The organism is Streptomyces canus, from assembly GCF_001514145.1.
GTDB classification, from domain to species: Bacteria; Actinomycetota; Actinomycetes; order Streptomycetales; family Streptomycetaceae; genus Streptomyces; species Streptomyces canus.
Genome location: NZ_KQ948656.1, coordinates 112,217 through 168,151 on the forward strand (window position 1 = coordinate 112,217; position 55,935 = coordinate 168,151).

The 55,935-nt window shown below is 70.0% G+C and carries 53 protein-coding genes and 5 pseudogenes (2 of these 58 only partly in view); 24 read left to right on the forward strand and 34 right to left on the reverse strand.

The window, feature by feature from the left end:
• The 4 genes in view from AQJ46_RS00485 to AQJ46_RS00500 are tightly spaced (at most 43 nt apart) and all read right to left on the reverse strand, a layout consistent with a single transcriptional unit that may run on beyond the window.
• On the reverse strand, positions 1-190 hold the 5' portion of the coding sequence (locus tag AQJ46_RS00485) for a carbohydrate ABC transporter permease (protein ID WP_059203651.1). Its footprint begins 632 nt before the window's first position; the window shows 190 of its 822 coding nt (coding positions 1-190); it begins with the start codon at positions 188-190; its stop codon lies beyond the left edge, outside the window.
• Positions 187-1,173 (reverse strand): carbohydrate ABC transporter permease, encoded by a 987-nt coding sequence (locus tag AQJ46_RS00490; RefSeq protein ID WP_059203652.1) that lies wholly within the window; start codon positions 1,171-1,173, stop codon positions 187-189. The genes AQJ46_RS00485 and AQJ46_RS00490 overlap by 4 nt, the downstream gene beginning before the upstream one ends.
• A 9-nt stretch (positions 1,174-1,182) precedes the next feature.
• Positions 1,183-2,430 carry a sugar ABC transporter substrate-binding protein gene (locus AQJ46_RS00495; protein ID WP_059203653.1) on the reverse strand — a complete coding sequence of 416 codons (1,248 nt, stop codon included), beginning with the start codon at positions 2,428-2,430 and terminating at the stop codon, positions 1,183-1,185.
• Positions 2,431-2,473: 43 nt separating this feature from the next.
• Entirely contained in the window at positions 2,474-4,447 is a 1,974-nt protein-coding gene (locus tag AQJ46_RS00500; RefSeq protein ID WP_059203654.1) for a glycoside hydrolase family 127 protein, read from the reverse strand.
• A gap of 280 nt (positions 4,448-4,727) precedes the next feature.
• Here AQJ46_RS00500 and AQJ46_RS00505 point away from each other — a divergent pair, with 280 nt between their 5' ends.
• Entirely contained in the window at positions 4,728-5,750 is a 1,023-nt protein-coding gene (locus AQJ46_RS00505) for a LacI family DNA-binding transcriptional regulator (protein ID WP_079072049.1), read from the forward strand.
• 36 nt (positions 5,751-5,786) lie between these two features.
• A complete protein-coding gene (locus tag AQJ46_RS51530; protein ID WP_079072050.1) occupies positions 5,787-6,188 on the forward strand; it encodes a substrate-binding domain-containing protein in 402 nt (133 codons plus the stop codon).
• Here the strand turns inward: AQJ46_RS51530 and AQJ46_RS00510 are convergent.
• Entirely contained in the window at positions 6,092-6,307 is a 216-nt protein-coding gene (locus tag AQJ46_RS00510) for a hypothetical protein (RefSeq protein ID WP_059203655.1), read from the reverse strand. The genes AQJ46_RS51530 and AQJ46_RS00510 overlap by 97 nt on opposite strands.
• 450 nt (positions 6,308-6,757) lie before the next feature.
• On the opposite strand from AQJ46_RS00510, the gene AQJ46_RS00515 reads away from it, so the two are divergent.
• From AQJ46_RS00515 to AQJ46_RS51535, 3 genes are all read left to right on the forward strand, one after another.
• Positions 6,758-7,108 (forward strand): VOC family protein, encoded by a 351-nt coding sequence (locus AQJ46_RS00515; RefSeq protein ID WP_059203656.1) that lies wholly within the window; start codon positions 6,758-6,760, stop codon positions 7,106-7,108.
• A 722-nt stretch (positions 7,109-7,830) separates the two neighbouring features.
• Positions 7,831-8,082, forward strand: a complete 252-nt coding sequence (locus tag AQJ46_RS00520; RefSeq protein WP_059203657.1) for a hypothetical protein — start codon at positions 7,831-7,833, stop codon at positions 8,080-8,082.
• Positions 8,083-9,217: 1,135 nt separating this feature from the next.
• Positions 9,218-9,820, forward strand: a complete 603-nt coding sequence (locus AQJ46_RS51535; RefSeq protein WP_079072051.1) for a HutD/Ves family protein — start codon at positions 9,218-9,220, stop codon at positions 9,818-9,820.
• 363 nt (positions 9,821-10,183) lie between these two features.
• Here the strand turns inward: AQJ46_RS51535 and AQJ46_RS00530 are convergent, their stop codons facing one another.
• The 3 genes from AQJ46_RS00530 to adhP form a co-directional block, all read right to left on the reverse strand.
• The gene (locus AQJ46_RS00530) at positions 10,184-11,389 is read right to left on the reverse strand and encodes a globin domain-containing protein (RefSeq protein WP_059203658.1); all 1,206 of its coding nucleotides are present in this window, start codon (positions 11,387-11,389) and stop codon (positions 10,184-10,186) included.
• Between the two features lie 327 nt (positions 11,390-11,716).
• Positions 11,717-12,712: an Acg family FMN-binding oxidoreductase gene (locus tag AQJ46_RS00535; protein WP_059203659.1), complete on the reverse strand. Its 996-nt coding sequence runs from the start codon at positions 12,710-12,712 to the stop codon at positions 11,717-11,719.
• Positions 12,713-13,350: 638 nt separating this feature from the next.
• Positions 13,351-14,361: an alcohol dehydrogenase AdhP gene (gene adhP / locus AQJ46_RS00540; RefSeq protein WP_059203660.1), complete on the reverse strand. Its 1,011-nt coding sequence runs from the start codon at positions 14,359-14,361 to the stop codon at positions 13,351-13,353.
• A gap of 489 nt (positions 14,362-14,850) precedes the next feature.
• Between adhP and AQJ46_RS00545 the strand changes: the two genes are divergently transcribed.
• From AQJ46_RS00545 to AQJ46_RS00550, 3 genes and pseudogenes are all read left to right on the forward strand, one after another.
• Complete coding sequence (locus AQJ46_RS00545; protein ID WP_059203661.1) at positions 14,851-15,543, forward strand: response regulator; 693 nt, start codon at positions 14,851-14,853, stop codon at positions 15,541-15,543.
• 125 nt (positions 15,544-15,668) lie between these two features.
• Positions 15,669-16,179, forward strand: a pseudogene (locus tag AQJ46_RS51540) (glyceraldehyde 3-phosphate dehydrogenase NAD-binding domain-containing protein); the annotation flags it as partial.
• A gap of 256 nt (positions 16,180-16,435) precedes the next feature.
• Entirely contained in the window at positions 16,436-17,101 is a 666-nt protein-coding gene (locus tag AQJ46_RS00550) for a DUF4389 domain-containing protein (RefSeq protein WP_059203662.1), read from the forward strand.
• A 214-nt stretch (positions 17,102-17,315) separates the two neighbouring features.
• On the opposite strand, the gene pflA is transcribed toward AQJ46_RS00550, so the two are convergent.
• The 5 genes and pseudogenes from pflA to AQJ46_RS00570 form a co-directional block, all read right to left on the reverse strand.
• Positions 17,316-18,062, reverse strand: a complete 747-nt coding sequence (pflA, locus tag AQJ46_RS00555) for a pyruvate formate-lyase-activating protein (protein ID WP_208616849.1) — start codon at positions 18,060-18,062, stop codon at positions 17,316-17,318.
• Entirely contained in the window at positions 18,059-20,320 is a 2,262-nt protein-coding gene (gene pflB, locus AQJ46_RS00560; RefSeq protein WP_059203663.1) for a formate C-acetyltransferase, read from the reverse strand. The genes pflA and pflB overlap by 4 nt, the downstream gene beginning before the upstream one ends.
• A 230-nt stretch (positions 20,321-20,550) precedes the next feature.
• A complete protein-coding gene (locus AQJ46_RS00565) occupies positions 20,551-21,171 on the reverse strand; it encodes a hypothetical protein (protein ID WP_059204351.1) in 621 nt (206 codons plus the stop codon).
• A gap of 152 nt (positions 21,172-21,323) precedes the next feature.
• Positions 21,324-21,500 (reverse strand): annotated as a pseudogene (locus tag AQJ46_RS59415) (phosphoketolase family protein); the annotation flags it as partial.
• A 743-nt stretch (positions 21,501-22,243) separates the two neighbouring features.
• A complete protein-coding gene (locus AQJ46_RS00570; protein ID WP_059203664.1) occupies positions 22,244-22,684 on the reverse strand; it encodes a pyridoxamine 5'-phosphate oxidase family protein in 441 nt (146 codons plus the stop codon).
• Between the two features lie 292 nt (positions 22,685-22,976).
• Between AQJ46_RS00570 and AQJ46_RS55265 the strand changes: the two genes are divergently transcribed.
• Positions 22,977-23,123 (forward strand): hypothetical protein, encoded by a 147-nt coding sequence (locus tag AQJ46_RS55265; protein WP_159063968.1) that lies wholly within the window; start codon positions 22,977-22,979, stop codon positions 23,121-23,123.
• 162 nt (positions 23,124-23,285) lie between these two features.
• On the opposite strand, the gene AQJ46_RS00580 is transcribed toward AQJ46_RS55265, so the two are convergent.
• Together AQJ46_RS00580 and AQJ46_RS00585 are read right to left on the reverse strand one after the other, a co-directional pair.
• Complete coding sequence (locus AQJ46_RS00580; RefSeq protein WP_059203666.1) at positions 23,286-24,209, reverse strand: carbamate kinase; 924 nt, start codon at positions 24,207-24,209, stop codon at positions 23,286-23,288.
• Between the two features lie 118 nt (positions 24,210-24,327).
• Positions 24,328-25,236, reverse strand: a complete 909-nt coding sequence (locus tag AQJ46_RS00585) for a universal stress protein (protein ID WP_059203667.1) — start codon at positions 25,234-25,236, stop codon at positions 24,328-24,330.
• A gap of 264 nt (positions 25,237-25,500) precedes the next feature.
• Between AQJ46_RS00585 and AQJ46_RS00590 the strand changes: the two genes are divergently transcribed.
• Together AQJ46_RS00590 and AQJ46_RS00595 are read left to right on the forward strand one after the other, a co-directional pair.
• Positions 25,501-25,965 carry a Crp/Fnr family transcriptional regulator gene (locus tag AQJ46_RS00590; protein WP_059203668.1) on the forward strand — a complete coding sequence of 155 codons (465 nt, stop codon included), beginning with the start codon at positions 25,501-25,503 and terminating at the stop codon, positions 25,963-25,965.
• 38 nt (positions 25,966-26,003) lie between these two features.
• Positions 26,004-26,708, forward strand: a complete 705-nt coding sequence (locus tag AQJ46_RS00595) for a CBS domain-containing protein (protein WP_059203669.1) — start codon at positions 26,004-26,006, stop codon at positions 26,706-26,708.
• 153 nt (positions 26,709-26,861) lie between these two features.
• Here the strand turns inward: AQJ46_RS00595 and AQJ46_RS51555 are convergent.
• Positions 26,862-27,743 (reverse strand): annotated as a pseudogene (locus AQJ46_RS51555) (universal stress protein).
• Positions 27,744-27,891: 148 nt separating this feature from the next.
• Here AQJ46_RS51555 and AQJ46_RS00600 point away from each other — a divergent pair.
• Together AQJ46_RS00600 and AQJ46_RS00605 are read left to right on the forward strand one after the other, a co-directional pair.
• Complete coding sequence (locus AQJ46_RS00600) at positions 27,892-29,604, forward strand: SulP family inorganic anion transporter (RefSeq protein ID WP_059203670.1); 1,713 nt, start codon at positions 27,892-27,894, stop codon at positions 29,602-29,604.
• A 115-nt stretch (positions 29,605-29,719) separates the two neighbouring features.
• A complete protein-coding gene (locus AQJ46_RS00605) occupies positions 29,720-29,920 on the forward strand; it encodes a ferredoxin reductase domain-containing protein (RefSeq protein WP_059203671.1) in 201 nt (66 codons plus the stop codon).
• A 141-nt stretch (positions 29,921-30,061) separates the two neighbouring features.
• On the opposite strand, the gene AQJ46_RS00610 is transcribed toward AQJ46_RS00605, so the two are convergent.
• The 12 genes from AQJ46_RS00610 to AQJ46_RS00665 form a co-directional block, all read right to left on the reverse strand.
• Positions 30,062-31,081, reverse strand: a complete 1,020-nt coding sequence (locus AQJ46_RS00610; protein WP_059203672.1) for a dihydrodipicolinate synthase family protein — start codon at positions 31,079-31,081, stop codon at positions 30,062-30,064.
• Between the two features lie 17 nt (positions 31,082-31,098).
• Entirely contained in the window at positions 31,099-32,604 is a 1,506-nt protein-coding gene (locus tag AQJ46_RS00615) for an NAD-dependent succinate-semialdehyde dehydrogenase (RefSeq protein ID WP_079072052.1), read from the reverse strand.
• Positions 32,601-33,581, reverse strand: a complete 981-nt coding sequence (locus tag AQJ46_RS00620; RefSeq protein WP_059203673.1) for an ornithine cyclodeaminase family protein — start codon at positions 33,579-33,581, stop codon at positions 32,601-32,603. The genes AQJ46_RS00615 and AQJ46_RS00620 overlap by 4 nt, the downstream gene beginning before the upstream one ends.
• 38 nt (positions 33,582-33,619) lie before the next feature.
• Complete coding sequence (locus tag AQJ46_RS00625) at positions 33,620-34,270, reverse strand: CoA transferase subunit B (RefSeq protein ID WP_059203674.1); 651 nt, start codon at positions 34,268-34,270, stop codon at positions 33,620-33,622.
• Complete coding sequence (locus tag AQJ46_RS00630; RefSeq protein ID WP_059203675.1) at positions 34,270-35,025, reverse strand: CoA transferase subunit A; 756 nt, start codon at positions 35,023-35,025, stop codon at positions 34,270-34,272. Before AQJ46_RS00630 ends, AQJ46_RS00625 begins: the two co-directional genes overlap by 1 nt.
• Before the next feature lie 43 nt (positions 35,026-35,068).
• A complete protein-coding gene (locus AQJ46_RS00635) occupies positions 35,069-35,821 on the reverse strand; it encodes an SDR family NAD(P)-dependent oxidoreductase (RefSeq protein WP_059203676.1) in 753 nt (250 codons plus the stop codon).
• On the reverse strand, positions 35,818-36,777 hold the full coding sequence (locus AQJ46_RS00640) for a fumarylacetoacetate hydrolase family protein (RefSeq protein ID WP_059203677.1): 960 nt from the start codon (positions 36,775-36,777) through the stop codon (positions 35,818-35,820). The genes AQJ46_RS00635 and AQJ46_RS00640 overlap by 4 nt, the downstream gene beginning before the upstream one ends.
• A gap of 110 nt (positions 36,778-36,887) precedes the next feature.
• Positions 36,888-37,826 carry a VOC family protein gene (locus tag AQJ46_RS00645; RefSeq protein WP_059203678.1) on the reverse strand — a complete coding sequence of 313 codons (939 nt, stop codon included), beginning with the start codon at positions 37,824-37,826 and terminating at the stop codon, positions 36,888-36,890.
• Entirely contained in the window at positions 37,823-38,914 is a 1,092-nt protein-coding gene (locus AQJ46_RS00650; protein WP_059203679.1) for an amidohydrolase family protein, read from the reverse strand. The genes AQJ46_RS00645 and AQJ46_RS00650 overlap by 4 nt, the downstream gene beginning before the upstream one ends.
• Positions 38,911-40,041, reverse strand: a complete 1,131-nt coding sequence (locus AQJ46_RS00655) for an FAD-dependent oxidoreductase (protein ID WP_059203680.1) — start codon at positions 40,039-40,041, stop codon at positions 38,911-38,913. The genes AQJ46_RS00650 and AQJ46_RS00655 overlap by 4 nt, the downstream gene beginning before the upstream one ends.
• Positions 40,042-40,107: 66 nt before the next feature.
• The gene (locus AQJ46_RS00660) at positions 40,108-41,082 is read right to left on the reverse strand and encodes a cyclase family protein (protein WP_059203681.1); all 975 of its coding nucleotides are present in this window, start codon (positions 41,080-41,082) and stop codon (positions 40,108-40,110) included.
• Positions 41,061-42,053, reverse strand: a complete 993-nt coding sequence (locus AQJ46_RS00665) for a fumarylacetoacetate hydrolase family protein (protein ID WP_059203682.1) — start codon at positions 42,051-42,053, stop codon at positions 41,061-41,063. Before AQJ46_RS00665 ends, AQJ46_RS00660 begins: the two co-directional genes overlap by 22 nt.
• A gap of 129 nt (positions 42,054-42,182) precedes the next feature.
• On the opposite strand from AQJ46_RS00665, the gene AQJ46_RS00670 reads away from it, so the two are divergent.
• The 3 genes from AQJ46_RS00670 (at position 42,183) to AQJ46_RS00680 (ending at position 45,442) form a co-directional block, all read left to right on the forward strand.
• Entirely contained in the window at positions 42,183-43,142 is a 960-nt protein-coding gene (locus tag AQJ46_RS00670; RefSeq protein WP_059203683.1) for a LysR family transcriptional regulator, read from the forward strand.
• Positions 43,143-43,289: 147 nt separating this feature from the next.
• The gene (locus AQJ46_RS00675; RefSeq protein WP_059203684.1) at positions 43,290-44,495 is read left to right on the forward strand and encodes an MFS transporter; all 1,206 of its coding nucleotides are present in this window, start codon (positions 43,290-43,292) and stop codon (positions 44,493-44,495) included.
• Positions 44,496-44,869: 374 nt separating this feature from the next.
• Positions 44,870-45,442 (forward strand): alcohol dehydrogenase catalytic domain-containing protein, encoded by a 573-nt coding sequence (locus AQJ46_RS00680; protein ID WP_208616850.1) that lies wholly within the window; start codon positions 44,870-44,872, stop codon positions 45,440-45,442.
• Positions 45,443-45,877: 435 nt separating this feature from the next.
• On the opposite strand, the gene AQJ46_RS00685 is transcribed toward AQJ46_RS00680, so the two are convergent.
• Positions 45,878-46,246: a VOC family protein gene (locus tag AQJ46_RS00685; RefSeq protein WP_059203685.1), complete on the reverse strand. Its 369-nt coding sequence runs from the start codon at positions 46,244-46,246 to the stop codon at positions 45,878-45,880.
• Between the two features lie 659 nt (positions 46,247-46,905).
• A complete protein-coding gene (locus tag AQJ46_RS00690) occupies positions 46,906-47,358 on the reverse strand; it encodes a MarR family winged helix-turn-helix transcriptional regulator (RefSeq protein WP_059203686.1) in 453 nt (150 codons plus the stop codon).
• A 63-nt stretch (positions 47,359-47,421) separates the two neighbouring features.
• Between AQJ46_RS00690 and AQJ46_RS00695 the strand changes: the two genes are divergently transcribed.
• The 3 genes from AQJ46_RS00695 (at position 47,422) to AQJ46_RS56905 (ending at position 49,289) form a co-directional block, all read left to right on the forward strand.
• Positions 47,422-47,790 (forward strand): VOC family protein, encoded by a 369-nt coding sequence (locus tag AQJ46_RS00695; RefSeq protein ID WP_059203687.1) that lies wholly within the window; start codon positions 47,422-47,424, stop codon positions 47,788-47,790.
• A 118-nt stretch (positions 47,791-47,908) separates the two neighbouring features.
• Complete coding sequence (locus AQJ46_RS00700; protein ID WP_225887193.1) at positions 47,909-48,664, forward strand: hypothetical protein; 756 nt, start codon at positions 47,909-47,911, stop codon at positions 48,662-48,664.
• The gene (locus AQJ46_RS56905; RefSeq protein WP_225887194.1) at positions 48,654-49,289 is read left to right on the forward strand and encodes a Fic family protein; all 636 of its coding nucleotides are present in this window, start codon (positions 48,654-48,656) and stop codon (positions 49,287-49,289) included. Before AQJ46_RS00700 ends, AQJ46_RS56905 begins: the two co-directional genes overlap by 11 nt.
• A 333-nt stretch (positions 49,290-49,622) precedes the next feature.
• On the opposite strand, the gene AQJ46_RS58360 is transcribed toward AQJ46_RS56905, so the two are convergent.
• Together AQJ46_RS58360 and AQJ46_RS58365 are read right to left on the reverse strand one after the other, a co-directional pair.
• Entirely contained in the window at positions 49,623-49,832 is a 210-nt protein-coding gene (locus AQJ46_RS58360; RefSeq protein ID WP_263972854.1) for a helix-turn-helix domain-containing protein, read from the reverse strand.
• Positions 49,827-50,207: pseudogene (locus tag AQJ46_RS58365) on the reverse strand (recombinase family protein); the annotation flags it as partial. The pseudogene AQJ46_RS58365 and the gene AQJ46_RS58360, both read right to left, overlap by 6 nt.
• Before the next feature lie 312 nt (positions 50,208-50,519).
• On the opposite strand from AQJ46_RS58365, the pseudogene AQJ46_RS56480 reads away from it, so the two are divergent.
• Positions 50,520-50,741: pseudogene (locus AQJ46_RS56480) on the forward strand (hypothetical protein); the annotation flags it as partial.
• A 189-nt stretch (positions 50,742-50,930) separates the two neighbouring features.
• Here the strand turns inward: AQJ46_RS56480 and AQJ46_RS58730 are convergent.
• A complete protein-coding gene (locus AQJ46_RS58730; protein WP_059203689.1) occupies positions 50,931-51,518 on the reverse strand; it encodes a TetR/AcrR family transcriptional regulator in 588 nt (195 codons plus the stop codon).
• Positions 51,519-51,695: 177 nt separating this feature from the next.
• Between AQJ46_RS58730 and AQJ46_RS56490 the strand changes: the two genes are divergently transcribed.
• The 4 genes from AQJ46_RS56490 to AQJ46_RS00735 all read left to right on the forward strand — a co-directional run bounded on the left by AQJ46_RS56490 (position 51,696) and on the right by AQJ46_RS00735 (position 55,594).
• Positions 51,696-53,174 carry an MFS transporter gene (locus AQJ46_RS56490; RefSeq protein WP_208616875.1) on the forward strand — a complete coding sequence of 493 codons (1,479 nt, stop codon included), beginning with the start codon at positions 51,696-51,698 and terminating at the stop codon, positions 53,172-53,174.
• Between the two features lie 210 nt (positions 53,175-53,384).
• Entirely contained in the window at positions 53,385-53,867 is a 483-nt protein-coding gene (locus AQJ46_RS00725) for a carboxymuconolactone decarboxylase family protein (RefSeq protein WP_059203690.1), read from the forward strand.
• Positions 53,868-53,952: 85 nt separating this feature from the next.
• Positions 53,953-54,438: a carboxymuconolactone decarboxylase family protein gene (locus AQJ46_RS00730; RefSeq protein ID WP_059203691.1), complete on the forward strand. Its 486-nt coding sequence runs from the start codon at positions 53,953-53,955 to the stop codon at positions 54,436-54,438.
• Between the two features lie 286 nt (positions 54,439-54,724).
• Positions 54,725-55,594, forward strand: coding sequence for a recombinase family protein (locus AQJ46_RS00735; protein WP_208616851.1), 870 nt, complete (start codon positions 54,725-54,727; stop codon positions 55,592-55,594).
• 304 nt (positions 55,595-55,898) lie between these two features.
• Here AQJ46_RS00735 and AQJ46_RS00740 read toward each other — a convergent pair whose 3' ends face one another.
• Positions 55,899-55,935 carry the 3' end of an FtsX-like permease family protein gene (locus AQJ46_RS00740; RefSeq protein WP_225887195.1) on the reverse strand. 467 nt of this gene lie beyond the right edge of the window, so 37 of the gene's 504 nt are visible here — the last part of the coding sequence; its start codon lies off the right edge, out of view — the gene reads right to left on this strand; it ends in the stop codon at positions 55,899-55,901.

Genomic DNA, 55,935 nt, shown 5'->3' on the forward strand with positions numbered 1-55,935 from the left:
TCTGATCGTCGACGACGGCCCGGTAGCCCTCGAAGGTGGGGTGCAGCGGGAACAGGTCGGGCGGGGTTTTGCGCATGTCCTGCTGCGGGGTGAGGGACACGTTGAGCATCCAGTACACCGGGAACAGCATCAGGGCCGTCAGCAGGAGCCCGATCAGGGTGTAACGGCGGGAACCGGTACGTGACTTCACGTCTCCTGCCTCCTCTGGCCGGACTGGACGCGGATGTACAGCAGGCCGAACACGAGGGCGATGAGGATGAGGATGTTGCCGACCGCCGCCCCCGGTCCGAACTTGGGCAGCAAGGAGCCGAAGCCCAGTTGGTACGACCAGGTCGCCAGGGTGGAGGAGGCGTCGCCGGGCCCGCCCTTGGTCATGATCCAGATCAGGTCGAACACCTTGAGGGTGTAGACGAGTCCGAGGAGCAGGGTGATCGCCGACACCGGCCGCAGCAGCGGGAAGGTGATGCGGCGGAACTGCTGCCAGGCACTCGCCCCGTCGAGGGACGCGGCCTCGTACAGCTCGCCGGGGATGTTCTGCAGCCCGCTGTAGAGGATGACCAGGTTGAACGGGATGCCGATCCAGATGTTGGCGATGATCACCGAAGTGAGCGCCCAGTCCGGCGAGGTGAGCCAACCCACCGGGTCCACGCCGAAGAAGTGGAGGAAGTAGTTCACCACGCCCGACTCGCTGTTGAGCATCCACGACCACGAAGATGCCGACACGATCAGCGGCAGCAGCCACGGGATGAGGAACAGGGCGCGGAGGGTCGGGGCCAGGCGGAAGTGCCGATTGAAGAAGACCGCGAGGGCGAGACCGATGGCGTACTGGAAGGCGATCGACACGAAGGTGAAGATCATGGTGTGGCGCATCGCCGGGCCGAACGTCGGGTCGTCCAGCACCTTCTGGAAGTTGTCCCAGCCGGAGAACGGCGCGTCCCCCGACACGAACGACCGGACGGTGTAGTCGCGCAGGCTCAGGTCGAGGTTGCGGTAGAGGGGATAGACGTAGAACGCGGCGAGGTAGGCGAGCAGCGGGGTGACGAAGGCGAGGGCGGTCAGCCGGCTCCGGCGCCGCTGTCGGCGCCGGAGCGGCAGGGAGCCGGTGCCACCCGTACCGCTCGCCTTCGAGACGGTCCCGGCCCGCCGCGGGCGGTCGACTCGGGCGATGGTCATGGCGGAGGCCTAGCCCTTCTCGGCGCTCGACTGGGCCGTGTCCAGGGCGTCCTTGGGGCTCTTGCCGCCGGACAGGGCCGACTGGACGGCGGTCCACATCGGCTGGGAGATGGTCGGGTACTTGGAGCCCAGACCACCGCTGGTGCGGCCGCGGGCCGCGGCGACCGCGCTCACCCACGGTTCGAGCTTCGGGTTCGCCGCCACCTGCTTGGTCTGCACGGCGGCCGTCGGGGCGATGTACGTCAGGGTCGTGTCCGTGGCCAGCAGGTTCGTGTCGTTGGTCAGACACTCGACGATCTTCTTGCTGACGTCGTAGCGCGCGCTGTCCTTCTGCACGGGCACGGTGACGAACTCGCCGCCGGTCGGCACCGGCGCCGAACCGCCGTTCTGCGCGGGGATGTTGATGACGCCGTAGTCGAAGCCGGCCTTGTCGGCGTTGCCGAGTTGCCAGGTACCGTTCTCGCCGAAGGCGTAGTCGCCGGTGGCGAACTCCTGCCAGCTGGTGGTCTGCGTGTTCTGCAGGACGTCCTTGGGGGCCAGTCCGTCGTCAACCCATCCCTTCCACAGCGACAGCGCGGCAACTCCCTTGTCGGAGTTGAGCTTTGTCAGATCGCCGCCCGCGCCCCAGAACCAGGGCAGGAACTGGAAGCTGCCCTCCTCGGTGTTGATCGCGGAGAAGGTGATGCCCTTCTTGCCGGCCGCCTTGACCTTGTTCAGGGCCGCGGTGAGTGACGTCCAGTCCTTGATCGAGGCCGGGTCGACGCCCGCCGCCGTCAGGACCTTCTTGTTGTAGTAGAGGGCGAGCGTGTTGGCTCCGATCGGGACGCCGTAGGAGGCGTCGTCGATGGTGCCCGCGCCGATGATGTTCTTCTGGATCGACTTGGTGTCGAGGCCCAGGTCGCTCGTCTTGTTGAGGATTCCCGCCTCGACGAGCGTGGAGACGACCGGGTTGTCCACCAGCATCACGTCGGGCGCGTTGCCCTGCTGGGCCGCCAGCAGCGCCTTGTTGCCCAGGTCGGTGGTGTCGTACCCGGTGCGCTTGACGGTCACCCCGGCCTTCGTCCCACACTCGCTGACGAGCTTGCCCCACGGGGAGGAGGCGTCGAACTGCGGGTACGGGTCCCAGAAGGCGTACGTCCCTCCGGACGCGTCGGTGGAGCCCGACCCGTCGTCGGAGCCGCCTGAGCAGGCGGTGAGGGAGGCGAGGGTTCCGACGGCGGCGAGCGCGGCCAGGAGCGTGCGGCGGTTGGGTATCACGGGGTGACCTCGTTGTCGTGGAAGAGGGGAAGGCAAGGGGGCTTCAGGAGGTGGGCAGCCAGACGCGCATGCTGCCGTCCTCGCGGTTGGCCCAGGCGTAGTAGGGGACGGCGGTCAACTCGACGGGCTCGCCGTCCTGTTGCGGCGAATCGGGCGACTCGTCGACTGGGGCGTACGGCCACCAGCCCGCTTCCGGGAGGTGCCGCCGGCTGCCCGCCGCCACGACCGTGGTGACGCCGCCGAGCAGGTCCGGGCGGTGCTTCACGGCGAGTGGGCGGGTGGTGTCGACGACGATGTCGTCCAGGCCGCCGCCGGGGTGGTCGACCCCTTCCAGGCAGTAGACGAGGGGACCCCGTTCGATGGCCACGCAGCCGCGCACGGCGTCCACGCGGGGGTCTGCGGCGGTGAGGCGCGGCTCCAGGGAGAGTTCGAGGACGACCTGGTCCCCGGGCGACCAGGTCCGCTCCAGCCGCAGCCAGCCGTCGACCACGGGACCCTCGTACGTCTCCTGCCCGCACCGCACCCGGAACTCCCGGCACCACTGCGGGACACGCAGGGAGAGCGTCCAGGGCTCCGCCGGAGTCTCCTCGACGGTGAGGGCGATCGTGCCCTGCCAGGGGTAGTCGGTCTCGGACCTGATGACGGCCAGGTCGCTTGCGTAGCGCCCGGAGACGTACTGGTGGATCTGCAGGCCGTTGTCGTCACTGCTGGCCAGGTAGTGCTCCAGGCTCGCCAGGAGGCGCATGACGTTGGGCGGGCAGCAGGCGCAGCGGAACCAGCGGGTGCGGCGGGCCGACTGGTCGCCGCCGGGGTCGGTGTGGCCGTCGCGGACCTGGAGCGGGTTGACGTACAGCCAGCGCTCGCCGTCCAGCGACACCCCGGCCAGGAAGCCGTTGAACAGGGTGCGTTCGATCAGGTCGGAGTAGCGGGCCTCACCGGTGAGCAGGGCCATGCGCCAGCTCCACTGGATCGAGGCGATGGCGGCACAGGTCTCGCAGTAGGCGCGTTCGTTGGGCAGTTCGTACGGGTCGCCGAAGTCCTCCTCCTCGTGGTGGGCGCCGAGGCCGCCGGTGAGGTGGGTCTTGGTGGTGGTCATGGCGTGCCACAACCGCTCGGCGGCGGTGCGCAGTTCGGCGTCGCCGGTCTCGGTGGCCAGGTCGGCTGCGGCGGCCAGCAGATACAGCTGTCGTACGGCGTGGCCCTCGACGTTCGTCGCCTCGCGCAGCGGGACCCGGTCCTGGCAGTAGGCCTCGCCGCCGAGCAGCCCGTGGCCATAGCGGTCGACGAAGTAGGCGGCCAGGTCCAGGTAACGGCTCTCGCCGGTCTCCCGGTACAGCTCGATCAGGGCGGTCTCGACCTCGGGGTGGCCGTCGATGCCGTCGATGGGCTTGCCGCTGCCGGGCGGCCCGAAGACGGAGTCGACGTGGTCCGCGAACTTCCGTGCCACGTCGAGGAGTTCGCCGCTGCCGGTGGCCCGGTGGTGGGCCACGGCCGCCTGGATGAGGTGGCCCGCGCAGTACAGCTCATGGCCCCAGCGCAGGTCCTTGTAGCGCTCGCCGCCCTTGACCAGCTGGAACCAGGTGTTGAGGTAGCCGTCGGGCTGCTGGGCGCCGGCGACCAGGGCGACGATCCGGCCGACCTCGGCGGCGAGGTCTGCGTCCGGGGCCAGGTCTCCGCCCGGGGCCTGGTCTCCGTCCGGGGCCTGGTCTCCGTCCGGGGCCTGGGCGAGCTGCCAGGCGGCCGCCTCCAGCCACTTGTAGACGTCCGTGTCCACGAAGGGATAGGCGCCCTGGAACTCACCCGCGGCCGTACCGGCCGCCAGCCTCAGGTTGTGCAGGTTTCCGGCGGCCTCCAGCAGTGCTGGTCCCTGCGGGATGGAGACATGCGCGTTGCTCGCACGGCGGGCCTGCCAGAACCCCGTATCGATGCCGACAGCGGCCGGGCGCAGTGCGGCCCGGCTGTCCGGGCCGAGTCGGACCGGTCCCGTCGCGGGCAGGGCGGAGCGTGTGCGGGGCATGGCTCTCCGGTGGTGAGGGGTGGGACGAGACCGGCGTACGGCCGTGACGGACGGCCTTCGCCAAGCCCGCTCCCCGTGCACGAGGAGCGTCGAAGGCGGGTGACCGACTATCTGGAACCCGGTTTGAGCAATCGTTTTCTCGCCGAGAATGTAGAGGGCAGACCACCTGACAGGTCAAGAGCTACGCCAGGACTTTTCTCACCTTTTCCCCGGACTGGCGCAACGCTCCCCCACCTGTCACGATGTCGGGCGTCTGACTCGTCCAGGAAAAGGTTTGCCCGTGACTCCTGCTGCTCCAGACTCTCCTCCGGCCGGGCGGGCCCGGCTCGCCGACGTCGCCGCCCTCGCCGGCGTCAGCGTCGGAACGGCGTCCAAGGCGCTCAACGGTGCCGGACGCATGCGGCCCGAGACCCGGCAACGAGTGCTGGACGCGGTCGCGCAGCTCGGATTCAGTCCCAACCAGCACGCCCAGAGCCTGCACACCGGCCGCAGCTGGACGGTCGGCCTCATGACCACGGACGGCATCGGCCGCTTCAGCACCCCGGTGCTGCTGGGCGCCGAGGACGCGCTCGGGGCGGGGAAGATCTCCGTCCTGCTGTGCGACACCCGGGGCGACGCCATCCGGGAGCAGCACCATCTGCAGAACCTCATGGACCGCCGGGTGGACGGAATTATCGTCACCGGCCGCCGCACCGATCCCCGGCCGCCGCTGCCCGGCGTGGAGGGCATCCCGGTCGTCTACGCCCTGTCCCCCTCCACCAACCCGACCGACACCTCCGTCGTCACCGACGACCGCGGCGGCGCACGCCTGGCGGTCGAGCATCTCGTGGCCACCGGACGTACCCGGATCGCTCACGTCACCGGCCCGCAGCACCACGCCGCCGCCCGCGAACGGGCCCGGCACACGGTGGAACAGCTGCAGGCCGCCGCGCTGGAACCGTCCACCGGGCGAATCCATCACGGCGAGTGGAGCGAGGCGTGGGGCCGCCGGGCCACCGAGGCGGTGCTGCGCACAGCGCCGGACACGGACGCCTTCTTCTGCGGCAACGACCAGATCGCCCGGGGCGTGACGGACGCCCTGCGTGAGCGCGGGGTGACGGTGCCGGACGACATGGCCGTCGTCGGCTACGACAACTGGGACACCATGGCCCTGGCCAGCCGCCCGCCCCTCACCACCATCGACATGAACCTCTCCGAGATCGGCCGGATCGCGGCCCTGGAACTGTTGCGGGCCATCGACACCGAGCCCCGGCCGGGCGCGCACACCGTGCCGTGCCGGCTGGTCGTGCGGGAATCCAGCTGAGTGCGGGCGCCAGCCCATGCGAAGGCCCGGTAACGCGTGCAGCCGGCCCGGGACCTACCCACCATCCCGTCGCGGGCGCCGCATGCACCACCAACCCGGCTGTCGCGGCCGCGAAAGCCGGGCGTACCGACGGGCCGTCAGTGCGGGGTCTCCATCGTCGGCTACGACGACGACACGCTGTGCCGGCTGAGTTCCTTCAACCTCACCACCGTCAACCTGGGCGCCAAGGAACAGGCTCGGCACGCGGTCACCGCCGCGGTCGAGCGCCTCGACCAGGACCGCACCGAAACCTGGGTTACTGACGGAACGGACATGGATGCTGATACGCAGGTTCAGCTCGGTCAGTGTTCCCAGACGTCGGGCCCGCCGCCACGCCATTCGACGAGCCCGGATCGGGCGACGTCCATCTCGTCCCAGTCCTGCAAGCCGGCTTCTTGAAGGTATGCGGCGATGTCGAGGAGACCGTAGGCGATGCCGACGAAGTGGTCACCGATGCGGACGCGGCGGCCTCCGTCCTCGGTGGGCGGGTATACGACGACGGGCTGATCGGACGCCATGGGGCCAGCGTGCCGTCGGGGCGGGTGGGGCGCGCGGTGTGGTGCGCCAGTTGCGTGATGCTCCTGGGTCCGGAGCTCGGCTGCAGGCGGCCGGCTGAGAGCGATTCTCAGCACTTCGGCCCGGAGAAATTCGTCGTTGCGCAGGCTCGCTGGCGAACCGTGCCGGCGCCGGGCAACCGCGACTGGGGGACTTTGTCAGCCCCAAAGGTCAGGCGCTCCGACCGGCCTGTCCCAGGGGCGTGGCCGACCGCCACCGGGCGGGCATCGGTCGTGAGACTCGGCCACGGAATCTCAGATCCCACAAGCCCGCAATTTCGCCCGCTCATGTCCGCTGTCATGCAACTCGGTCGGCGTGTCATCGCATGCAGCCGAAGGTCTTCCGGGGCCTGAGCGTGCCAAGATGCCGAGGGGCACGACCGCGAGCACGTCGACGGGGCAGGAGCCAGAGCCATGATCAGCGGTGCGCATGTCATCCTCTACAGCCAGGACGCCGAGGCGGACCGCGCCTTTCTCCGTGACGTCCTCGGCTTTCCCGGGGTCGACGCGGGCGGCGGCTGGCTCATCTTCAAGCTGCCCCCGGCCGAGGTTGCCGTGCACCCGACCGACGGCCCGCCGCAGCACGAGTTCTTCCTGATGTGCGACGACCTTGATACCCAGCTCGACGAGTTCCGCGCACAGGGGGTCGAGATCACCCGGCCGGTCAGCGAGCAGCGCTGGGGCAAACTGACTGCGATCCGGCTCCCCAGCGGCGCCGAACTCCCGCTGTACGAACCGCTGCACCCCATCGCCCACAGCCTGTGACCCCACAACACCCGGCCCAGCCTGGCGAATCTCACAGTGGCCACAGCCCCGCGGCGACTTCGCCACCACAGTGCCGTCAGCAACACCCATCGCGTTCGCAGCGGTTCGAACCGCTGCGACCAGTGCGCGACGCCGGAGGAGCCCATCCCGCTGAACATGTTGACGATGACGGCGTCGGCGACTTGCGAAGCAGCGGAAGGAAGGCGGGGCCCGTCGAGCCCGACAGAGACGGCAGGGTCACGGACTTCTCCATCTTCCTCGCCGCTACCCTCGTCACACTTCGCATGCCGATCTGGCAGGCACACAGCGGCAATCGCTGGGATCGCCGACCCACCAGCCGTCGCCTCGAGTGATCCGTTTTCCCGTGGGTCCAAGGCGCCACAGGTCAAGGCACCAAAACCGACTCCGTCCATGGTGGGTTCTCACTCCTCGCTTCCTGCGGCGGCAACCGCTGCCTCACGCTGTGGCCCGGCGGCCAACTTCACATTTGACTCGGGTGCACCCGAGTCACCCCGCGCCACCCGCCCCCGATCATGATGACGGGCCGACACCCCAGGAACCTCCCCTTCACACCTGCGACACCCAGCCACCGTGACAGTCCGAGCCGCAGGGCCCCCGGACGGCTCCCCCGGTGAGCGCCGTGGGAAATGTCGATCTAGCCTCCGAAATGAGCGCTTGGTGATCTTTGACGGTGCGCTCTACTCAGCTCCAGGAGGAAATGAATGCGCAAGCTTCACAAGGCCGCTGTCGCGGTCGCCATCATCAGTGGCTTCAGCCTCATGGGCACCGGCCCTGCCACCGCCCAGGCTGCGGGAGGCTCGCATGGCGGCGGGTGCAAGTCCCACGACCTGAACATCGACATCCTCGGCGAAGTGAACCTCCTCGGCGGCTTCGCCGGGAACCTGTTCAACGGCGAGGGCAGCCCCGGTGCACAGAGCACCGACATTGGTTCCGACTGCGGTCACGGCTGGTAACCCCATCCCGTGACGCACTGAACCGGCTCCCGCCGCCCGGGCCGTAAACCCTGCAGCCGCCCGGCCGTCAGTGGCCGCTTGCGTTCATCTCGAGGTGAGGCCAGAGGCCCCGGATCACTATCGGTCCGGGGCCTTCTGCCCGGCGGCCCCGGCAGGCTTCGACCCGGGGAACCCGCTTCAAGAGGCGTCGTGTCCGACAGCGCCGCTGCCCTGCTGATCGCGTCCGGCGACAACCCCGAGCGCCTGGCGATGACATTCGGAAGCTGCGCATGGCAGCGACGGACGGCCTTGGTGGCGCCGGGCCGGCAGTCGGAGAGTGAAGCCGGCCGACAAGGACACGACTCTTTGAGCAATGCTGTTGTCCACTCACGCTTTCGCGCTCAGGTAAGCCCAGCGGCCCAAGAAGCTCCCTCCGAGTCAATCCCGTTGCACCGATCCCCGCCTCGGGGCAGTCCCGGAAGGCAAACAGCCAGCCGGGGCCATCCCTGCAGCGACTGACGCCACGCGTGATGCGCCTGTTCTCGACCACGACGCTGACCGCGGCGCGCCCGCTGTCGGATTCGATCCGGATCGCCGGGGAGCCGTTGAGCCACACCGCCGTGTCGCGGCGTAGTAATTGCTCGCGGTCTTCGTCGTTGTCTTGATGCGTTGTGGCGGATGCGGACGTGGCATGCCGCCCACTGGCTGCGGAACTGGGCACCGAGCCCGGACAGTTCGCCGATGAGCTCGCGCAGAGGCCGGTCTCGGGGCGCGGATGGGAACAAAACGTGTCTGGCGTGGCCACCGCGTCTGCCAGGCATCGCGTACGACGACTGGAAGCACGCGGGGGTCGGCATGGGTGTGGAGCGCTGGCTTGGTCTGGCGAAGGAAGGGCACGTTGGTGTGCCTGCGCCAGTGCGTGTCGGAGGACCGGTCCTGACTCCATGTGGCCCGGCGCCCGGGAGCGTGTCGAACTTCGCGGGTCGCCTCCTCCGGTGGGGCACCCAGCCCTCCACCCGAGGTCGGCGCGTAGGCTGGCCCCGCACTCGATGATCAAGGGCCAGGACACTCCTGCTGTCCGACGACCGGGAGAGCCGTGGCACAGGTTCGCAGGTGAAGGTGGCCCGCCGGATGACGAGCAAGGAGGCGGCGTCGGATGGGCGGAGATGCTCTGCGCTGGAGCGAATACCGCAACGTGCCGTGGAAGAACGGCGGCGGTATGACCCGAGAGGTCGCGTCGGGCACCGTGAAAGCGCCCACGGCCTCGGCGGAGATCACGGACGGCTTCGACTGGCGCGTCAGCGTCGCGGACGTGGACGCGGGAGGCCCCTTCTCCGCCTTTCCCGGGATCGACCGCGTGATCACCCTCGTCGAGGGCGAGGGCATGGTGCTGACTGTGGACGGGACACCGCATCCGGTCGGGCCGTTGAGTCCCTTCGCCTTCTCCGGCGACGCAGCGACGGACTGTCGGCTGGAGGCGGGCGCGGTCCGCAATGTGAATGTCATGACCCGCAGGAGCCGGGCGACGGCAACGGTGCGGATCGTCAGCGTCGCCGCCGCACGGGAGACAAAGATGGCGTGCGCCGCGGGCGAGACCCTACTCGTCATGGCGGTCACGGACGGGATCGCCGTCGGCGGGCGGGACGGTCGGGAGACCAGGCTCGGCCGTCTCGACTGCGTGCGTCACGAAGGGCCGACGGTGCTGACTCTACGGGGCGACGGCAGGGTGGCCGGGATGAGGATCACCGCGGCGGGTTGACGGCGTGTACACCGGCGTCCGCACAATCTTGCCGACCGAGTCCGACGGAGATCGCCGTACCCCAGGGTGCTGCGATGTGGAGAGCCCCGAACCCGCCCTCGCCGCCTCGGACTGCACTAGGTCGGTGGGGTCAGGCCCCGTGAGGGGGACGGTCGGCCCCACCATCTGTCCCGGCTCGGCCCTGTACCAGCAGGCGGCCCCGAGGCAGGCTGCGCACGGCCACTCCCCCACAGGCCCAGGCCCATGACCGTGACACTCCAGGTGGACCCATCGCCGCCAGGGCCCGCCTGATCGGCAAAGGCGTCGCGGTTCCGCGGGGGCCGGGTCACCGGCCCCCGCTCTGACCTTCTGCGGTGCCTGTGCTCAGCCTTCCGCGTGGGCCAGCCACAAGTCGGGGCCGAAGACCTCGTAACGGATGTGGCGGGCGGGGATGCCGGCCTGCAGCAGCTGGGCCCGCACGGTGCGCATGAAGGGCAGCGAGCCGCACAGGTAGACGTCGGCGTCGGCGGGCAGGTCCAGTCCGTCGAGGTCCATCAGACCGGTGCGGGCGCCCGGTTCGGCGGCGGCGTCCTGTTCGTACCAGAACTCGGCCCGGGCGCCGGGCAGTCGGCCGACGAGGCGGCAGGTGTCGGCGCGCAGGGCGTGGTCGGCCGGAGAGCGGTCGGCATGCAGCACGGTGACCGGGCGGGCGGCTCCGGTCGCCGCGAGGTGTTCGAGCATGCCGACCATCGGGGTGCAGCCGATGCCGGCCGAGACCAGCAGCAGCGGACTGTCGGCGTCGTCGAGGACGACGTCGCCGAACGGGGCGGACAGGGTGAGTTCGTCGCCGGCCCGGAAGGTGCGGTGCAGCTGGTTGGACACCTCGCCCTCGGGGGCGTCGGCGATGCTCGCGACCCGTTTGACGGTGATACGGCGCAGCCGGTCGCCGGGGGCGCCGGAGAGGCTGTACTGGCGCAACTGGTGTATACCGTCGGGCATCTTCACGCGGACGCTGACGTACTGGCCGGCCCTGCCGGAGGGGATCGGGCCGTCGTCCGCCGGGCGCAGCAGGAAGGACACCGCGTCGGGGGTCTCCTCCCGACGCTCGACGACCGTCCACTGCCGCCACGGATTGCGGGGATCGATCTGCGCCTCCTGGTACAGGCGGGCCTCCCGGGCGATGAGCGCGCCGGCCATCAGCCAGTACACCTCGTCCCAAGCGGCGGCGACCTCCGGCGTGACCGCCTCGCCGAGCACGTCGGCAATGGCCCCGAACAGGTACTTGTGGACGATCGTGTACTGGTCCTCGGTGACACCAAGCGCGGCGTGCTTGTGGGCGATCCGCGACAGCAGCGCGTCCGGGCGGGCGTCGGGGTCGGCGAGCAGCGCCTGTGCGAAGCCTGCGATGGACCCGGCCAGAGCGCGGCGCTGTTGTCCGCTGGCCTGGTTGCCGCGGTTGAACAGCCCGTCCAGCAGCTCTGGTTGCTCGGCGAACATCGTGTCGTAGAACCGCGCCGTGATCTCGTCCAGGGCTCCGCCGACGGCGGGCAGGGTGGCACGGACGACGGTGGCCGACTCGGGCGAAAGCATGGGTCTCCTCAGCAGATGCGGTGTACAAGGGGATTGGCGCTCACCATCGTGGCTTGATCCATGTACGGGCGCCGAGGGCCGAATGGCCTTCTCTTTGAGGCCGATCGGCTCGTGTGGATGCGCCCCCACCAACGGATCCGTCGGCGCCAAGAGTCCCCTCGGCCACCCCTGGGTCCGAAGCGGCCACGGAGTCGCGTCTGGTTTCCGTGCGGGTCACCAGTGACCGGAAGCGCCAAACACCTCAAGGACAACCGACAGGAACGTGGGACCAATTCGTCCCTCATCCCCGCCGGCTGTGCGTTGATACCGACGAAAGCGGTCTTGCGGTTACACGATGTCGAGAACGTCAGTGACCGGGCGGCGAGGGGTGGCCGGGCCCCGTGGGCCGTAGCCGAGACGCAGCACCATCTGCACCTGCCCCGTGCCCGATCCCGGGTCGCGGACCAGCAGGCGCAGCTCGGGGGTCTCCAGCGCGTGGGACGTGAGGGAGGTGGCCAGGTCGGCCAGGGTTGCCTCCAAAAGCACCCATTCCAGTGCCTGACCGGCGCGCAGCCAGTCGGCGGGCCCGTCGCCGGGAGTACTCAGCAGGGCCAGGTGCGGGGTGTACTCGAAGGTGGTGGTGCCGCGGTCGGCCACCGGCCGACGCCCGGCGAAGTCCCGTACCGGGGCCTTGCCGTCCCGCTTGCGCGGCCCGAAGGCGTACTCGGGAACACCGTCGACGGCGCTGTCCGCCTCCGGGCCGAGCCGGGTCCAGCGGACGAGGTCCTCGCGGGCACCGGAGTCCGTGACATCGCGGCTCTCCGCGTCGCGGACCAGGTCGAGCACCGTCTCGGCATGCCAGGGGCCGGGGAAGAGCAGGGCGGCCGACTCGCGTGCCGCCGCATCCTGCAGTGTGGTCCGGATGTCCTCGGGGATGTCCTTCTCCGCGAAGGGATGGCGGCTGGTGTGTCGCTGCCGGATCACCCCGTGCAGCCGGGCCAGCTCGTCGTCCGGCGCGCGCCCGGCCGCCTGCCCGGTCAGATGGACGGCGGCGAGCAGCAGCGGGTCCTGGGGCTCGGGCAGCAGCCGGACGTCCGGGGTGAGGCCCGCGTGGGCGGCGGACACGCGCAGGTTGAACAGCGCCGCCCCGCAGCCGATGTGCAGTGCCCGGTTGCCGTGATCGGAACGGGGCATGGCCCGCTCGAGGTCGGCGTACAGCAGCAGGAGCCGTTCAGCGGCCAGGAAGCGGAAACGCCACGGCTGAGCGTTGTGCATGGACGGCGCCGTGGTGGCCTCGGCGACCAGCGTGGTCACCGTCTTCTCATCGAGCTGTCGCAATGCCATGGCATCCTCCTCGCACGCGCTTGCCGGGACGCGGACCCCACTGATCAGGTACCCCACTGGCGGCTCGGCGGGCACGCCACACGGCTGTGGCGGTCAGCCCGCACCCGGCCGGCTGATCCCAGTGTCCGCCTCATGGGACCTGCCGGGTATGCGAAATCCCGTGACGGAGGCGTTCATCGGCCTACCAGAGCCCACCAGGCCGTCGTGTTGGAGCCTTTCGGCCCCAGCGTTGGGGGTGACGGGCGCCATGGCGCCGCTGCGAAGCCTCGGGGCGCGGGCAGGCCGACTCGCCCGGCACGAGCTGTTGCCCGCGAGTGCCCCGCTCTGCCCGGTCCGGGACCGACCGGGCGGACCGCAGCTGGGCCACTGGCAGTGGCGGGTTCCGGGGCGTGCAGCATGACGCTGGGGGCGGCGGCGCGCACGGTGCGGGTCGACGGGCGGGCGGGTGCAGCCAGCTCCCGGGCGTGGCATCGGTCTTCTCTTCGCCGCCCCGAGACGAAGTGGCTATCGGACCCGCACGAACGCGGCCTGCCGGCCACCGTCCGGCTGACCGGTCCGCTCGCCCCGGACGACGCCCTGAGGGAGCTGCCGGGGCAGGGGACAGGGGCGGCGCCCCGTCGGCGGCTGGTGGGAGCGGGTCACATCTCGAAGACGATGCGTGCCTTGATCTGCCCGTCGAGGACTTCGGCGATGGAGTCGTTGACGGTGTGCAGGGGCCGGGTTTCGTAGATGACCTTGGTGCGTCCGGCGGCGTGGAGCTGGAAGACCTCGTCGAGGTCCTGTCGGGTGCCGACGATGGAGCCGATGACGGAGGTGCCGTTCAGGACGGTGTCGAAGATCGGCACGCTGATGGTTCCGCCGGCGGGCAGGGCGACCATGACCAGTTTGCCGCCGCGCCGCAGTCCGCCGTAGCCGGAGGCGAACGCCTGCTCGTTGACGGCCAGCGCGATGGCGGCGTGGGCGCCGCCGTGCTGCTTGAGCACCTTCGCGGGGTCTTCCTTGCGGGCGTCGATGAGGATGTCGGCGCCGAGCTCGCGGGCGAGGTCGAGTTTGTCGTCGGTGACGTCGATCGCGGCGACGGTGGCGCCGGCGATCTTCGCGTACTGCACGGCCAGGTGGCCGAGCCCACCGATGCCGGAGATCGCCACCAGCTGAGTGGGACGAACACCGGCGACTTTGAGGGCCTTGTACGTGGTCACGCCTGCGCAGGTCAGCGGGGCGGCCTCGCGTGGGTCGATGCCGTCGGGGACCAGGGCGGCGAAGTCGGCCGGGGCGAGCATCTTCTCGGCGTAACCGCCGTCGACGCCGTAGCCGGTGTTGATCTGCTGCTCGCACAGGGTCTCCCAGCCGGACAGACAGTGCTCGCACCGTCCGCAGGCCCAGCCCAGCCAAGGCACGGCCACGCGCTGCCCGATCTCCGGGTGGGTCACGCCCTCGCCGAGCGCCTCGACGATGCCGACGCCCTCATGGCCGGGAACGAAGGGCGGGGTGGGCTTGACGGGCCAGTCGCCGCGCGCGGCGTGGATGTCGGTGTGGCACAGCCCGGACGCCTCCACGCGGATGCGGACCTGGCCGGGGCCGGGCTCCGGATCCGGCCGTTCCTCGATCACCAGCGGCTGGCCGAAGGACCGGACGACTGCTGCCTTCATCACATGCTCCTCAAGGGCTGACTGTGCGGCGCGGTGCGGATCCAGCGTCGGCTCGGTCCTGGCGCGGCGGCAGGTCCTGGACGTCCTCGGGGATGGGGCCGATCGGCCCCGAGCAGGTCGGAGACCGACCCCTTGAGCCGGACAGCGCACGGAGTCGCCGACCACCACACCGCGCCCGCATCTCGCGGCGGTCGGTGCGACGTCGGAGGCGTGTTCCAGGCCGACCACGCGCATGAGCGAGACCTGGAGATGTTGCTGGTGCCCAGCTTTCGGGCCTGCCGAGCAGATCCATGGGCCGGCCGCTGCCGGTCCGGTCATGCGCTCTGATCGGGGTCCCCAGGGGAGGCGGGGCGCTGAGAGCAGTAGGGCCGATCGGCCCTGGCCCTTTGGCCCCGGATCGCGCAAGATCTGCAATAGGCAAGGACTGGTTACACCCTGTGGGCGACGGCTCGGTGCAGGATTCGGACAGCGCAGAACAAGGAGCATCCAATGGCGGACGGCGCGCAGCCCAGCCCCGACAACTCGATCCGGGTCTTCTTGCTGGACGACCACGAGGTGGTACGGCGCGGCGTGCACGACCTGCTGAACGACGAGCCGGACATCACCGTCGTCGGCGAGGCGGCCACTGTCGAGCAGGCCCTGATCCGCGTGCCCGCGCTGCGCCCGCAGGTGGCGGTGCTCGACGTCCGCCTGCCCGACGGCGACGGCGTGACCGTGTGCCGGGAGCTGCGCTCGCAGATGCCGGAGTTGGCCTGCCTGATGCTGACCTCGTTCGACGACGAGGAAGCCCTGCTGGACTCGATCATGGCGGGGGCGTCCGGGTACGTACTGAAACAGATCAAGGGCTCGGACCTCGTCTCGGCCGTCCGCACGGTCGCCGCCGGCCAGTCCCTGCTCGACCCCAGCGCCACCGCCAGACTGATGGCCCGGCTGCGCCAGGGCCAGGAGCCGGAACCCGAGCCCGACGCCCTCCCCGGTCTGACGGACCGGGAGCGGGAGATCCTGGCCCTGATCGGCGAGGGACTCACCAACCGCCAGATCGGCCAGCGGCTCTTCCTCGCGGAGAAGACGGTGAAGAACCACATCTCCCGACTGCTGGCCAAGCTCGGCGTGGAGCGGCGCATCCAGGCCGCGGTCATCGCCACCCAGGCCCAGGACCGGGCCAAGCCACAAGGGCACTGAAGCCCGCGGCGAGCCGCTGGGCCGAACGTCCCTCCGGCTCGCCCCGTCCGGCCCAAGCACGATCCTGTCCCCGGCCAGCAGGCTGGCAGCGACACAGAAGCGGATCGATCGGGAGGACGACGGACATGGGCGTGCGCGTGGGAATCAACGGCTTCGGCCACATCGGGCGCCACTACCTGAGGCTCGCGCTGGAGCGCGCGGAGACAGCGGCCGGCACACCGGTCGAGGTGGTGGCGGTCAACGACCTCACCTCACCGGAGGCGCTCGCCCATCTGCTGGAGTACGACTCGACGTAGGGCAGGCTGCACCGCACGGTCGCGCACGACGACACCTCGATCACGGTCGACGGCCACCGCATCGCCGTGACCGCCGAACGCGACCCCGCCGCCCTGGACTGGGCCGGCGCGGCGAGGCCGCACCGCTGCTGTGAACATCATCCCGACCAGCACCGGAGCGGCCCGTGCCGTGGGCATGGTCCTGCCGGAGCCGGCCGGCACCCTCGACGGCCTCGCGGTCCGCGTCCCCGTCGAGGACGGCTCCCTGACCGACCTGACCCTCGTACTGGACCGGGAGGTGACCGTCGACGAGATCAACGCCGCCTTCCGGGCGGCCGCCGACGGGCCGCTGAAGGGAATCCGCGCCCGCCAGCCCGCGCATGCCGATGCTCGACGACATGCAGGACATCATGCGGGCGGCCTGCCTCGGACCGGCCGAGGTGACCGACGAGTAGGCCCGATCGAACGGCATCGGCATCCGCACCGCGCGGGTGTGCCGATCCGCCCGGCGCGGCCCTTTCCGGACGGCACAGATGGCGAGGCTCCCCGTCAGCGATCAGGCTGGTCATGGGCCCGATTCAGCGGCCGTCTCTCCGGGCCCGGAGGAGTTGATCGCCATGACAACCCCGGCAGGAACACCAGAGCGCCCGGTCCGGGTGAGTGCGGTGCTGGATGCGCAGCTGTCCCGGTGGCTGTGGCTGGTGAAATGGGTCCTGGTCATCCCCCACTACGTGGTGCTGTTCTTCCTCTGGATCGCCTTCAGCGTGGTGTGCGTGATCGCGTTCTTCGCCATCCTGTTCACCGAGCGCTACCCACGCCCCCTGTTCGACTTCAACCTCGGGGTCCTGCGCTGGAGCTGGCGTGTCGCCTACTACTCGTACGGCGCCCTGGGCACCGACCGCTACCCGCCCTTCAGCCTGGGTGCGGAACCCGACTACCCGGCCCGGCTGGACATCGACTACCCCGAGCGCCTCTCCCGCGGCCTGGTGCTGGTGAAGTGGTGGTTGCTGGCCATCCCCCACTACCTCGTCATCGGCTTCTTCCTCAGCGGCTGGCACCTCGGCTGGTGGGGCGGCGGGCTGATCGCCGTCCTGGTGTTGATCGCCGCCGTGACCGTGGCCTTCACCGAGAAGTACCCCCGGAGCCTGTTCGACCTGATCCTCGGGCTGAACAGGTGGGTTCTGCGCGTCGTCGCCTACGTCGTCCTGATGACGGACTCGTATCCACCGTTCCGGCTCGACATGGGAGGCACGGAACCGCACGAACCGGAGGTGGTGCCCTGATCACCTTTCCCTGGTGGCGGCGTTCCTGATCGTGCACGGGCTGCTGCACCCGGGCGTCTGGACTGCGCCGCGGCAACCCGGCAGGCCGTCCCCGTTCGACCCGTGGCTCGGTGTCGGCGTGCTGTTGGATGTGGGGGTCATCATGGCCGTGGCCTGCACGTGGCCAGCCTCCGTGCACTGAACACGAGCACGCGGTTCCGGGCCACTCAGCGCGTCAGAGCGCCCGCAGGCCGTGCTCCCGGAACTGCTCGCGCACCCGCTCCGTCAGGTCCGGATCCGGTGTGGGTGTGTCGCGCAGCGCGAAGGGGATGCCCAGCCGGTCGTACTTGTGGGCGCCGAGCTTGTGGAAGGGCAGGACATCCACCCGGTCGACGTTGCCCAGCCCGGCGAGGAACCCGCCAAGGCCGTCGACGGCCGCCGGGTCGTCGGTCCAGCCGGGCACCAGGACATAGCGAATCCACACCGGGACGCCGAACCGGTCCAGGCGGGTGGCGAAGTCGAGGGTCGGGGAAAGGTCGCCGCCGGTCAGCCTCCGGTACATCCGGACGTCGAAGGACTTGATGTCCAGCAGGACCAGGTCGGTGTCGGCGAGCAGCTCGTCGGTGGCGCGGGCGCCGAGGAAACCGGAGGTGTCCAGGGTGGTGTGCAGACCGAGTTCCTTGCAGCGGCGGAAGACCGAGGCCGTGAACGCGGGCTGCAGCAGGGCCTCGCCGCCGGTGAGCGTCAGGCCCCCGCCGGCGGCGGTGATGAAGGGCCGGTACCTCTCGATCTCAGCCATCACCTCGTCGATGGTGGTCTGTTTCCCGTCGCGCATGTGCCAGGTGTCGGGGTTGGCGCAGTACAGGCAGCGCAGTGGGCAGCCGCTGAGGAACAGCACGAACCGGGTCCCGGGACCATCCACTCCCGTGGACAGGTCCCAGGAGTGGATCCGGCCCCTCACCGGTGCGACCGTCGTGCTCACAGCGATCCGTGGAAGGTACGGCTGATCACGTCGAGCTGCTGCTCGCGGGTCAGGCGGACGAAGTTGACGGCGTATCCGGAGACGCGCATGGTCAGCTCCGGGTACTTCTCCGGGTGTTCCATGGCGTCCTCCAGCGTCGCCCTGTCCAGGACGTTGACGTTCATGTGGAAGCCGCCCGAGGCCGTGTAGGCGTCGAGGATGCCCACCAGGTGGCCCGGCCGCTCGTCGGGGTTGTGCCCCAGCCCCTCCGGGGTGATCGTCGTGGTCAGTGAGATGCCGTCCCGGGCCTCCTCGTACGGCAGCTTCGCCACCGACAGCGCGGAAGCGGCCACCCCGTGCCGGTCGCGGCCGTTCATCGGGTTGGCGCCGGGGGCGAAGGGCCGGCCGGCACGGCGGCCGTCGGGGGTGTTGCCCGTGTGCTTGCCATACACCACGTTGGAGGTGATGGTCAGCACCGACTGGGTGTGCTCGGCGTTGCGGTAGGTGGGGTGCTTGCGCAGCTTCGCCATGAAGGACTTCACGAGGTCGACGGCGATGGAGTCGACACGGTCGTCGTTGTTGCCGTACGCCGGGAAGTCGCCCTCGATCCGGTAGTCGACGGCCAGGCCCGTGTCGTCCCGGATCACCTTCACCCGGCCGTACTTGACGGCGGAGAGGCTGTCGGCGGCCACCGACAGTCCGGCGATGCCGCAGGCCATGTAGCGGTACACCGGGTGGTTGTGCAGCGCCATTTCGATGCGCTCGTAGGCGTACTTGTCGTGCATGTAGTGGATGACGTTGAGGGTGTTGACGTACGTGGCCGCCAGCCAGTCCAGCATGCGGTCGTACGCGGCCGACAGCTCCCCGTACTCCAGGTACTCGCCGGCCGGCGCGGGCGCCTCGGGAGCGATCTGCTCGCCGGTCATCTCGTCCCGGCCGCCGTTGATCGCGTACAGCAGCGCCTTGGCGAGGTTGACGCGGGCGCCGAAGAACTGCATCTGTCGGCCCACCGTCATCGCCGAGACGCAGCAGGCGATCGCGGTGTCGTCGCCGGTGCGCGGGCGCAACAGGTCGTCGGACTCGTATTGCACGGCGCTGGTGTCGATGGACACCTGGGCGCAGAACTCCTTGAACCCGGACGGCAGTTGGGGCGACCAGAGCACGGTCAGGTTGGGCTCGGGGGCCGGGCCGAGGTTGTAGAGCGTCTGCAGGAAGCGGAAGGAGGTCCGGGTGACGAGTGTGCGCCCGTCACCCCCCATGCCGCCGATGGACTCCGTCACCCAGGTCGGGTCGCCGGAGAACAGCGCGTCGTACTCGGGGGTGCGCAGGAACCGTACGATCCGCAGCTTGATCACGAAGTCGTCGATCAGCTCCTGGGCGCGGGTCTCGTCGAGGGTCCCCTCGCCCAGGTCCCGCTGTACGTAGACGTCCAGGAACGTGGAGGTGCGGCCCAGCGACATCGCGGCGCCGTTCTGCTCCTTCACCGCCGCCAGGAAGCCGAGGTAGAGCCACTGCACGGCCTCGTGTGCGGTGACGGCCGGGCGGGAGACGTCGCAACCGTACGAGGCCGCCATTTCCGCCAGTTCACCCAACGCCCGGATCTGCTCGGCCAGTTCCTCACGGTCGCGGATGACGTCCGGGCTGGAGAGCCTCGCGTCCAGCAGGGCGCGCTCGGCCCGCTTGGACTCGATGAGCCGGTCGGTGCCGTACAGCGCGACCCGCCGGTAGTCGCCGATGATCCGGCCGCGGCCGTAGGCGTCCGGCAGACCGGTGATGATCCCTGCCTTGCGGGCGGCGCGCATCTCGGGGGTGTAGGCATCGAAGACACCGTCGTTGTGGGTCTTGCGGTAGGTACCGAAGACCCGGGTGACGAAGGGGTCGGCCCGGTAGCCGTACGCCTTCAGACTGTTCTCGACCATGCGCAGCCCACCGTTGGGCATGATGGCTCGCCGCAGCGGGGCATCGGTCTGCAGGCCGACGATCAGCTCCCGGTCGCGGTCGATGTAGCCCGGCCGGTGCGAGGTGATGGTGGACGGATTGCCCGGGTCGACGTCGAGGATTCCCTTGCGCCGCTCCTCGGGAAACAGACGAGCGACCTTGTGCCAGACGGCCAGCGTGCGTTCGGTCGGACCGACCAGGAACGTCGAGTCGCCCTCGTACGGCGTGTAGTTGGCCTGGATGAAGTCGCGTACGTCGATGCGGTCGCGCCAGCGCAGGCCGGCGAAGCCTCGCCATGCCTCGGTTGCCGCCCGGGCTCCAGTTGTCACCGTTGCCGTCATCGCCGGTCTCTCCCTCGCTCTGCACGTGGAACTTCTTCGCTGTTGATGCTCGTCGCGCGCGATGCCTGCGAGGAGGGCCTGTCGGAGCACCTGGGTCTGGCCATCGGGCCCTCCCTGCCGGGCCGTTGGGCCCGTTCCGGCCCCCTGCGTCGCCTGGCCGACGTCAAACGAGCGACCGGGGCACCTCCGCCACTCGGCGGAGGTGCCCCGGTCCGATGCGCGCGCGGCCCTCAGAGCAGCCAGCGGTTGCGGCTGACCCACGGCAGCCGCGCCCAGGCCTTGCCCAGTCCCCAGGTGGCGCCGGCGCCCGCGACCGCCAGGGCGATCAGGACGATGGCGTAGATGAGGTGGTAGTCGGCGAACGGGTTGGTCGACATGCTCGCCGAGCCGTCGGACAGGTGCTTGGCCGGCGGCCACTCGGCGATCCACATGAGCGCCATCATGGCGGTGCCGGTGACCGCGGCAAGCTGCAGCGCGATGCCGGAGACGAGGGCCAGGGCGATGCCGAGCAGGCCGAGCATGAACAGCCAGTCCGCCCAGGCGGCCCCGGCCCAGGCGTGGAAGGTGGACTCCATCGGGCCGGCGGCGACCCCGCCGAGGAAACCCTTGGTGGGCGAGCCACCGTCGATCCAGCCCTTGCCGGAGCCGGTGGCGTAACCGAGGCCGAAGGTCTTGTCCAGGAACGCCCACAGGAAGACGAACCCGGTCAGCAGTCGCAGCCCGGCGAACACGTACGCACGGGTCGCCGTCGCGGTGGCGGTCGTCTCGCCGGCGGCGGGAGTCGTCCCGTCCCTGCGCAGGGACGGGAAGCGGAATCCCGGATGACGGTGGGTGTGTTCGTGCACTGCCATGATGCTCATCCCTTTCGAGGGGTATGACGCGCAGGATGTCGGGCAACTCTCGTCGCACCTTCAATGTCCCGCGTCGTCAACGCCCGTCGGAGGGGCTGCAGGGCCCGGACCGCGGGCCGAACGGCCCTCTGTCCGGGCCCCATTGGCATCGGTCAGCCGTCCCAGTTCCAGTCGGCGACCTCCGGCAGGTCGGTGCCTTCCATCAACTGCCGTACGGGGGCGGCCCTTACGGCCAGGCCGGGGGTGCGGTCGATGGCGTCCATCACCAGTCACCAGCGGTCCAGGTCGTTGCGGACCACCATGTCGAACGGCGTGGTCGTGGTGCCGACGGGCGATGTCGGCCGGTTCACGCTCTTCAGGCCGTCGGCACCAGCACCACAGGGCAGTGGGAGTGGTGCAAGGGACATGCCCGACCGGGCCGGCCCGCGCTCCGGTGCGTGCCGATGCCCACGACGCCGCCTGGCGGGTACCCGCCAGCAGGGCGTGGGCCGGGCCGGTGCGGACGGTGCGGCTGTCGACCTCGGCTGCGGGGTACTCCTCCCGCGGTCGGGCGATGCTGAAGCGGGGCACGGCTTCTTCCGCACGGTCGCTTTGGGCCCGGCGCTGCCTTCCAGGACTCGTCGCGGCCACCAGCGAGGCCAGTTCTGGTGTGGTGTGCCGGTGTGTCGCGGAGTGCACGACACGCAGCCGGACCCCACACCGGGACGCCTCCTGGAAGGCATGGGCACAGCGGCCCCATCGTCGTCGCTCTCCAGGCCGAGCAGCACCTCGCGCCCCTCGTCGCGAGGGTGATTTCCCGTGCCAGCGCCCGCACGGCGCCGCTCTCCGCGCCCCTGGACTCCATCCGCAGGCATGGCGGTCGTGGACCCGCGAGGCGGCTGATGCCAGAACCGGCCCCGCCTCGTCCCGGTCGGGCACGGCGACCGCCTCCTCGGCGGCCCGGTCCAGGGCCCGTACGGCGACCAGTGAACCGTCCACTCCGACAACCACATGACGGTCAGTCATTGTCCTTGTCTCGCGGGGCCCTACGGACCCGGCCGACGAGAAATGACAGGAAGGAGAAGGAAGTCCTTCAGGCAGGGAGATCCACCCCATACAGGGTTCGTCCGCCGAGGAGCTCCCGTCCGGTGACCAGTTCGGGCTCGATGCGGACGAAGACCGCCTGCGGCGCCGGTACCCAGGACACCGGAACGGTACGGGCCAGGCGTCCACGCTCGTCCGGGTCGGTCACCGCTGTGGCCGTGCCCGTGACGACAACGCTCCAGCCGGAGTGGCGGGCCGCATCGACGTCGTCGGTCTCGAAGGCGACCACCGCGCCCTCGATCGCGCGGACCAGTTCCGAGGCGGCGGAGGTACGCAGCACGATCGCGCCGTCGCCGTCCAGGGTGAAGTTGACCGGCAGCACGGCGGGCAGGGCGCGGCGCGTGTAGACGATGCGGCCGATGGGCGCCTTGGCCATCAGCCGCAGGCATTCCTGCCGCCCGAGTTCGCGGTAACCGTCATTGGGGTCCATCAGCCAGCCCGTCTCTCACCTGGTTCAGAGGTATTGCGTTCTTCCACCCTGCGCCGGAGCAGGCCCGACGATGAGGGGCCATGGGTCCCGGCCGTGGCGGAGAACGACCCTGGCAACACCACGGGATGGGCCGCACGGCCGGCCTGTCCGCGGTGTTCGGGGAATGTTCGGCCGCTTCGCTACGTCGGACGGGCCCCGCAAGAACCTGCGGTTGGGGCCGATCGGCCCCACCGACGGCGCGCCTCGCCTGCTCCTCAGACCAGGTCCGGTTCGTGTCGGTGAAATCACCGTCATGGAGCTGCGTGACACGGCGTCACCGATGCGCTGGGCAGATCCCGCCGAGCCGCCGACCCCCACCGAAGCGGCCGTGGAAGCCGGCGCCCCGACCACCGCGGCCGCGCTCCTGGTCGGCCCGCAGTGGGGACACAAGACCGGGTGATCCACGCTGAGCCACGGCAGACGGGCCGACCGAGTCGCGCGACGACGGCTGCCCTTGGCGGGATCACCGGCCACGGTGCGCCGGCGACGTGCCTGGCGTGCGGATCAGCTGCCTCCCAGTGGGGGGACCGTTCCAGCGTCCCACCCCTTCGCCCGGCGGCTCTCAGCCGACGGTCAGGTCAGAGCGCACGAGGGTCCCCGACCGCCCGTGGACGATCTCGTACGCGGCGTCGAGGGCGCCGATGGCGGCCAGACCACCTGTGCGTTCGACGAACCGGGCGGCGGCCTCCGTCTTGGGGCCCATCGAGTCCTCGCAGAAGCCGCCGCGCCGCAGATCGTCGGGGGTGACGTCGAGGACGGACTGCTGGTGCCTGGTGCCGTAGTCGGCGTAGACGTTCGGCACGTCGGTGAGGATCAGCAGGAAGTCGGCCTTGAGTTCCTCGGCGAGCAGGGCGGCCGTGAGGTCCTTGTCGACGACCGCCTCGACGCCGGTCAGCGCGCCGGTGTCGTGGTCGGCGGTGACGGGAACGCCCCCGCCGCCGGCGCAGATGACCAGCGCGCCGCAGGCGAGCAGGTCATGGATGGTCTCGGTCTCCACGATCCCCTCGGGCGCGGGTGAGGCGACGACCTGGCGCCACCCGGTGGTGTCCTTGGCGATGTGCCAGCCGCGCCTTCGCGCGAGGGAGTGGGCGACGTCCCGGGGATACACGGGGCCGACGCGCTTCGCGGGCCGTGCGAACGCCGGATCGTCGCCCCGTACCAGGGTGTGGGTGACCAGTGCGGCGATCTTGCGTCCGGGGAGCGTGTCGTGCAGGGCCCGGACCAGCAGCGAGCCGATCAGGCCCTCGGTCTGGGCGCCGAGCAGGTCGAGCGGGAAGGGGGCGGTCAGGACCGGGTCGGCCGCGCTCTCCATGGCGAGCAGGCCGATCTGCGGCTCGTTGCCATGAGTGATGACGATCTCGTGTTCGAGGGCGAGGGCGGCGACGGCGGTGGCCACCCGGTCGATGTTCGCCTGCTGTACGGCCGCGTCGGGGCGATCACCCCGGCGCAGCAGGGCGTTGCCGCCGCGGGCGATGACGATACGCACGGTTCAGTCCTCCAGTGTGGCGAGCTCCGGCCCGTCGAGGCCGCAGGTGTCGAGCAGTGCCCGGTTCGGACGGTTGCGGTGGTCGGGCGGTGCGGATCGGAGCACCGTGGGAACCGGTTCAGGCGTGCGGTACGACGGCGACAGGGCAGCCGACATGGTGCAGTGCAGCGTGCGTCACCGGGCCGATGTGCGTGCCGAGGTGACCGTCCCGGACGCGGCGCCCCACCACGACGAGGGAAGCACCGGCCGAGGCGCGCACCAGTGCGGTGGCCGCCCTGCCTTCGGAGACGGTCTCGGTCACGGAGATCTCGGGGAACTTCTCGCACCACGGACGCAGCGTCGAGACGACGGTGCGTTCCTGTGCCGCCAGTAGCTCCGGCCCGGCCCCTGTGGCCGCGTGCAGGTCGCCACCGTCGGCCGAGGGAACGCTGAAGGCCTGGATCACGTGCAGTGCGGCGCCGTAGCACCCGGCGAACTCGAAGGCGAACTCGATCAGCTCGTCGCAGGGGTGCCGGGTGTCCAGCCCCAGGACGACATCGCGGTACGGGGTCCCGGGAATCTCCTCCGGCGAGACACCGTCGGACGCCGGAAGGTGTTCGTCGGCGGCGGCCTCGCCCGCCCGGACGAGCACCACGGGGCGGACCGACCTGGCCACGACCCGCTGGGACACGGATCCGACCAGGAAGCCCGCGACACCGCCGAGCCCACGGGAGCCCAGCACCAGCAACTCCGCCTCCCCGGGCGCGGCGAGCAGGGCGTCGACCGCGGAGCCGGACACCAACTGCCCGACGATCCGCAGCCCGGGGTGTGCGGCCCGGACGCTGCCGGACGCTCGGTCCAGGGTCTGCTGGGCCCACTCGCGCTCACTCGTGCCCATGGGTACGGAGGCGGCCGGACGGGAATGCCAGGTCCACGCGTGCACCAGCCTCAACGCGGCTCCGCGACGCAGGGCTTCCCGGGCCGCCCAGTGTGCGGCCGCGAGGCTCTCGGTGGAACCGTCGACTCCTGCGGTGACGTGCTGCAGCATGCTGCCTGCCTCCTCCGTTTGAGCCTGTGTGCTCTTCCGGGTCGAGCCCGGCGCGGAATGTGGCGCCGCTGTGCGCGCACCCCCTTCCAACGGGTTGTCCCTCGTCTTCATCGAACCGCCGGGCTTGTTCCCGGCCAAGGGGCCCAAGGGCTCTCACGGGGTACCGGACGGCCCGGCGATGGGGCCGGGTGGCCCATGGCCCAGGAGCAGGCACGGGGACACGCTGGACATGGCAGGTTCGTACGCCCTGACTGGAGGCACGTCATGAACGCTCCCGCCACGGCCGGCATGATGCAGGCGCTGCCGGCCGAGCACCGTCATCGGTTGATGTGCTTCGCCCGGGAGGTGTCGTTCCCTCAGGGCACCCGCCTCTTCGAGGAAGGCGGCAAAGCGGATCGGTTCTGGATCATCCGTACCGGCACCGTCGCCCTCGACATGCATGTGCCCGGCCGCCGCGCGGCCGTCATCGAGACCCTCGACCACAACCAACTCCTCGGCTGGTCCTGGCTGTTCGCCCCGCACAGCTGGCATCTGGGCGCCGAGGCGACCAGCCCGGTGCGCGCCTACGAGTTCGACGCCACCGCAGTCCGCTCGATGTGCCGGGACGACCCCGCGCTCGGCGCGAGCGTCGCCCAGTGGGTGGGGGCCGTCCTCGCCCACCGCCTGCGCTCGTCCCGCACCCGGCTGCTGGACCTGTACGCCCCCTACGGCAGCGGCAGCCTCCTGTGAGCGCGCCGAGTCGAAGTGACAGTGCCGAAGGAGGCGTCATGCACGGCACACCGCACATCGTCAGCGACGTGATGACCCAGACCGTCGCCGCCATCGGCCGGGGCGCCTCCTTCAAGGAGATCGTGCGGATGATGCACGACTGGAAGGTCAGCGCCCTGCCCGTCCTGGAGGGCGAGGGCCGCGTCGTCGGGGTGGTGTCCGAGGCCGACCTGCTGCCCAAGGAGGAGTTCCGCGACAGCGACCCCGACCGCTACACCCAGCTGCGCCGACTGTCCGACCTCGCGAAGGCCGGCGCGGTGACCGCGGGGGAACTGATGACCTCGCCGGCCCTCACCGTCCACGCGAACGCGACGCTCGCCCAGGCCGCACGGACCATGGCGCACGAGAAGGTCAAGAGGCTGCCCGTCGTCGACGACCTGGGCATGCTGCAGGGCATCGTCAGCCGCGCCGACCTGCTGAAGGTGTTCCTCCGCGAGGACGAGGACATCGCGGAGGAGGTCCGTCGCGAGGTGGTGTCGTACCTCTTCCCCACTCCGGCGTCATCCGCCCGCGTCGCGGTACGGGACGGTGTCGTGACGCTCAGCGGTCGTCTCCGGGATGCGTCCCTGGTGCCCGTGGCAGCACGGCTGATCCGCGCCGTCGAGGGGGTCGTGGACGTGGAGTTCAATGTCTCCGCGCACAGCCGTTCCTCTGAGGCGGCCCCTGTCCCGTCGCGTCCCAGCGAGGACGCCGCACCGTCGTGAACGCCCCGCGAGGGAAGGTTGCGGCATCGCGGCGCAGTACTGACGGCGTCGCGCACGTCCTCGTCCAGGGCGCACCCACCGTACGGCGACCACCCCGGCTGCGCGTAGCCGCCTTGAGGAGCTGAGTGTTCTCGACTCCTTCGAAGGATGCGTTCAGTCGTGCGCGACCACGGCGACGGGGGCGGTGGCGTGGTGCAGGACCGCGTGCGTGACGGATCCGATGTGGACGCCGATCGGGCTGCGGCGGATCCGGCGGCCGACGGACGACCAGCGATGCGTCGCGGGAGGCGTCGATGACGTGATGGGCAGGGCTTCCGGACCGGGACTCCTCGAGGACTTCGACGTCCGGGTACTTCTGCCGCCAGGGGCGCAGCACCTCGGTCAGCGCGGCGGCCTCCTGTCGGCCGAGCGGGCAGGCCGTGGGCGGAGTAGGGCGGAGGGTTCCAGCCGTGCACGACCCTCAGCGAGGTACCGCGGCGGGCGGCCTCCTCGAAGGCGAAAGCGAGCACCGTGTCGTCTGTGCGGCTGGTGTCGAGGCCGAGCACCACGGGCCGGTACGCGGTCGCGGCGGACGGGATGCCCGCGGGATCCCCCTCGTGCTCGCCGGCTGCCTGCTCTCCGGCCCGCACCAGGACTACGGGGGTCTCCGTGCCCGCGATCACCGCCATGCCCACGGATCCCACGAGGGATCCCCCGATCCCGCTCAGCCCGCGCGAGCCGAGGACCAGCACCTCGGCGCCCTTCGCCGCCACGGCCAAAGCATCCGCCGGCCTGCCGGGAATCTGCCCCATGTCCACCGTGCACGCCGGGATGGCGCAGGCGCAGTCCCTCGGCCGTCTCACGCGGAATGCGCTCGCTCCAGTGCGCTTGCGTCTCGGCCCCCAGGAGCGGGTTCTGCGCCATGGGCTCCGGGCGGGGTGCCCAGACGTGCACCAGCCGCAGTGGCAGTCCGCGCAGGTTCGCCTCGCGGACCGCCCACTCGGCGGCGGCGCGGCTCTCGGACGAGCCGTCGAGGCCCAGGGTGACGTTGCCGATGCCGTCCGCGCCATCACAGGGCCCGGAGAACCGCTAAAGAAGCGAGGATCCGGTCTGCGGAAGCAGCGGCGCACCCGCGGGCCGTTAGGCATCTCGCGGCCGCCCAAGGCCCAGGAGAATCATGAGATCCTTCGGCCCGAGGAGGATCATGTCCCAGAGCTCGGTCGGCAGTGCTCGCATGTGGCGCCGTCTCATGCCCGGGCTCGCTGCGCTGCTCGGCTATCGGCGCTCATGGCTGAAGGGCGACGTCCTGGCCGGAGTGACGGTGGCCGCGTATCTCGTGCCCCAGGTGATGGCATACGCGGGCGTAGCCGGCCTGCCGCCGGTCGCAGGACTGTGGGCGATCCTGCCCGCGCTCGCCCTGTACGCCCTGCTCGGCTCCTCCCGCCTTCTGTCGGTCGGCCCCGAGTCGACGACCGCGCTGATGACGGCGACCGTGGTCGGTCCGTTGGCCGCAGGAGATCCGGCGCGCTACGCAACGCTGGCGGCCACGCTCGCGATCGCAGTTGGCCTGTTGTGCGTGGTGGCATGGGCGGCGCGGCTCGGTTTCGTCGCGGACCTGCTGTCCCGACCGGTGCTGATCGGGTATCTGGCGGGCGTCGCACTGATCATGATCGTGGACCAGCTCCCCAAACTCACTGGTGTGCGGACGACAGGCTCGGCCTTCTTCCCTCAACTGTGGTCCTTTGCAGGGCACTTGCCGCGGCTCCACGTGGCCACGGTGTTGTTCTCCGTCGCGGCGCTCGGGGTCCTCTTCACGGTGGCCCACTTCTTCCGCGCCTTCCCCGGTCCGCTGCTCGCCGTGGTGTTCGCCACGGCCGCCGTGTCCGCCTTCGACCTCGACGGCCGATACGGCATCAGGGTGATCGGCGACGTCCCCTCGGGCCTGCCCACCGTGGCGGTGCCGGACATGACCGAGTTGCCGCACCTGGTGCTCCCCGCCCTGGGCGTCCTCCTGGTCGGCTACACGGATTTCATCCTCACCGCGCGGGCCTTCACCAAGCACGAGGACGGGGACTCCGGGCTCGACCCCAACCAGGAGTTCCTGGCACTGGGCGCCGCCAACCTCGGCGCGGGCACGCTGCACGGCTTCCCGGTCAGCAGCAGTGCCAGCCGTACCGCACTGGCCTCCTCAGCCGGCGGTCGCAGCCAGGCGTACTCACTGGTGGCCGGCGCGGCCGTCCTGTCGGTCCTGCTCTTCCTGAGCCCCCTGCTCTCCCGCACACCAACGGCGGTCCTCGGCGCGCTCGTCGTCTACGCGGCGGTCCGCATGATCGACCTGGCGGGCTTCCGACGGCTGGCGTCCTTCCGCCGCCGGGAACTCCTCCTGGCGCTCGGCTGCCTGGCAGGGGTTCTCGCCCTCGACATCCTGTACGGCGTGCTGGTCGCCGTCGGTCTGTCCGTGGCCGAACTGCTCACCCGGGTGGCCCGCCCGCACGACGCCGTCGAGGGCCTGGTGCCCGGCGTGGCCGGCATGCACGACATCGACGACTACCCGCAGGCCCGCACCATCCCCGGCCTGCTCGTCTACCGTTACGACTCCCCACTCTTCTTCGCCAACGCCGAGAACTTCCGCCGCCGGGCCCTGGCCGCCGTCGACGAACAGACGGAACCGGTCCGCTGGTTCGTCCTCAACACCGAGGCCAATGTGGAGGTCGACATCACCGCCCTGGACGCGGTCGACGAACTCCGCCGCGAGCTCGCGCACCGCGGCATCGTCTTCGCCCTCGCCCGCGTCAAGCAGGACCTGCTGGACGACCTGACGGCGTACGGCTTGACGGACACCGTGGGCAGCGATCGGATCTTTCCGACCCTGCCGACGGCCGTGACCGCTTACCGGACGTGGAGCGGTGATCAGTAGCCGGCCCGGTGAGCCGTCCTCCACTGCGCGACGCTTGCAAGGCGCCTGATGTCGCGGCTTACCCAGGTCGGTTATCGCGGATGGAGCTGGAGGACGCGGGTGTGGAGCCCGGCAGATGTGGCGGCAGTGGACCGTCGTCGAGCGCCGCACCAGGACCCCGAGCGCGGGGGCCTGCGTGCTGCGTCCCGCCGACGGGGTCCGCCGACTGCGGCAGTACAGCCTGTCCTCGGACCCGAGCGGGGATGTGCGGCAGAGCACCGTCAAGCGGGTCGCCGGCACGGTCGACGCGCGGGAAGGCAGATGGCCAGGTGCTTGAGGTGGACGGCCGACAGCCGCGGTCGGCACATGAACGGCGAGCGGTCCAACGGTCGACCCGGGCCGGGTAGTAGCGCCGGCTGAGAACGTCACGGTCTCCTTTATCACCGCGGGCGGCGCTCACTCCGAGCCCCCGGCGGCCTCAGGCCGGGTTGCGGCCGATGAAGAACTCGCGGAACGGGTCCGTGCTCGGTTCGAGGCCGGCGTCGACGAGGCCCTTGCGCAGGGCGTTCATCTGGGCGTCGTGGATGCGCTGGGTGGGCATGCGCAGGGGGCCGCCGTTGTAGCCCTGGAGCCAGCCCTGGAACTTCCATGCCTGGCGGTTGATGAAGGCGCCGCCGTGCAGGGCCGGGGCGAGCCCCGACTTGATCTTGCGGGCCGGGTGGAGCTGCCAGTAGATGTCGGCGGCGGCGTCGTACTTGCCTTCCCGCAGGAGTTGGAAGACGCGCGGGATCATCGGGCCGTAGTACTCGTGGTCGCTGGTGGCGGAGAACCGGAGGGGCATGATCTGCGACAGCGGGATCAACTCCCCCTCGATGGGCATCGAGATGACGACCTCGTCGCCGAAGTGACGGTGGCACTCGATGACGCTCTGGATGCTGGGGAAGCCGCCCTCGGCCTTGATGGCGACGATGTTGGGGCAGTCGTCGAGCAGGCGCCGGATCAGGCGTACGGGGATGTCGGAGGGGTGGATGCGCGGGCTGAAGCCCCACAGGTACATCGGGAAGAGCATGACGCCGAGGTTCGTCGCGTCGCAGACGGCCTTGGTGTAGTCGTAGATCTCCTGCTCGGACTCGGGGTAGAAGTTCGGCGGGTACGACAGCAGCACCAGTTCGGCGCCCGCCTGCTCCGCGCCCTTCACGGCCTCGATGTTCTGTTCCAGGTTGTTCCAGCTGGCGTGGTGGGTGAGCAGTAGCCGGTCGCCGGCCTCGTCTTTGATGATGCGCAGGAAGTCCAGGTACTCGGGGAGCTGGATGGAGACCTCCGAGACGCCGAGCGTGCCCATGAAGCCGTGCTCGATGGCGCGGCGGGTGTCGTGGCGGATTGCCCTCTCGTTGATCGCCGTCAGGTCGGCGGTGAAGGACGGGATCGTGCAGTTGACGACTCCGACGAGGTTCTCGCGTGCCCAGTCGCGGGCTTCGGCGCGGGTGTAGCGGGCCATGGTGTGCTCCTCACAGGTCAGATGGGTTCGTGGGCGGAGGTGGGGGTCTTCGCGCCTTCCCAGGCGAGGTACTTGAGCTCCAGGAACTCGTCGAGGCCGTAGACCGAGCCCTCGCGGCCGATGCCGGACTGCTTGATGCCGCCGAAGGGGGCGGTCTCGTTGGAGATCAGGCCGGTGTTGATGCCGACCATGCCGGCCTCCAGGGCGGCGGCGACGCGCCAGATGCGCTCGGCGTCCTTGGCGAACAGGTAGGCGGCGAGGCCGAATTCGGTGTCGTTGGCCATGCGGACCGCGTCGCTCTCGTCGGTGAACCGCACCAACGGGGTCACCGGGCCGAAGGTCTCCTCGCGGGTGACGGCCATGTCGGCGGTGACGCCTGTCAGCACGGTTGGCTCGTAGAAGAGGCCGCCGCGTGCGTGGCGCCTGCCGCCGTGCAGGACAACGGCCCCGTGGGCGACGGCGTCGGAGACGTGGGACTCGACCTTCGCCACCGCGTCCTCGTCGATAAGCGGGCCCTGCTGGACGCCCTCGTCGAATCCGTCGCCGACGGCGAGGGCGCCGACCCGCTCGGCGAGTCTCTTCGCGAACGCGTCGTGGATCCCGTCCTGTACATAGACGCGGTTGGCGCTGATGCACGCCTGGCCGGTGTTGCGGTACTTGGTGGCGATCAGGCCCTCGACCGCCTCGTCGAGGTCGGCGTCGTCGAAGACGAGGACGGGCGCGTTGCCGCCCAGCTCCATCGATGTCTTCTTCACGGTCCGCGCCGCCTGGGCCAGCAGGAGCCGGCCGACCTCGGTGGAGCCCGTGAAGGTGATCTTGCGGACCAGTGGGTTGCCCGTCAGCTCGGGGCCGATCTCGCGCGGATCACCGGTGATCACGTTGAACACGCCCGCCGGGATGCCCGCCCGGTCGGCGAGTTCGGCGAGCGCCAGGGCGGTCAGCGGGGTCTGCTCGGCGGGCTTGAGGACCATCGTGCAGCCCGCGGCCAGAGCGGGCCCCGCCTTGCGGGTGATCATCGCGGCGGGGAAGTTCCACGGGGTGATCGCCGCGCACACGCCGACCGGCTCCTTCAGGACGACGATCCTGCGCGAGGCTTCCGGCGCCTCCATGATGTCACCGCGGATGCGCTTGGCCTCCTCGGCGAACCACTCCAGGAACGACGCCGCGTACGCGACCTCGCCGACGGCCTCCGCATACGGCTTGCCCTCCTCCAGGACGATCAGCCGGGCGAGGTCCTGCGCGTGCTCGGTGACCAGGTCGAACCAGCGCCGCATCAGCCGGGACCGCTCCTTGGCCGGGTGTGCTCGCCAGGCCGGCAGCGCGCGGTGCGCCGCATCGATCGCCGCGGTGGTCAACGCCTGGTCGAGCAGCGGCACTTCGGCCAGCAGGTCGCCGGTGGAGGGGTTGTGCACGGCGAGGGTGGCGTCGGTGGTGATCCAGGTGCCGTCGACGTATGCGGCGCTCCTCAGCAGGGACGGATCGTCGAGTTCTCTGCGTACGGCGTTGCTCACGGTGTTGCTCACTTCGAGACCGGGGAGATGGTGACGGGCAGTTCGGTGCCCAGGGACAGTTCGGCGGCCCTCCGGACGCACATCGCGGCGACGGCGAGGTCCTGCGCCGCCGAGCCGACGGACTTGTAGATCACGACCGCGTCCGGGTCGTTTGCCGGCCGGCCGGGCGCGCGACCGGAGACGACGTCGGCGAGCGGGACCACCTTCCCGGCGAGGTCTACGCCCGCCCTCCTCGCCGCGATCAGGTCTCCCGTGTCCTCGGCGACCTCGTCCGCCATGTCGGCGACGATCACCTCGGCGCGGGCGATCACCTCGGTCGCCAGTTCGCGCTGCTCGGGAAGGGTGGAACCGATCGACACGACGGTGACGCCGGCCGGGACCTCCCGCAGGGTCGGCTGCTCGTCCCGGGAGCGGGCCGCGCAGATCACCAGGTCGGCGGCGGCGACGGCCGCCTCGGGGCTCTCCGCGGTGGCGAGCGGCAGCCCGAGGTCGGCGAGTTCCCGGGTGAAGCGGGTGCGGCTGGCCGGGTTGGGGCTGAACACCGTGACGGACGACAGCTTCCGTGTCGCCGCCAGGGCACGGACGTGGTTCTGCGCCTCGAACCCGGATCCGATCACGGCTACGCGCAGGGGGCCTGTGGGGGCCAGCAGGTCGGCGGCCAGCGCCGAGGTGGCGGCGGTACGGAACCCGGTGATGGAGTGGCCGTCCAGGAGCGCGGTCAGCTCCATGCTCTCCTGGTCGAACAACGGGATCAGATACGAGGCGCGCCGATGCCGGGGTGAGGCTGCGATCAGCTTGGCCCCCATGGGGCCGCCGTCGCCGGGCACACCGCTGAGGGTGCGCAGCCACAGGCCGTCTCCGCGAGCCATCGTGCGGGCCGGGAAGCGGGACTCGTCGGGCGGTGCGGCGTAGGCGCTGCGCAGTGCCGCGATGGCGTCGGTCCAGTCGAAGGCGGCTTGGACGTCGGCGTCGGTGAGAAAGACGGTCATCTTGTGGCTCCGTGCGGATGAAGAAGAGACGGGGGGGATCAGCAGGCGGCCGTGACGGCGTCGGTGTGCAGCGGCGCGCCGGTGCGGGCGCGGATGTCCTCGACGGTGACCCCGGGTGCCGTCTCGACGAGCGCGAGGCCGGTCGGCGTGACGTCCAGGACGCCGAGGTCGGTGATGATGCGGTGGACGCACCGCTCGCCGGTCAGCGGCAGGGAGCAGTCGCCGACGATCTTGGGGGCGCCGTCCTTGGCCGTGTGGTCCATCAGGACGATGACGCGCCGGGCGCCGTGGACGAGGTCCATGGCGCCGCCCATGCCCTTGACCATCTTTCCGGGAATCATCCAGTTGGCCAGGTCGCCCGCGGCCGACACCTGCATGGCACCCAGCACGGCGGCGTCGATGTGCCCGCCGCGGATCATCCCGAAGGACAGCGCGGAGTCGAAGAAGCTGGCGCCGGGCAGCACCGTGACGGTCTCCTTGCCGGCGTTGATCAGGTCGGGGTCGACCTCGTCCTCGGTGGGGTAGGGCCCGGTGCCGAGGATGCCGTTCTCGGAGTGCAGCACGACATGAACGCCGGCCGGCAGATGGCCGGGGATCAGGGTCGGCAGGCCGATGCCGAGGTTGACGTAGGAGCCGTCGGTGAGTTCGGCGGCGGCGCGGGCCGCCATCTGGTCTCGGGTCCAGGGCATCAGGTACGTACCGTCCTCTTCTCAAGCTGCTTGTCGGCCGCCTCTTCAGCGGTGAGGGCGACGACCCGTTGGACGAAGACGCCGGGCAGGTGCACCTCGTCGGGACGCAGCTCACCCGGCTCCACGAGCTCCTCCACCTCGGCGACGGTGATGCGGCCGGCCATCGCGGCGAGCGGGTTGAAGTTGGCGGCGGACTTACGGAAGACGAGGTTGCCGTGCCGGTCGCCGCGCCAGGCCCGTACGAGGGCGAAGTCGGTGGTGATGCCGTGCTCCAGGACATGCCTGCGGCCCGCGAACTCCCGGGTCTCCTTCGGCGGGGAGGCGAGTTCGACCGCGCCCTCGGTGGTGTACCGCCAGGGCAGTCCGCCCCGTTCCACCTGCGTGCCCACGCCGGCCGGGGTGTAGAAGGCGGGGATGCCCGCCCCGCCCGCCCGCAGCCGCTCGGCGAGCGTGCCCTGCGGGACGAGTTCCACCTCCAGTTCCCCCGACAGGTACTGGCGGGCGAACTCCTTGTTCTCGCCGACGTAGGAGCCGGTCACCCGGGCGATACGGCCCGCGGCCAGGAGAACGCCGAGACCGCGGCCGTCGACTCCGCAGTTGTTGGAGACGACCTTCAGACCGTCCGCGCCCTGTGCGTACAGCGCGCGGACGAGTACTTCGGGTACGCCGCTGAGGCCGAAGCCCCCGACGGCCAGCGAGGCGCCGTCCGGAATGTCGGCGACCGCCTCAGCGGCGCCTGCGCTGACCTTGTTCACTGGCGAAGGTCCTTTCGGGTGGCAGCTCGGCCCAGGGTGTCGGTCATGCCGTCTCCGGTCGCAGGGCGTCCGAGACGGACTTGACTCCGCCGTGCGCGGTGAGGCCGCCGTCGACGGCGATCTCCGCTCCGGTGATGAACGACGACTCGTCCGACAGCAGGAAGACGATCAGTGGGGCGACCTCGTCGACGGTGCCGGTGCGGCCGAGCGGGGTCTCTCGGATGTTGGCCTCACGGAAGGCAGGGGCGGCGGAGGCGGTCATCTCGGTCTCGATGTAGCCGGGGTGGATCGTGTTGACGCGGATTCCGCTCGGTCCGAGTTCCAGCGCGGCCGTCTGGGACAGCCCGCGCAGGCCCCACTTGCTGGCGGTGTACGCCACCGGGTAGTGGGCGGTGAGCGCGGCGGAGGAGCCGACGTTGACGATCGAGGCGCCGGGCGGCATCAGCGGGGCGAGATGCTGGATGCCGAGCAGCGGGCCGGTGACGTTGACGGCGTGGACGCGGTCGAAGTCGTCGGGGCGTACGTCGCCGAGCCGGGCCCGCCAGGTGATGCCCGCGTTGTTGACCAGGCCGTGGACCTGCCCGTACGCCTCCTTCAACTCGGCGGCGAGACTGGCCCAGTCCTGCTCGCTGGTGACGTCGAGACGGCGGCAGCCGGGTGCCTCGGTCACATCGGTGGCGATCACCCGGGCGCCCTCGCGGGTCAGTGCCTCGGCCTCGGCGGCACCCTGGCCGCGAGCCGCGCCGGTGACCACGACCACCTTGCCCAGCAGCCTCTTGGGGTACAGGTCCGTCATGGCCGCTCCCGGCTGCGGCGCCGGCCGGCCGGCAGGGGTACGGGATCGACGCCGGGGACGACGGTGTTGGTGAGCGTGCCGATGCCCTCGACGGTGAGCGAGACGGTGTCTCCGGGCCCCAGCGGCGGCGGAGTCCGCTCGCCCCGCAGCCCCCACAGCTCGGCGAGGCAGCCGCCGTTCCCGCAGGTGCCGGAGCCCAGGACGTCACCCGGCACGACCCGGGTGCCACGGGAGGCGTAGGCGACCATCTCCTCGAAGGTCCAGCTCATGTTGGACAGCAGGTCCTTGCCGACCACCTGCCCGTTGACCTCGGCGGTCAGGGCCAGCCGCAGAAAGCCCTCGGCGTCCCGGTACGGCTCCAGTTCGTCGGCGGTGACCAGGTACGGGCCGAGGGTCGTGGCGGTGTCCTTGCCCTTGCAGGGGCCGAGACCGACCTTCATCTCGGCTGACTGGAGATCGCGCGCGGACCAGTCGTTGAAGACCGTGTAGCCGACGATGTGCTCACGGGCCTGCACGGGGGTGAGGTCGCGTCCCTCGCGGCCGATGACGGCGGCGACCTCGAGTTCGAAGTCCAGCACCTGGGACCCCGGGGGCATGGGAATGTCGTCGTACGGCCCGAACACGGCGTGGGGGTTGGTGAAGTAGAAGGTCGGCGCCGCGTACCAGGCGTCCGGCACGCCACTCGCCCCGTCGACCGAGCGTCGTACGCCCTCGACATGCTCCTCGAAGGTGACGAAGTCCCGTACGGAGGCCGGTCGCAGCGGCGGCAGCAATCGCACCTGGGAGACGTGCGGTCCGGCCGGGGTGTCGAGGGCCGTGGCCCCCGCCTCGAAGAGGGCGCCTGCTGTGATCAGTTCGGTGAGTGTGCGCTCGCCGGGGACAGGGTGGAGGCGGCCGTTCTCGCCGACGACGGCGACCTGGCGCTGGTGTCGGTGCTCGTACGCGGTGAAACGCATGTGCGGCTCCAGGCTCTGTTGCTACGGGGTTGTCGGGGGCGGGAAGTACCGGGGGCGCGGCGGGCAGTCAGCTCAGGACAGGACGTGCCGCGCCCCCGGAACCGAAGGGGTCAGACCGGCGGGGCGACGAACACGCCGGGGTCGACGTCGTTGAACGACTCCTTGGCGACGAGTTCGTTCATGGGGTTGGCCGTGCCCCACTGGTCGGCGACGTCGGGCTGGGAGAAGTCGTAGACATGCGGGTGCCAGGTGTCCTCGTCGACGACCTCCAGCTCGGTCGTGTACTCGACGGTGTTGCCGTGCGGGTCGAGGAAGTAGGTGAAGGTGTTGTCGCCCGCCGTGTGCCGGCCGGGGCCCCAGACCTTGTGGACTCCGGCCCGCAGCAGACGTCCGGTGCCGCGCAGGTACTCGTCGACGCCGCGCATCTCGAAGGAGACGTGGTGCACGGAGGTGTGCGGGCCCTGCGCGACGGCCATCGAGTGGTGCTGGTTGGAGATCCGCATGAAGTGCATGACCTCGCCCATGTGCGGCGAACTGAGCGTGTCGGTCAGGCGGAAGCCGAGGTGGCGCTCGTACCACTCCCGAGTGCGGTTGAGATCCGGGGAGTTGAGGACGACGTGGCTCAGCCTGACCGGGATCGACTCCTTCTCCTCGATCCTGCGGTGCTGCCGGGCCTCGACGTCGGCGGAGACCTCGATCGTACGGCCGTCGACGTCGAAGAAGCGGAAGCCGTAGCCGCCTCCGGGGGTGTCGACCTTGCCCGGCTGGGAGATCAACTGCACACCGCCCGCGAGGAGTTGCTCGGCGAGGGTGTCCACGTCGGCCGGGTTCGCGGCGCCGTAGGAGACGAGGTCGAGGCGCTTCTCCTCGGCCTTGCGCAGCCGGACGACGTACTGTTCCGGGCTGCCCTCGGCGGCCAGGAAGGAGATACCGGAGTCCTCGGCGACCTTGGTCAGGCCCCAGACGCCGGCATAGAAGTCGAGTTGCTTGTCGTAGTCGGGTACGGCGAGGTCGACGTGACGCAGGTGGGTCAACAGACGTGCGCTCATGATGGGTTTCCTCCTGTGGGGGCAGGTGAGCGCGGGGGTCGGGCGAGCCGCAGCAGCGCTGCCGCGTTGCCCCCGCGTACGGCGTGGAAGTCGGCTTCGGCCAGGTGGGCGGAGCGCAGTGCCCCGACGGGGTCCTCGGTGCCCATGTCGAAGGGGAAGTCGGAGCCGAGCAGGACCCGGTCCGCGCCCGCGGCGGCGATGAGCGCGCGCAGGACGTGGGGGTCGTGGACGAGGGAGTCGAAGTACAACCGCTTGAGGTAGCTGCTGGGCAGCTGGGCGCAGTCCGTGCCCGCGTCGGAGCGGACGGACCAGGCGTGGTCGGCGCGGCCGATGTGGGTGGGGAGGTAGCCGCCGCCGTGCGCCGCGATCAGTTTCAGTCCCGGATGGCGGTCGAGGACCCCGGAGAAGATGAGGTGGGACAGCGCGACGGCGTTCTCGGTGGGCTGGCCGACGGTGTTGGACAGGTACCACCGGTCCAGCCGCTCGTCGAGGGTGCAGCCGAACGGGTGCAGGAAGAGCACGGCGCCGGTTTCCTCGGCCCGCCGCCAGAAGGGCTCGTAGGCCGGGTCGGACAGCTCGCGGCCCGGGGCGTGGCTGGAGATCTCCACGCCCAACAGGCCCTGTTCCAGGGCGTGTTCGAGTGCCGGGACAGTCAGGTCGGGATGGTGCAGCGGGACCAGGCCCAGCCCTTTGAGACGGTCCCGTGCGGCCGAGCAGTGGGCAGCTGTGCCCTCGTTCGCCAGTCGGCACACCTTGTCGGCGGTCGCCGCGTCCGTCCAGTGGTGGTAGTGCGACGGGGACGGGCTGACCAGCTGCACATCGACGCCCTGGGCGTCCATCGCGGCCAGCCGTACCCCGGCGTCGGTGAGCCGGGGGATCCGCTGACGCACCATCGGCCCGTTGACGGCGAGCGCCGCCGGTCCGTTGCGACGGGCGTCGAGCGCCCTCGCTTCGGCGAGACCCGGCGAGCCGTCGACCAGTGCCTCGATAGCGGGCAGCAGGACGTGGGCGTGCACATCGACCGTTGGCCAGGGGTGCGGGTCAGTGCTCGTCGTGGGTTGGTCGCCGGTTGGCGGGTGGGGGGTCACGGCAGGTCCCTGAGCATGGTCGACATGCGGTTGACCAAGCCGGGCACATCGGCGTCGTGCACCCCGTCGAGCTGCCACTGCCCGATCTGCATGGAGGCGTCCACCACCGGGCGCACCCGCGCGATACGGCGCTCGTAGTACGTCTGGAACAGCTGGTCGTCCCAGTCGTCGGTGCCGGTGAGCAGCTCGGCGAGGACCAGCGCGTCCTCCAGGGACATCGCGGCGCCCTGGGCCAGGGTGGGCGGGCAGCTGTGGGCCGCGTCACCGATCAGCACGACCCGTCCGCGGTGCCAGGAGCCCTCCACCAGCAGCCGGTGGTACCACGTGTAGTTGACCTTCGCCGGATCGTCGATGTGCTTGACGATCTCGGTCCAGTGGCCGCCGTACGCCTGCACGAGGCCACGCATCTCGTCGGCGTAGCTCTCGGGGGGTATGGAAGCGCGATCGCGGTTGCCCTCGACGGCGTAGGCGTAGATCGTGTCCTGGCTGGTGGGGCAGTAACCGGCGATGTAGGCGGGGCCGCCGTAGGCGAGGTCGGTGCGCTCGAGGCCCTCGGGGCGGGGAGCGGCGATGCGCCAGATGGCCATGCCGGTCGGCACGGGACGGTCGGCGATGCCGATCGCGGCTCGTGTGCTCGATCCCATGCCGTCCGCGGCGATCACCAGGTCGTAGCGGCCCTCGCTGCCGTCGGTGAAACGCACCCGCACGCCGTCGGCGGACTGGTCGAAGCTCTCGGCACGGGTGCCCAGGCGCACCGAGGCGCCGCTCGCCCGGACGGCATCGATGAGGATGCACTGCAACTGCGGGCGCTGCATGCCGACGGTGGCGGGCAGGTCGTCACCGCCGGTACGGATGTCCTCGACGACGTGCAGGACGGTGCCGTCCGGGCCGGTGATGCCGAGCGATCCGAAGCCGAACCCGGAGGCCCGCACCTGCTCCCACACGCCCAGTTCGCGCAGGACCCGCAGGGCGTTGCCCTGCACGGTGATACCGGAACCCGCGGTGGCGTTCCAGTCCTCTCTGGCCTCGATGAGGTCGACGGTCAGTCCGGCCCTGCGCAGCAGGATCGCGACGGCGTTGCCGGCCGATCCGCCGCCGACGACCAGGACGGTGCGGGGTGTTCTCATGGGGAAGTCCTTTGTTCCTCGGGTAGCTCCGGGTGAGGGTGTTCCTCTGGTTGCTCCGGGCGAGGGCTACTTGACGGCGATCGGGTTGACGGGCGAGCCGACGGCTCCGGTGATCGGGAGGGGTGCGGCGGTGAGCCAGAACTCGTACACGCCGTCGGCCGCGCAGTCCTCGGCGAGCGTGTCGAGGTCCCACATCTCGCCGATCAGCAGGCCCATGTTGGGGATCACGACTTGGTGCAGCGGCTGGAAGGCGTGCTCGAACTCGTTCGGGCGCACCTCGAAGCCCCAGGTGTCGGTGGCGATCGCGGCGATCTCCGTGCGGTGCAGCCAGCCGGCCGTGGTGAACGACAGGCCGGGTGCCGCGCCGCCCGCGTAGTCGCCCCAGCCGTCGCGGCGGACCCGGCTGAGCTGTCCGGTGCGTACGACGACGATGTCCCCGCGGCCCACCCGCACCCCGTGGGCGGCTGCGGCCTGGGTGAGGTGCTCCTCGGTGACGGCGAACCCGTCGGGCAACTCGCCGTTCTGCCCGTGGACTTGTCCGATGTCCAGGAGCACGCCGCGCCCGGCGACGTGCGGCGCCATGTGCTCGATGCCGGTGACCAGGTCGCCGTCGGAGGTGACGACCTTCTCGGCCGCCCGGCCGTTCCACGCCTTGCCGTGGTCGAAGATGTGCCCCAGGCCGTCCCACTGGGTGGAGCACTGGAGCGGCATCGCGATCACGTCGTCGGCGCCGCCGATGCCGTGCGGAAAGCCCTGGTTGCCGAGGGCGGCGTCGGTGCCGGTGTCGAGCATGGTGTGCACCGGGTTGGTGCGGCGCCGCCAGCCCTTCTGCGGGCCGTCCATGTCGAACCGCTGCGACAGCGAGAAACTCACGCCCCGCCGCACCAGGGCCGCGCCCTCGCGCCGCTTGCCCTCGTCGAGGAAGTTGAGGGTGCCGAGGACGTCGTCCTCGCCCCAACGGCCCCAGTTGGAGTACGTCTTGGCGGCCTCGGCGATCGCGCCCTCGGGATCGTGGCGGTTCACGACGCCTCCGCCACACATCGGGTGCGCTGGGAGCCGAGCCCGGTGATCGTCCCGTCCATGACGTCGCCGTCGCGCAGCAGCCGGCCCCAGTGGATGCCGTTACCGGCCGGGCTGCCGGTCAACACGAGGTCGCCGGGCAGGAGTTGGGAAGTCCGGGAGATGTACGACACCAGTCTGGCGACTGTGAAGAGCATGTCCTTGGTGGACTCGTCCTGCATGGTGTCGCCGTTGAGTTTGAGCGTGACCCGCAGATCGCCGGGGTCGGCGATCGACTCGGCGGGCACGATCCACGGGCCGAGCGGGGTGAAACCGGGGGCGTTCTTGCTGCGCAGCCAGTCGGTGCCGATGGCGGGCATGTCTCGGCGGAAGACGGTGGCCCGGTCGGTGAGGTCGTTGGCGATGGTGTAGCCGGCGACGTACTCCAGCGCCTCGTCCGTGGACACCCGGTAGGCGGGTTTGCCGATGACGGCCGCCAACTCCAGTTCCCAGTCCGGCTTTTCGGCCCAGTCGGGAAGGTGTACGTCGTCGTACGGCCCGGTGATCGCGCTGGGCAGGCCGATGAAGACGTACGGCAGGTCCTCGGCCGCCCGCCGGTCCATGAGAGCGGCGATCTCCTCGCGGGCCTCCTCGACGGTGCGGGGATCGTCTGGGGCGCGGTGGGCGACCTCCAGGTCGATCACGTGCTGACGGTAGTTCGCACCTGACTGGAAGACCTGTCGGGGCTCCACCGGAGCGTGCACCCGCAGGCCCTCGAGAGGCTTCCAGGCGGCCTTGCCGTCCCTCGCGAGGGCGTGCAGGCGGGGCACAGCTTCGTCCCAGCGTTCGAGGAGCGTGCGGATCGTCAGCTCGTGCTCACCGAGGGCGGTGCGCAGGTCGAGGGCGCGGCCGTCCGACGTGACGAGGGCGGGAAACGGGCCCCCGTCAGGGGCGGACAGGGTGCCGAGGGCAAATGGTCCGGCGAAAGGGACGGACGTGGCTGCGGGTTTCACGGACGTGTCCTCCTGATTGCGATGGGACTAATCTGGCCGCAGCATTCGGGATAGGGGAAATCGATTATTTGGATGCCAGTCATCCGTCCGACTTATAGTGCCGACGCCTTCGCACGCTGGAGTGCCGCCGTGAACCTGGCAAGCCTTGATCTCAATCTGGTCGTCGCCCTGCGCGCCCTGCTGGAGGAACGCAACGTCACCAGGGCCGGCCGGCGCATCGGTCTGAGCCAGCCGGCGATGAGCAGCGCGCTCGCCCGGCTGCGCCGGCACTTCGACGACGACCTGCTCGACCGCGTCGGCGGCCACTACGAGCTGACGGCCCTCGGCCAGGTCCTGCTCGACCGCACCTCCACCGTCTGCGACCTGCTGGAACGCCTCTTCACCAGCCAGGCCGACTTCGAGCCGGCGACGGAGTCCCGCGAATTCTCCCTGGGCGTCAGCGACTACTCGGTGGCCGTCTTCGGGGCCGAGCTCACCCGGATCCTCGACCGTGAGGCGCCCGGCATCCGCATGCGCTTCGTCCAGATTCCGCCCGGCATCACCGAGGTGGCCGGTGCCGTGCTGAGCACCCTGGACGGCGTGATCATGCCGCACGGCATCATCAGCGACTTCTCCGTCACCGAGCTGTACGAGGACGGCTGGGTCTTCCTCGTCGCCGAGGACAACCCCGAGGTGGGTGACCGTCTCTCCCTCGACGACCTGGCGCGGCTGCCGTGGGTGACATACCTGCGCGCCTACGACACCCCGGCGGTCCGCCAGCTCGGCATGCTCGGCATCGAACCGCGGGTGAGCGTCTCCGTCGACAGCTTCACGGTGCTGCCCTTCCTGATCGCCGGCACCCACCGGATCGCCCTGGTCCCGGCACTCCTCGCCGAACGCCTGCGCGGCACCGCCCCGGTACGGATCATGACGCCGCCCTACGAGCCCGTCCCCCTGCGGGAGGCGCTGTGGTGGCACCCGGTCCACACCCACGACGCGGGGCACATCTGGCTGCGGGACACGGCGACCCGCGTGGCGTCGGCCATGCAGCCCCGCCCCATCCGTGGCACGGATGGCGAGGATCCGGCACATCGATCACGCGAGGGGTAGTCGCCGGGAGCGGCCTGGCTCATAGTCGGGGCAGTCCCCGACGCCCGCTGTCCCGGGCGCGTCCCCTCCGGTGCGCCGGTGCCCCGCTGTGTGGCCAAGCCGCAGCGGTTCTGCGCCGCACCCCTGCCACCACCCGTGGAGTTCGGCATGTCCAGACCCGTTTCCCCACCCGCGCCCGCCGACAGCCTCCGCCCGAGTACCGAGAGCGCGGGGCCGCTGCGCGCCGTGCTCCTGATGGCGGGCAGCTGTCTGCCGGTGCTGGGCGCCGTCCTTCTCGCGCCGGTCCTGCCGAAGATGCAGGACCACTTCGCGACCGTGCCCGGAGTGAAGACCCTCGTCCCGGTCGTCCTGACCGTCCCCGCACTCGCGCTCGCCCTGCTCGCCCCTTTCGCGGGCGTCATCGTGGACCGCCTCGGCCGGGTACGGCTGCTGGTCGTGGCGACGCTTCTGTACGCGCTGCTCGGCAGCGCCCCGCTGTGGCTGGACTCGCTCGGCGCCATCGTGATCAGCCGGGTGCTGGTCGGCATCGCGGAAGCGGCCATCATGACCTGCTGCACCACGTTGATCGGCGACTACTACAGCGGTCGGACACGGGAACGCTACCTGGCCCTGCAGACCATGTGCGCCTCCATCTCCGCCACCGCGTTCTTCGTCATCGGCGGCGCCCTCGGCTCGGCGGGCTGGCGCGCACCCTTCTGGATCTACGCCGTGGGCCTGCTGCTGGCCCCCGCCATGGCGCTCACCCTGTCCAAGCCCCGACCGGCCCGCGCCGCGGAAACCGAAGAACTCGCGGGCGAGAGAAGGCCGTTCCCCGTGCGCCTGCTGGCGGGCATCTGCGCGCTCACCGTGTTCGGCGCGATGGTCTTCTACACGGTGCCCGTCGAGATGTCCTATCTGCTCGACGACCTGGGCGTGGAGTCCACCGGCGTCATCGGCCTGGCCACCGCGGTCGCCAGCGCCGCCACCGTGGTCGGTTCCATCGCCTTCACCAGACTGCCCGGCAGCCCGGACCGTAGGCTGCCCCTGGTGTTCGCCCTGTGCGCGGCCGGTTTCGTGGTGATCGCCCTGGCGAACAGCCCGGTGATCGTGATCGTCGGTGCGGTGCTCAACTGCCTCGGCACCGGCATGCTGTTGCCCTCGCTGCTGACCATCGCGATGTCCAGGCTCAGCTACGCCGACCGGGGCCGCGGCACCGGTCTGTGGACGGCCGCCTTCTTCGCGGGCGAGTTCATCTGCCCGCTCGTCCTGATCGGCCTGGAATCGGCCACCGGCAGCATGGCCCACGCCGTCGGCCTCCTCGGTCTCGCCTCGGCGCTGGTCGCCGGAGGGCTGCTGCTCGGGCGTCGCCGGTAACTGTTGTTCGGTCTCCGAAGGGATCCGGCGGGCCCACGCCGCCCACCATCGCCGCGCCGCTCTGCAGCTCGAGTCACTCGCTGCTCAGCCTCGCATTCCGGCGCGGCGGCCTGGACACCTGCCGGAAGCCCGCATCGCCGAGACGGCCTACGCCGTGCCCTCCTACAGGCGCCCGAATCGACGTCGGTGAAATTCCGGCGCGACACTCTCAGGTGTCTTGCACACCTTGGTCGGATCCCCGGCGGCGCGCAGGTTCGGTCATAGACCCGTCCGGGTCGGCGAGCAGGGCTCCGACCGGCGCACACAGTGCCGGCGTGCCGTTCCCGGCGGCTCCGGGCCGGCGGGGACATCTTCATGCCCAGGACCGGGCCGACATGGTCGAGGCCGACCTCGGAAACCAGCCTCTGGACGCCGACTGCCCAGAGGGCACCACGGCCGCCACCGAGATGGTGCTGCCGGGCAAGGTCGCCCCGAGCGGCCTGCAACTGGTGCGGCGGGCGCTGACGGCACTCGAGGCCGGCCAGGCGCTGGTGCGGGTCGAGTCGAGTCGAGTCGACAGCGGTGTCCTTGCGGAGACCGCGATGCGCCGGTTCCGCTACTACGGCCAGCTCGCGTTCCCGTTCGTGCCCGGATACGACCTCGTCGGCGTCGTCGACGCCGTTGACCCCGGCGTGGACCGCACCCTCGTCGGCCGCCGGGTCGCCGCGCTGACCAAGACCGGCCGCTGGGCCACGGCCGCACTGCTGGCCGGCGCCGACCTGGTCGAGGTCCCCGACGGAATCGACCCGGACGAGGCGGAGACGCTGATCGTCAACGGTCTGACCGCATACCTCTACCACCGCTTCCCCGACGGCAAGCCCGCCATGGCGGCGGCCGTGCTCACGAGCCTTCGGGGCGCCGGAGGACATCAGGGCCCATGCCACCCGGCTCGCTCGAACCTGGCTTGAGGCCATGGTCGACGCAGCCGCCCGGGCGACGCCGGCGAACGCGCGGGTCTCCGAGTACATCCCGTTCGACGTCCTGCTGCCGAAAGCCGACGCGTACATCAACAGTGGCGCCGGCTGGCATCCACCAGGCGTTCGCCGCCGGCGTGCCGGTCACCGCCGCCGGAGTCACCGAGGACAAGCCCGCGAACCTCGCACGGCTCGCCCACCCAGGCCTCGGGATCGACCTGCAGACCGCCACCCCCGCCCCCGAAGCCCTGGTTGCCGCCACGGAACGGCTCCTCAAGAACACCGAGATACGCGACAACGTGCAGCGGCTTCGGAGTTCGTCCGGGATTTCCCCATCCTCGCGAACACGGCCACGATGGGCTACTTGGCGGAATCGACTGATCCCTACCGCAGGCAGCCCAGGCCCAGCGCAAGCACCCCTGAACAGCGTCACTGAGCCGGGATCGGCTGGGTGAGGTTCAACGGGTTGCCGTCGGGATCCTGGATGTGAGCGACGCGCTGTCCCCACGGCATGTCGTTGGGGCCGCCGCGGACCGAGCCGCCCAGCGCCGTCACCCGGCCGAGCGTCTCATCGACGTTGTCGACACCGATGCTGAGCAAGATCCGCGGCGCCTCCCGGTCCCCCAGGGTCGCCTTGGCCACCAGCCCGAGGTCGGTGTCGCCGATGCGCAGTCCGAGGTAGAAGACCGGGCCTTCCTCCGGCACGCGGAAGATCTCTTCGGCGCCGAACAATTTCGTATAGAAGCCGAGCAGGACGTCGTGGTCGGCAGTCAAGATCACTGGCTGGATGGTCGACATGGCGCTCCTGTCGAAACGGTCGTGTTGCTGGGTAGACCGTCGGAGGACGGTGAACTCATCGCCAAACCGCCGTACCAGACGATCTACATCACAGACAGCCGCCCACGACCAGCACGAGCACCCGAAACGAGGTCAGGCCACCCCGCTGACAGCCACTTCAAGATGGCGGAGCTTCCACGGGACAAGTCGGGTGGCACAAGGTCACTCTTCCGTCTGGTCGTTGCCGTCGTCGCGCCAGGTGTGGAGGTAGTCCGTCACCGCGCCGGACGGCGGGAAGTCGGGCGGGAGCATGTCCCTCTCACCGCACGCCGAGCACGGTGGGAGCGCAACCCCACGTGAGGCTTCGCCAGCGATTGGACACCAGCCGGCAACTGGTTCGCGGAGCACTCCCCGCCTGCACGGCGGCGGCACAGGCTGATGTCGCGGCGGCTGTCTGCATGACCAGGATGTAGCGCAGCCCAACCGGACAGCGCGCCACCCCACCTGGCCCAACAGCACAAGGACGCAGTAGAACAATCCCCCACGAAGCCGGTAGGGACATCGCCCTGGTCATGTTCCCGGGGCGGCCTCCCACACCGAAGCTCGAGGACGCCCGCACGGATTCTCACGCTCGGCTGCACTCCCGTCCGAGCGTGACGAGACGTGCGCCCGGGAACGGGCTATGCACCGTCGTTGCCCTTCCGCAGGGAATGGATCATGCTCTGCAGGCTCCGGAACGCGTCCGACTGTTCGGTCTCGGTCATGCCGGCCAGCATTCTGACCTCGACGGACCGGACCGCTACGGTCGCCTTCTCGAGGCTCCGTCGTCCGCGAGGCGTGAGCCGCGTGGGAAGAACCTTTCCGACGGGTGCCTCGGCAGGCCTGGTGACGTAGCCCTCTCGTTCCAGTGCCTGGAGCAGCACGTTCATCGACTGCCGTGTCACGAACGCGCCCCGTGCGAGCTCGGAGTTCGACAAGCCCGGTCGTTGAGCCAGCAGTTCGAGGCAGGAGTAGCGCGTCACGTTCATCCCGAGCGGCCGCAGCACCTCCTCCATGGCCGCGCGGAGCGCGCTCGACGCCTCTTTCAGCAGGTAGCCCAGTGACGTCTCAAGGTCGACACCGTCTTGATTCATGTCAGCATTCTGACATAGGTTGACCTGTGTCAGAAAGCTGACACGAAGAGAAGGAGCATCGCCATGCCCGCCACCGGTCCCGACTTCATCTCGCTCCAAGCGCGCGACCTCGACGCTTCGCAGGCGTTCTACGAGCAGTACCTGGGCCTCGTCCGCTCGCCGGCCGGACCTCCGCACGCCGTCGTCTTCGAGACGAAGCCGATCGCGTTCGCACTCCGCGACGTCATTCCCGGCACCGACCTCGCATCCGTCGCTCAGCCCGGTATCGGTGTCGCGATCTGGCTCCACGCCAGCGACGTGCAGGCCATCCACGACGCGCTCGTCGCCGACGGTCACACCATCGTCTCCGCACCGATCGACGGCCCCTTCGGTCGGACCTTCACCTTCGCCGACCCCGACGGCTACCAGGTCACACTCCACGACCGCGCCTGAATCGCGGTCGCGGTTAAGGCTTGAGAGGGGGGTGGGTGGATGGAGTTGTCGGCATACACCCCAAGTGCTCAGCCGCGTACAGGCGCCAGGACAGTAGATCGGCGGCGCCGGAAACTGTGTGACAAAGCCTCAAACCTTTGGCACGATCGCTCAGTTGCCCTGCCCCCGATTCTGGAGGAACGCCACGGCCGTCGATTACGAGCTCGCTCCGGCCTGGTTGGCGTGGTCTGCCGTCGATCCCGACCGCATTGCCTTCGACTGGGACGATGAGGAGGGCTCTCAGCTCGCCGCAGTGATCGCCTCGATGATTCCTCCTGCCGGTGCCGAGTGGGAAGAGAGACATCGCTTCACCACCGAGGTCACAGCACTTCTCGCAGCCCGTTACGGCCGATGGACCTGCGGATGGCACTGGGCGGTCGGCGAGGGCGGCGGCGGTGGCGTCGTCACCAGCTGGTGCTGCGACTCCCATTCCGTGGGCGAGCCCGAAGCGACAGCCGCCAAGGTGGTCGCGTCACTGCTGGAGTGGCGCGACTGGCTGGAGGAGCTGGCCGAGCGGTTCGCGCAGTTGGCGCCGCCCGCCGGGGCGGATGCCGAGGAACGCAGCTGGCACCTGGAACGGGCGACCACCCGGCTGGTGACGGTGGTCGTGGACCGCACGGGCGCCGAATGCGGCTGGTACGGGCTCTGCCGCACGGTGCTGACATGGTTCCTCTCGTCCACGGGCATGGGGCCCGAGGCCGCAAAGGACGCGGTCGACGCCGCGATTGGTGGACGGTTCATGAGCTGGACGACACCGTCGCGGACCTTGGTCGACGCGGTCGGAGAGGATCTTGCCGTAGGCCTGACCGGAGAGCAGCCTTACCGTGACCGCTGACGCCTTGGCTGCCTGGTGCCATGTCAGGAACCAGATCGACTGGGCCTTCACGGTCGGTGAGACGCCGGCCCCGGTTGAGGCGGCCGTGGACGGCTTCGGCATCTGGTGCGATGCGGGGAACCGTACCTCGGATCCTGCTCGAGGCGACCGATTGCTCACGGCGCTGGCTCAGTCGCGCGCAGACGCATCTCGTCAGCGCCCCCTCACCTGTGCGCTTCTGGCGGAATGGCAGCGGTTTGTTCTTGGCCTGCCTGAGGTTGCGTTCCGACAAGGCGATGCTTTGGCCAAGCGTGGCCGGGAACGGTACGCACTTACGCCGCACACCCAGCGGGACTTCGAACACTGTCTGCGCGAGAGCGCTGACCCGAGAGTCCCGCCGGCCTCCCGTGCGGCCAGGGCCTACCTGGACGTGGCCTTGTTTCACCCCTTCCCTGATGGCAACGCCCGCCTTGCCATGCTCACCCTCGCCTATGTCCTGGAGTTGGAGGGAGTTCGGCTGGATCAGGCCGGCCCTCTGCAGACCACCCGTTACGCGGACGACGCCGCCGGCGCGGCAGACCTGGCTGCCCTGGTCTCCGTCCTCATCCGCTCGACCCATCGCCGGGCGACCACAGCCGGTCACTGAGAGCGCAACCGCCCCTCAGGTTCTCTTGGTCAGTCGGGCCAGGATTTGAGCACGTGAGTCCATACGCGGCTGAGCACGTTGAGGTGTACGCCGACAGGAACATGGCGTCGAGGCCGACCGGTCGTGGTTCAGCGCGGTATCGGCCGGGCATCCGATCTCAGCCCGGCCGGTGCTCCCAGCGGCGGTCGGTGCGGGTCAGTTCGGGGTGCCAGTAAGAACTGTGTCACCAGCCGCAAACGGCGAGGGTCAGTGATGTTCAGGGCGTCGTGGCAGTGGTCTTGGCCCCGTAGTCCTAGCTCGGACACCAGGGAACAAGTAACCCGCCGGTGGCTTTCAGGGCTTTACCGTGACGGTCTTCTTCGGCTGGCGGGGGACGGTCTTGGTCTTGTCGAGGTGCCCGTACACCGTCGACCGGGGGACGCCGAACATGTCGGCGATCTGCTGGACGGTCTTCTCCCGCTCGTCGTAGAGCCGTTGGGCAAGCGCGGCCTGGTCCGCTGTGAGCTTCGGCCGACGCCCACCGACCCGCCCCCGGGCCCGCACGGAGGCGAGCCCGTCGTTCGTGTTCGCCACGATCAGCTCCCGCTGGAGCTCAGCGAGTACGGACAGCATCCCGAACATCGCCCGGCCCTCCATGGTGGCGGTGTCGATGCCCTGCTCAATGACGTGCAGCCCGATACTCCGCTCGCGCAGCTCGGCGCCGAGGGTCACCAGGTGCAGCACCGAGCGGGAGAGCCGGTCGAGCCGGGTCACCTTCAACGTGTCGCCCTCACGCAGCAGCTGCATGACGAGATCCAGCATCGGGCGGGACGCTTTCGCGCCGCTGGCGACATCGACGTGGATGTTGTCGCGGTCGACGCCATGGCGGAGTAGTGCGTCGATCTGATGATCGGGGTTCTGGTCGGCCGTCGATGTGCGGCAGTAGCCGGCCCCGGAGTCCTAGCTCAGATACCAGCCGCAAAGTAGGTCTCGGGTAGCCGGACGTGCCCCGTTTCCCGGTCCTGGGCGTCGTCGTTGGTCTGATCGAGTGATCGAGGCCAAAGGGGCGGGCGGGCGGCAAGAGTGGTCGCCAGAAGAGCTGTTGGCGAACTGGACGCTGGTAGACGGCGACTGGAACTTGGTGGCGAACAAGAGCGGGACGACCCGGCTCGGCTTCAGCCTCTGCTGAAGTTCTTCTAGCTGGAAGGCCGGTTCCCCGATGTGCTGGAAGAGGTCCCGCCGGCGGCCGCGGTGGAGTACGTCGCGGATCTGGTCAAGGTCCCGGCCATCGACTTCGCGAAGTACACGCTGGTGGGCCGGACTGCTGAGTGCCACCGCAAGCAGATCCGTGAGGCCCTGGGATTTAGGCCGTCGATGGTTGCGGACGAGAAGGCGCTGGCCGAGTGGCCTGCCGTGGAGGTCTGTCCGGTCGAGCTGGTGGAGGACCGGCAGCGCGAGGCTCTGCTAGTGGAGTGCCGGGCCCGGAAGATCGAGCCGCCGGGCCGTACCCGGGTCGAGAAGGTACTCGTCGCGGCGCGGGGCCGGCCGTCGCCGTGCCCGGCCCTCGTACTGCGGCGGACTCTGTCGGTATCAAGGTCCTTCAGCCAGCAGAATCGAGGCCAGGTTGTTGACCAGGACGGGCGGAGCACCGCAACTGCGGTACTAGCCAGCTGGCCGGGGAGACGGCGGATCGATCAAGTCGCAGGCGATGCCGAGCGCCGCATCGATCAGCTCCGGGCCTCCGTTTTCCACTCGATCGGCCTCGTCGCCTGCCAGGTGCAGTGCGGTGATGGCCAGGCGGACACGCAGCGATGCAACCGGGTCCCCGTCACCGGACAGCGCGCCGGGCCCGGCCAGAAGCTCGAAGAGCGTCATGACGTGCTGCTGCACCTCGGCCGCGAGCGGCTGGTTGCGGAGCGCCGGCTCGTTGTCCTGCACGAAGCGGGCCGCGGCCGTGATGCCACCGGCTGTCAGCTCGGCGTAGCGGCGAAGGAGTTCGCGCCGGGTCTCGGGTCCTGCGGGCTGCTGCTTGCCCCAGTCGGTGAGTTCGGCGACCGCGGCGGAGAAGTCGGCCAGTACGGCGGCGAGGATCTCCTCCTTCGACTTGTAGTGGTAGTAGAGGGCCGCCTTGGTGATGTTCAGCTGCTCCGCGATCATGCGCAGCGAGGTGCCGTCGTACCCGTGCTCGCTGAAGAGCTGAAGAGCTACGCGCTGGGCGCGCTTACGGGTGTCGGTGCGGCGGCCTGCCATGGGAGTCCCTTCGTTGCTGTCTTCTCAGCCGGCCCGTGGGCGGGCCCACAAAGGCCACCCACCCCCATTGCTTGCCGATCGGCAAGCAATGGGCTAGCTTCATCTCATCGCCAACTTTACCTGTCGGCAGGTAATGAATGCGAGTGCCAGCACACGACTCCACAAGGGAGGTTCGCCATGCTGAACGAAACAGGCAAGAAGACGAAGAGCGCGAAGGGTACATGGAGTGCTGATCCGGCCCCGCTGCATGCGCGCCGCTGGTGGGGGCTGACGGCCATCGCGCTCGCCCAGTTGATGATCGTGCTGGACACGACCATCGTGACCATCGCGCTGCCCACTGCCCAGCAGGATCTGGGCATGTCCGACGCGAGCCGGCAGTGGGTCATCACGGCCTACACCCTGGTTTTCGGCGGGCTGCTCCTGCTCGGCGGCCGGATTGCCGACCGGCTGGGCCGCAGGCGCACCTTGATCGCCGGCGTCCTCGGCTTCGCCGTGGCCTCCGGTTTCGGCGGGATGGCGGGCTCCGGCTGGATGCTGGTCGCCGCCCGCGTCGGGCAGGGCGTCTTCGCGGCACTTCTGGCCCCCTCGACCCTCGCGCTGCTGATGGCGGTGTTCCCCGGACCGGCCGAACGGGCCAGGGCCATCGGAATCTACAGCGGGGTGCTGACCGCAGGCGGCGGAATCGGCCTGGTCGGCGGCGGGCTGATCACCAGCTACCTCGACTGGCGATGGTGCATGTACGTCAACATTCCCATCGCCCTGCTGGCCGCGCTCGGCGCCATCGCCACGCTGCCCGATCTGCCCGGACGCACCGATGCACGGATCGACGTCCTGGGAGCGCTCACCGGCTGCGGCGGCATCGCCGCTCTGGTCTACGGGTTCTCCGAGGCCGGCGAGCACGGATGGCACACGGCGCGGCCTTTCCTCTGCCTGGCCGTGGCCGCCGCCCTGCTCCTGGCGTTCGGGATCACCCAGGCCCGGCTACGCACTCCCCTCCTTCCGCTGCGGATCCTGACGGACCGCAACCGGGGCGCGGCTCTCGCCACCGTCACACTGGCTACGCTCGGACTGTTCGGGGTCTTCCTCTTCCTCACCTACCAACTGCAGTCCGTGATGGGCTACTCCGCGGTCAGGACCGGCCTCGCCATGCTCCCGCTGGTCGCGATGAACGTGACGGCGGCGACCCAGCTGTCCGGTCGCCTGCTCCCCAAGCTGCCGCCCCGGCTGCTGATCGTGCCCGGACTGCTCTGCGCGGCCGGCTCGCTCGCCCTCCTCACCCAACTCACCCCGCACAGCCCCTACATCGCCGTCATCCTGCCCGCCGAGCTGCTCCTCGGACTCGGCATCGGCGCACTGTTCGGCCCCGCCGTCGCGACGGCCACCAGCGGAGTCGCACCCCACGACGCCGGCATCGCCTCCGCGACCGTCAACACCGCCCAGCAGACGGGCGCCTCGATCGGCACCGCACTGCTCAACACCATTGCGGCCAGCGCCACCAGCGCCTACCTGGCCGGCCACGACGGCGCAGACGCCCTCCGGGACGCCACCGTGCACGGCTACGCCACCGCCGCGACCTGGGCACTGGGCATCATGCTCGGCACTGCGGTCCTGGCCGCCCTGTTCATCACCGCAGACCCGCGCAAGACCGCGCCGTGACCCGCAGCACAACGGCCCCGAGCAGCCGCGCCCCACCGGGCACAGCGCCCGCGCCGCTGACGCACAACCTGATCGCCCCCTCGTAGCGCAGGACCGGCGCCCGACGAGACCGGCGACCCGAGCAATACATCCGGACCACGTCATCCCGAAGGGACGTCACAAGACGCGATCCACCGGCGTCTTGATGCCACCAACACCAAGGAGCAGGTCATGACCGCCCGTTTGAACCTCTTCAGCAACCCGACCACGACCACCGCCAAGGCCGCCGGGTACTTCGGAAAGGCGAGCAAGACGATCCTGGAGGAATCCACGCTGCCGGCCGCGACCCAGAAGCTGGTAGTGCTGCGCGCGAGCCAGATCAACGGCTGCGGCTACGCCACCGACGTGTGGAGCAAGAACGCCGCACACGCCGGGGAGAGCGCTACCCGCGTCAACCTCGTCGCGGCCTGGCGCGAGTCCACGGTCTTCACCGACGCCGAGCGCGCCGCCCTGGAACTGGCCGAACAGGGCACCCGCATCGCCGATGCCGCCGGTGGCGTCACCGACGACGCATGGGCGAACGCCGCCCAGCACTACAACGAGGACCAGCTGTCCGACCTGGTGATGCTCATCGCCCTGATCAACGCCACCAACCGCATGGGCGTCATCGTCCGCCAGCGCGGCGGCGACTACCAGCCAGGCCAACTCGGATAACCACAAGCAGCCTCCGGCACCCGAGCGTCAAGCACCGTGCGAACAAGCCCCGCGACACCCCACGGCATGAGTGAGGAACCACATCATGGAAGCCCGTTTCGACCTGATGGCCAACCAGCTCGGCGCCAAGATCGCCAAGCGGATCTACAACGTCGCCTTGGCGATCGTCCAGTCGCCGCTCCCGCAGGGCACCCAGGACCTGGTGATGCTGCGGGCCAGCCAGATCAACGGCTGCGGCTTCTGCGTCGACTACCACACCAAGGACGCAGCGGCGGCCGGAGAGGACGCGACCCGTATCAACATGGTCGCCGCCTGGCGTGAGTCGACGGTGTACACCGAGGCCGAACGCGCCGCACTGGCGCTCACCGAGGAAGGCACCCGCCTCGCCGACGCCCACCCCGGCGTGTCGGACGAGACCTGGACCCGGGTGCGCGAGCACTACGACGACGATCAGATCGCCGCACTGGCCTCCCTGATCGCCATGATAAACGCCAACAACCGGCTCAACGTGATCATGCGCAACCCGGGCGGCTCCTACCAGCCCGGCATGTTCGCCGGCATGGCCAACTGATCCGTACACCCATCGCGGCCCGGCCAGGATCGCTCGATCCGAGCCGGGCTCGCGTACGCCTGCGGCCACACGTCACCCCACCACAGCCTGCGACCCATGGTCGTTGTCAGTCCCAGCCGCAGTCCGTCATACCTCAACCTCGATGTCCTCAATTCGAGGTCGACGTTTTATAGGTGATCGCCTGTGAAACACCGTGCCGTGTGGCGGTCCACCTGCAGTGATCATGTTTCATGAGTTGTTGCAAACGACTGGATTCCTGAAACACCCTCACGAAACGCTCCGAGGCGTGAGCGACGACTTCAATCGCGTGGAATCGCGCGACTGTCCGATGTCCACCTGCGCGGCCCCCGCAGTCTCCCCGTGCCGGACCGGCAAGGGCATGGTAGCCATCCAGTACCACACCGCCCGCTTCCGCCTCGTGCCCCAACTTGCCAAGGTACTCAGCGTGCCGACCCCGGCCGTACGCAAGCCGGGGTCGATGTGGACCGAGCTGCCCAGGCCGGTGAGCGCTGGCGCCCAACCGGCCGGGCACGTCCGCCTCGGCTACGCACGGGCCTCGACCGCCCGGCAGTCACTCGACGCGCAGCTCGACTCCCTAGCCGAGGCCGGGCTGACGCGGGTCTTCTCGGAGAAGATCTCCACCCGCGCCACCCGGCGCCCCGAGCTGGAGGCCGCCGTGAAGCTCGCCGGGGAGATCCGTTCCTCCGGCGTCGCTGTGACCCTCGTCGTCCACGAGCACAAGCGGCTCGGCCGCGGCATCGAACTCGCCATGCTCGCCGAGGAGCTGAAGGCGGGCGACGTGGGCCTGGAGTTCCTCACCGGGGAGCTGCAGGGCTCGCACGACCCCTCCGGGATCGTGTTCACCGTGCTCGCGGCCATGTCCGGCATGGAGCGCGAGTACATCCGCGACCGCACCCTCGAAGGCCATGAGTCCGCCCGCAAGCGTGGCAAGACCATCGGCGGCGCGGGCGTCACCGACGAGGACATGCTGTCCATGGCCCTCGACCTGCGCGATCAGGAGATGAGCCTGCGCGACATCGCCAAACGGCTCGTCATCACCACCGGCAGGAAGAAGGGCCAGCACCCCTCACCCGCCACCGTCATGCGGATGCTGCGCGAGCACGACGAGAGGGCCGCCACGGCGGCGAGCGCGTGACACCCGCTACCTTGCGGCTGGTGTCTGGGCCAGGACTCCGAGGCCTAGCCAATGAGCATCGTCGGAAACTACCCGAAGGATCGTTCTCCGACGTTGATATCCGACGCGAGTTGCCGACACTGCCCACCTGCAGGTTCGTGATCGCCACCCCGAGTGTCGGCAGACGTTCGTTTGCCGACACTCGCAGCGCGGCGCTTCGGCAGGTGGCAGCCAACGCTAGGCATCGTCGCAACCTAGAGCATCGGGTGCTGTCCGCGTGTTCCTCGCGGACAGCAGCCCAGCACTTTTGTTTCGAGCTCCGGTTCTATTCGGTGCGTAGGGCGGTGGCAGTGCGGGTCCGG

Coding starts and splice junctions, on each gene's coding strand:
- AQJ46_RS00490 (WP_059203652.1), bottom strand. CDS start 1,173: ATGACCATCGCCCGAGTCGACCGCCCGCGGCGGGCCGGGACCGTCTCG.
- AQJ46_RS00500 (WP_059203654.1), bottom strand. CDS start 4,447: ATGCCCCGCACACGCTCCGCCCTGCCCGCGACGGGACCGGTCCGACTC.
- AQJ46_RS00510 (WP_059203655.1), bottom strand. CDS start 6,307: ATGGCGTCCGATCAGCCCGTCGTCGTATACCCGCCCACCGAGGACGGA.
- AQJ46_RS00515 (WP_059203656.1), top strand. CDS start 6,758: ATGATCAGCGGTGCGCATGTCATCCTCTACAGCCAGGACGCCGAGGCG.
- AQJ46_RS00520 (WP_059203657.1), top strand. CDS start 7,831: ATGCGCAAGCTTCACAAGGCCGCTGTCGCGGTCGCCATCATCAGTGGC.
- AQJ46_RS51535 (WP_079072051.1), top strand. CDS start 9,218: ATGGGCGGAGATGCTCTGCGCTGGAGCGAATACCGCAACGTGCCGTGG.
- AQJ46_RS00530 (WP_059203658.1), bottom strand. CDS start 11,389: ATGCTTTCGCCCGAGTCGGCCACCGTCGTCCGTGCCACCCTGCCCGCC.
- AQJ46_RS00535 (WP_059203659.1), bottom strand. CDS start 12,712: ATGGCATTGCGACAGCTCGATGAGAAGACGGTGACCACGCTGGTCGCC.
- adhP (WP_059203660.1), bottom strand. CDS start 14,361: ATGAAGGCAGCAGTCGTCCGGTCCTTCGGCCAGCCGCTGGTGATCGAG.
- AQJ46_RS00545 (WP_059203661.1), top strand. CDS start 14,851: ATGGCGGACGGCGCGCAGCCCAGCCCCGACAACTCGATCCGGGTCTTC.
- AQJ46_RS00550 (WP_059203662.1), top strand. CDS start 16,436: ATGACAACCCCGGCAGGAACACCAGAGCGCCCGGTCCGGGTGAGTGCG.
- pflB (WP_059203663.1), bottom strand. CDS start 20,320: ATGACGGCAACGGTGACAACTGGAGCCCGGGCGGCAACCGAGGCATGG.
- AQJ46_RS00565 (WP_059204351.1), bottom strand. CDS start 21,171: ATGGCAGTGCACGAACACACCCACCGTCATCCGGGATTCCGCTTCCCG.
- AQJ46_RS00570 (WP_059203664.1), bottom strand. CDS start 22,684: ATGGACCCCAATGACGGTTACCGCGAACTCGGGCGGCAGGAATGCCTG.
- AQJ46_RS55265 (WP_159063968.1), top strand. CDS start 22,977: ATGGAGCTGCGTGACACGGCGTCACCGATGCGCTGGGCAGATCCCGCC.
- AQJ46_RS00585 (WP_059203667.1), bottom strand. CDS start 25,236: ATGCTGCAGCACGTCACCGCAGGAGTCGACGGTTCCACCGAGAGCCTC.
- AQJ46_RS00590 (WP_059203668.1), top strand. CDS start 25,501: ATGAACGCTCCCGCCACGGCCGGCATGATGCAGGCGCTGCCGGCCGAG.
- AQJ46_RS00595 (WP_059203669.1), top strand. CDS start 26,004: ATGCACGGCACACCGCACATCGTCAGCGACGTGATGACCCAGACCGTC.
- AQJ46_RS00600 (WP_059203670.1), top strand. CDS start 27,892: ATGTCCCAGAGCTCGGTCGGCAGTGCTCGCATGTGGCGCCGTCTCATG.
- AQJ46_RS00605 (WP_059203671.1), top strand. CDS start 29,720: ATGTGGCGGCAGTGGACCGTCGTCGAGCGCCGCACCAGGACCCCGAGC.
- AQJ46_RS00610 (WP_059203672.1), bottom strand. CDS start 31,081: ATGGCCCGCTACACCCGCGCCGAAGCCCGCGACTGGGCACGCGAGAAC.
- AQJ46_RS00620 (WP_059203673.1), bottom strand. CDS start 33,581: ATGACCGTCTTTCTCACCGACGCCGACGTCCAAGCCGCCTTCGACTGG.
- AQJ46_RS00625 (WP_059203674.1), bottom strand. CDS start 34,270: ATGCCCTGGACCCGAGACCAGATGGCGGCCCGCGCCGCCGCCGAACTC.
- AQJ46_RS00635 (WP_059203676.1), bottom strand. CDS start 35,821: ATGACGGACCTGTACCCCAAGAGGCTGCTGGGCAAGGTGGTCGTGGTC.
- AQJ46_RS00640 (WP_059203677.1), bottom strand. CDS start 36,777: ATGCGTTTCACCGCGTACGAGCACCGACACCAGCGCCAGGTCGCCGTC.
- AQJ46_RS00645 (WP_059203678.1), bottom strand. CDS start 37,826: ATGAGCGCACGTCTGTTGACCCACCTGCGTCACGTCGACCTCGCCGTA.
- AQJ46_RS00655 (WP_059203680.1), bottom strand. CDS start 40,041: ATGAGAACACCCCGCACCGTCCTGGTCGTCGGCGGCGGATCGGCCGGC.
- AQJ46_RS00660 (WP_059203681.1), bottom strand. CDS start 41,082: ATGTGTGGCGGAGGCGTCGTGAACCGCCACGATCCCGAGGGCGCGATC.
- AQJ46_RS00675 (WP_059203684.1), top strand. CDS start 43,290: ATGTCCAGACCCGTTTCCCCACCCGCGCCCGCCGACAGCCTCCGCCCG.
- AQJ46_RS00680 (WP_208616850.1), top strand. CDS start 44,870: ATGGTCGAGGCCGACCTCGGAAACCAGCCTCTGGACGCCGACTGCCCA.
- AQJ46_RS00685 (WP_059203685.1), bottom strand. CDS start 46,246: ATGTCGACCATCCAGCCAGTGATCTTGACTGCCGACCACGACGTCCTG.
- AQJ46_RS00690 (WP_059203686.1), bottom strand. CDS start 47,358: ATGAATCAAGACGGTGTCGACCTTGAGACGTCACTGGGCTACCTGCTG.
- AQJ46_RS00695 (WP_059203687.1), top strand. CDS start 47,422: ATGCCCGCCACCGGTCCCGACTTCATCTCGCTCCAAGCGCGCGACCTC.
- AQJ46_RS58730 (WP_059203689.1), bottom strand. CDS start 51,518: ATGGCAGGCCGCCGCACCGACACCCGTAAGCGCGCCCAGCGCGTAGCT.
- AQJ46_RS56490 (WP_208616875.1), top strand. CDS start 51,696: ATGCTGAACGAAACAGGCAAGAAGACGAAGAGCGCGAAGGGTACATGG.
- AQJ46_RS00725 (WP_059203690.1), top strand. CDS start 53,385: ATGACCGCCCGTTTGAACCTCTTCAGCAACCCGACCACGACCACCGCC.
- AQJ46_RS00730 (WP_059203691.1), top strand. CDS start 53,953: ATGGAAGCCCGTTTCGACCTGATGGCCAACCAGCTCGGCGCCAAGATC.